We start from the raw sequence: 57,671 nt of genomic DNA on the forward strand, positions 1-57,671 counted from the left end.
ATCCGGGCTTTCTGCCGAGGACGCCAAGGCACAATTGCTCGAGTCTTTAAAAGAGACGGCCAAAAGTGATGCCATGGCTTACCTTCAAAATACTTTGGAGGAAGCAAAACTTACCGCACAACAAGAGGCCCGAAAAATTGTGGTCAACACCATACAGCGTATCGGAACCGAGGAAGCTGTGGAAAATTGTGTTTCCGTATTTAATCTGGAATCCGACGATGTAAAGGGACGAATCATTGGGCGTGAGGGTAGAAACATACGAGCCCTTGAATCCGCCACCGGTGTAGAGATCATTGTGGATGATACACCGGAAGCTATTATTCTGTCCTGTTTTGATTCCGTTAGGAGAGAAGTGGCCCGATTGTCTTTGCACCGATTGGTTACCGATGGTCGAATTCACCCTGCACGTATTGAAGAGGTGGTGAAAAAGACCGAAAAACAAATCAATGAAGAAATTGCAGAGATAGGAAAGCGTACCGTGATCGATTTGGGCATACATGGATTGCACCCTGAGCTGATCAAAGCGGTTGGTAGAATGAAATATAGATCCTCTTACGGGCAAAATCTATTGCAGCACTCTAGAGAGGTTGCAAAACTTTGTGGTGTAATGGCTGCCGAATTGGGTCTTAATCCAAAAATTGCCAAACGTGCTGGATTGTTACACGATATTGGAAAAGTTCCTATGGCCGAAGTGGAAGTGGAAACACCCCACGCCATTTTAGGTATGCAATGGGCCCAGAAGTATGGTGAAAAGGAAGAAGTGTGCAATGCTATCGGTGCTCACCACGATGAAATTGAAATGACCACCTTGATCTCTCCCATAGTACAGGTGTGTGATGCGATCAGTGGAGCTAGACCAGGAGCAAGAAGACAAGTGCTGGATTCGTACATTCAACGTTTGAAGGATTTGGAGGATATCGCATTTGGTTTTAATGGAGTGCAAAAAGCATACGCTATTCAAGCAGGTAGGGAACTGCGTGTAATTGTGGAGAGTGAGAAGGTGAACGACGATAAAGCGGCCGAACTTTCTTTTGAAATCTCACAAAAAATACAGACCGATATGACCTACCCTGGTCAGGTGAAAGTTACCGTAATCAGGGAAACCAGGTCTGTAAACGTAGCCAAATAGCAGCGTTCTAATTTCTGGTATTGTTCAAAATCCAATTGATGGGAATGTCTTGATATTGAGAACCAGATCGGTTTGTGGTATTGGTTGCATTTTTTGACATAACAACAAGCCACATACCATCTCCATAGGTTATTGTGGTAATTGAATACCCCTTATCGGCACGTTCTTTAATCCATTCGAACGGATAGGTAGTTTCGGTTTTCCACGATTGAGAGCCAAGTTTGGAACCTTTGCTCATGGTTAAGGCCCAAAGCCCATTGCCGTGGGTTGCAGAGGTAATTGAATAGCTTTCGTTCCAATTATCAATGATCCAGTCCCTGGGTATGTCGTAACTTGTCTTCCATCTTTGGGTTTGAATCCCCGTGTTTTTGCTCATTGTCAAATACCAATTGCCGTTACCGTTCATCATTGCAGTTATGCTATAGCCATCGTCCCATTTTTCATTGACCCAATCTTTTGGGAATGTACTGGACCTTCTCCAGGATTGCGGTCCCAAGCCATACCCTTTGCTCATTAACACCGCAAATTTGTTCTTACTTTCATCGTAATCAAAAGTGGTAATGTAAAAGCCTTCTCCCCATTGTGCTTTTATCCATTCGCTAGGGAAGGATGTAGATTCAATTATTTTTTGTTCCGAATAAGATGTTTTACTATTGCTGTCCATAACCGCGGCCCATACCGATTCCCCATCCATCCCATTGGCTAGTACTGTGACCGCATTGGTTTCTACTGGAAAAGATATTTCACCCTTGTTCAAATAGACCAATAATTGGAAAAGCTCTTCGTCCTCTTCAAAATAGTCGTCCATATACCCTTTTGTTAGCGCTTCTGGATTTAATTTGACCCAGTAGAGCATGGGTTTCATGCTTTGTGTGAAATCACCTCCGCCAAAAGCATTGTCGTCCGCTGTATATGCTTGGTATGAAGCCCCGTTTTCTTTAATATAAAAATTGTCTGCACTGTAGCTACTATTGGAAGGCCCCCTAACTATTTGTGCACCGAATCCATCCAAATACCTATCGGTGGTGCCATCTGATTTAGTGAAGTTTTTATACTCACATGTATAACTGGCCAATTTGTCTGCCCCATTGGCATAATATTTTACGCGCACTAACGCTTCATTTTCACCATAAAAAATAACAAGGGCAGTATATTTTACTTCACCGCTGACCCAACTGGTCTCGTAATAGTCTTGTGAAAATCCGGAAATCGAGGATAGGAAAATCAGTAGGAGAACAATAATGTTTTTCATGATTGGTGGTAGGATTGGTTTGTTGAATAAATATTTAAAAGTGCTACTAAATTGAAAAAAACACCAAAAAAATAGGTGTATTGCCAAATAAAGCACGTAAATGCCAGTTTTTCGTGAAGCATTGAACGTTTTGTTGCCTTTTAATCTAATGGCCAACTGACAATTATCATACTTTTCCAAAAAGGATCACGGTAACTTCATTCAGCGAATTGTTAAAGTACCTGAGCGATGAAAAATGGTGTGCCCGTTTCAAAAATAATGACCAAAAACTTGGTCACTTTAGGCCTGTCTGATGAATTGGTGACTGCAGAGAGACTATTTAAAAAACATCATATTAGACATATACCCGTTGTCGAGGGAAATAAAATCAAGGGGATGTTGAGTTATACCGACTTACTTCGGATTAGTTTTGCCGACGCCATAGATGAGAATGAGGAATATGTGGACACAATTGTCTACAATATGTTTACGATTCCCCAAGTAATGGTACACGATGTTGTTAGTGTAACTTCCGATACGACCATTAAAGAGGTCGCCGAAATTTTATCGAAACGGGAATTTCATGCTTTGCCCATTGTTGACGATGGTAAACTCAAAGGTATTGTAACCACTACGGACTTGATAAGGTACTTTTTGAAAAGTATTTTCTAAAAAAAAATATCGGAAAAGATGGCATAGGGAACATTAGGTTTAAACCTTATTCTTCCTCATTGCCATTTTCTTCGTCATCTTCTGTTTCCTTGTTGAGCTTGTGCTCCAGAATATTGAGCTTCTTCATCTTTTCTTTCCAGGTTTGAAGCGCTTCTTTTTGTTTGTCCAATTTGTTGATGACCTCTTTTACCAAAGGATTGTCTTCGGAGTCGTCCGAGAAAAACTGAAGATTGTTCTCCAATTGACGGATTTCCGACTTTACATCATCAATTTTACGCTTAACAAACACACGTTCGTTTCCAATGGCGTAGTTGTCTTCTGTTTTCGCAAGTTCCTGAACTTTGTTTCCATACTTGAGCAACTCGGACTGTTGCTTGCCAACCCCCAACTTTTTGAATAAGGCATCCACAATTTTGTTGAACTTACTGTTGATGTGCTTTTTATTATAGGGAATACGGCCATATTTTTTCCATTCCGCCAAAAAGGCCTTAATGTCTTCAATATCCTTTTTCTTGTCGCCACTAAGTTGAAATTCCTTTAAACGATCCAAGCATTCGCTCTTCTTTTTAAAGTTTTCAAATTCTTCTTTATGGGCTTCGTTCTTTTCAGCATGTAATCTATCAAAATAATGGTTACAGGCATCTTTGAACTCTTTCCAGATTTTATCGGAATATTTTCTTGGGACATGGCCAATTTTTTTCCAATCGCTCTGAATCCGTTTCATTTGAGGGGTTACCTCGGACCAATCATCGCTATCCTTTAAAGAAACCGCCAATTCCAAAAGCTCTTTTTTCTTTTCAAGGTTTTGCTGCTGCTCTTTCTTTTGGTTTTTATAGAAGGCATTCTTGGTCCTATTGAACTTGCGAACGGTTTCCTTAAAATGGCTCCAAGTTTCCTCATTTACTTTTTGGGGAACCCTGCCCGCCTTGAAGAAAGCTTCCCTAAGGGCCTCTACTTCTTTTATTTGTTGTTGGATGCCTCTGTGGTTGTCCGCAACATTCTCGGCTATTTTACCAATGTTTCCTATAATCTCCTGCTTTTTCTCCAGATTCTTCTCGTAGGACTTTTCCAGTTCTTGGAAGTGTTCCTGCCTACGTTGGTGCATGGCCTTGGTGGCATTGCTGAATTTTTCCCAGATCTCTTCACGGTGTTCCTTGGCCACAGGGCCTATGTCCTCTTTCCAGATCTTGTGAAGGGTTTGCAGTTCCCTAAAGGCCTTGTTCAAATCTGGTTCGTCTACCAAGGCTTCGGCACGTTCCACCAATTTTTGCTTTTCTTCCAGATTGTGTTTAAAATCCAGATCGCGCAATTCGCGGTTTAGGTGCAGAAAATCGTAAAAGATTTCCATGTGGTGATGGTAGGTACGCCAAACATCGTTATAACTGGCACGTGGAATGGGTCCTGCATTTTTCCAACGGCTCTGGAGGTCCTTAAAGTTATTGTAGGTGGTGTTAATGTCCTCCTCGATATCAATAAGTCCTTTTAACTCTTCAATAATATCCAATCTCTTTTGAAGGTTGGTCTTTAAAGATTGATCTAATTGCTTATAATATTGGTCTCTCTTTTCACGAAAATCGGAATACACTTCGTTGAATTGCCTTTTGGCGACCGAATTATATCGAAAATCTATTTCGTTACCACCTTTGGATACGAATTCCTCTTTTTTCTCATCGAGGAACTCCTGAAATTTTTGGTCAAACTCATGTTTAATGGCACTAACATGCTTGTTAATGGCCTGTACTTTCTCATTTTTCACCAAACGTTGCAATTCGCCAACAAGGTTTTCCATGGACATGGAATGATAGTCCAGCATAGGGATGGTATGACGCTTTTCGTTTTCACTATCCTCAGCGTCTTCGGCATTGGATTCATCTATTTCATCCAAATGCTCATTGGAATCGTCCTTTTCTGCAGTTTTTTGCTCGCTCTTGGTTTCGGAAACGGTTTCCTCTTCGGGTTCTTTTGAACCATCGGTTTCTGATACAGTTTCTTCGGCTACTTTTGGTTCGGCCTTTGTGGTCTCCTCCAAATTAGCTTTTTTGTTCTCTGTTGTTTCCTCTGTGCCACCTTCAGCTTGCTGAAGTTTACGATCGTTTTCCTGCATTATTTGCTTATTTACCTACTTGATTGATGAAAGTTATAGCCAATTTAACAACTAAATTGTCTAATAGCAAAAGTATTGATTCTTCTTTTGCACCATGTAAAGCTTGTACGGAATGGCTGAATCCTTATGTAGATAGCTGGTTTTAGCCTTTGTTCCAAATTTCCCAAGCTTTTTCAGCTTGTTGTTCCAACATTTTTAACCCGTTGCATATGGTAGCCCCATTGGCTTCCCCCATGGCTAGAAAACGGGTTTTTTCAGGATTGTAGATCAAATCGTATAACAAATGCTCAGGTCCAATATGCTGGTAAGGTAATGTAGGTTTTTCTTCAATATTAGGGAAAGTTCCCAAGGGGGTACAGTTAATGATCAGGGTGTTTTCCTTAATAATGTTTTCGTCCAGTTCTCCGTAAGTGTACTGTCCTTCTTTTTTGTTGCGCGAAACATAGGTGCTTGTAATTCCTAGTTCGTCAAGAACAAAACGGACTGCTTTGGAGGCACCTCCCGTTCCCAAAACCAAAGCCTTGGTGTGATGTGGTTTTAAAAAAGGTTCCAGCGATTTTTGAAAACCATAGGCGTCTGTATTATAACCTTTCAATCCATTTTTTGAAAATTCAATGGTATTTACAGCTCCAATTTTGGCAGCTTTTGAATCTAATTCATCCAAATAGGGAATAATATCCTGTTTGTAGGGAATAGTTACGTTCAGGCCTTTTAAGCTATTGTCGGACAGTATGCTTTTGACTTCATCGATCTGTTGGATATCAAAATTTTCATAGCTGTAATCCTCCAGGCCCAGTTTGTTGAATTTCTGAGTGAAATACCCCTGCGAAAAAGAATAAGAAATGTTTCTACCTAGAAGTCCGAACCTTTTCATTTTTTTGTCTGTTGTTGCCATACCAATCCAAAATCAATAATACCAAAATCCCCATTAAAATAAAAAGTATGGCCCACCAGGTTTCTGCTTCTGCCAAATGTGGTAAGCGGCGTTCGTAGTTGAGGATGATTTTATCCCCATTGGAATCCAACAAAGTGTTGCCGGCCCCATCCAACTTAAAAATGGTTCTTTTCCATGGCCACAGCACGCCCAATGATCCTGTTATGAATCCTAACAATACTGCCGTTGTTATAGCTTTAAAATGTTTTAAAACATAACTCAGTAAATGTGAGAAAGTGACCAGACCTGTTACCGAACCTAAAGTGAAAACTCCCAGAATTTCAAGGATTTGTATGCGCTCTTTATTCTTCCAGAAACTAAAATCCCCAGAGAAAATCTCTGAAATTGTATCATAAAGGGCATTAACGGAATCTACCAAAAGCAGCACGTAATTGCCCAATAAGATTAATATGAACGAACCTGAAAGCCCGGGAAGCGTCATCCCGGAAACACTTATGATGCCACAGAAAAAGATGAATAACAAGTTGTCGTTTTCTTTGGCGGGATTTAAAAAACTAATGGATATTCCTATAACCAACCCTATGATTCCCGCTGGAATGGTTCGTTGATCCCAAGGGGAAAAATCCTTTCCTATGTGATAGATGGAGCCTATGACCATTCCAAAAAATGTGGCCCAAACAAAAAGTTCGTTGTGGTCTAAAAAATAGTCCAGAATGCGGGAAACGCTAAAGTAGCTCACCAACATCCCGAAAATCAAAAGACCTAGGAATTTGGCATTGATGTATTGAAAAAAACTTTTGAACCTGCCGTTGAACAGGAGTTTCAAGGCTTTGGAATTCAGTTTTTGAAGGGAATAGATGAATTCTTCATAAAAACCGGCCACAAAAGCAACAATACCCCCCGAAACTCCAGGAACTTTGTTGGCAGCTCCCATGCATAAGCCTTTTATGACCAAGAAGAAATTATCCAGAAATGTTCTAGGTTGTTGTGGCATGAGACCTTATGGTTTTCCTTATTTTTTGGAAGCTACTCTTTCCAGGATAAAAATAAGTGAAAAACCTAGGATGGCTAATACTATGGCAAGCATTAATTTACCATCTCCCTCAAAAGCACCGGGCAGCACGTTCATATCGTCTACAACTACGGTTTTTTCGCCAAAGGTTTTGGTTTCCAAAACTTTTTTCCAAGGCCAAATTTTGTTCAAAGAGCCAAGAATGAACCCGGTCAATAGTGCCAAAGTGATGTTTTTGTAGTGGTTGAACATCCATTTGAGCAGGCGAGCAAAGCTCAGGAGTCCGAAAATAGCACCAACACCTACCGTTAGAATGATTTTAATATCCCTTTCGTGAACAGCATCCAAAATTGTCTTATAGGAACCCAACAATACAAGGATAAAAGCTCCCGATATTCCTGGAAGAATCATTGCGCAAATCGCAAGGGCACCCGAGAGAAACAGATAAGGCAAGCTGTCTACATTATCATTGGCGGGCAGTTCGGTGATAAAAAATGCCAAAGCGGCACCGAATACCAAGACCGCTGCTGTTCCCAAAGTCCATTTGGTGATCTCTTTTCCTACAAAAAAGATACTGGCGAGAACCAATCCAAAGAAAAAGGACCATAGCAAAACAGGTTCGTTTTCCAATAACCAACTCAGAAATTTTGCCAGAGAAAGCACGCTAACAATGATTCCAAGGAAAAGGGCCAACAAAAAGTTGCCGTTCACTTTGTTCCAAACGGATTTGATGCCATCTTTCCTTAAAATTTTAACCAAGGAAAAATCTATACTGTTGATGGAGGTGATAAGTTCTTCATAAATGCCCGAAATAAAGGCAATGGTTCCTCCGGAAACTCCTGGTACTACATCGGCGGCTCCCATGGCCATACCTTTAAGGGTAACGAATACGTAGTCCAGTAAACGACGTGCTTGCATGAATATGGAATAATCTGTTGGCTACTTGGCTGTTTTTCTGATTTTTGAAACCAGCGCTTTCACCCAATCTACTTCAATGAATTCTGGGAATTCTTTTTCAAACTGCCGCAATTTACCAATATCCACTTTCATGGCCTTGGATAAGATGGTTTTTGCTTCGTCCAAATCGTTATTTTTTAAATGAATGCCAGCTAATTTATAGGTCAGTTCCGAATTATCGGGGTAAAATTCCAATCCTTGGATCAAAACCTGAATGGCAGAGTTGTAATCGCCAATCTTATTCAGCACTTCGGCCCAATTTTTCCAGGTGCCCAATTCGTAATTACCCAGGTCCACGGTTTGTTTGTAAGCAAAATCAGCTTCATCATAATTGTTCAAGGCGAAATAAATCTTGGCGGCTTTTTTCCAGTATTTAGGGTTTTCCCCATCAATATTTATGGCCTTGTTGATGTAATGTAGGGCTTTTTCATAATTTTTCTGCCCAAAATGGAAATCGGTTATGGCCAACCAACCCTTGTCCAACAAAGGGTCTTCGTGAACTGTGTGGTAGTAATAATATTTTGCCAAATCAAAGTTTCCCAGTTTTTCATGACATTTGCCAAGTCTAAGAAAAGCATGCGAGGTAGGGTCTTCAATGGATATGGTGGATTCATAATTTTCGATGGCTTCATTGTACCTTCCCAATTTCTCCAGAACTTTGCCTTTTTCAAAATAGGCCCCGATAAAGGAATCATCGGAGATTACGGCAAAATCAAAAGCGGTCAACGCTTCCAAGTAAAGGTTCTTGGCCAAATACATTTTTCCCAATTGGTGCCACGCTACTTCGCAATAGGGGTTTCGGTCCAAATAATCGTTCAGGTAATAAATGCTTCCGTCAAAATCCTCTAAAAATTCAAAGCAGTATACCACGTTGTAGAGCGATGAATAGTCCCTATCATCAATTTCTACACAACGCATAAAACTGAGCTTGGCCTGCTCGTAGTCATCCATAAAAAGGTACTCCATTCCCAATAGGGAGTGGATGTCGAAGGAGTGGTCGGCAATGTCCAATGCTTCCAACAATAGGTTTACAGCCTCCTGGTGTTTGTCCTGTTTGGATCTTATGTTCGCCCGTTGGATAAATACTTCTTCATTGGCCGCGTTTATGGTCTGAATTTCGTCCAGAAGCGTTTCCGCAGCCTCAAATTTGTCTTCAAACGCCAATACTTCTACCTGTAACAATTTAAGTTCCATTGAATTGGGGTGTTGCTCCAGACCAATTTGAATGGCTTTTTTGCCCAGGGAGATTTTACCGTTATTCAGGTAATGGTGAATGATTTCCTCAAAGTCCTCCGCATCAAAGAAATAGACGTCATCCGTCTTGAGCATGGACTCAAATTTGTTTATGGATTTGTCAGGATATTCGTTAGATTCTAACGCCATAGGAACGTTTTTGGTTGAACTATGGACTTAAAATTAACCTTTTGAGGTGCTCTTAAAGTCCAATTTAGGGGTATGTTATCAACAAATTAGTTAACAGTATCGGATTTGTAGCTGTCCAAAATGCTGAGTATTTGGTCGCATCCTTCCTCTATTTCTTTCATGGAAATTGTTAATGGAGGCGATATTCTCACTGCTTTTGGCTCAAATAACAGCCAGAAAAGAATAAGTCCTTTTTTTGCGGCTTCCAGGACCAAATAATCGGCCACTTCTTTGCTCTCCATAATCGGTGCGAGCATTAATCCTTTGCCCCGTATTTCTTTTATCAATGAATGTTGCAATAATTTTCGGAACAGTTTTTCCTTTTCCAAGGTTTGTGGAATAAGGTCTGTTTCTGTGATTTCTTTCAGAGTCGCTAAACTTGCCGCTGCAATCACGGGATTCCCTCCAAAGGTGGTAATGTGGCCAAATTTTGGTTTCTCCTTTAAATCGGCCATAAGCTCGTGCGATGCCACAAAGGCTCCCACAGGCAAACCTGATGCCATACCTTTTCCAATGACCAGAATGTCCGGGACACAATTAAAGTGTTCAAAAGCGAACAATCTACCCGTGCGTCCAAAGCCAGGTTGTATTTCATCCAATATCAGCAGGGCACCCACTTCGTCGCAACGCTTTCGTACTTTTTCCAAATAACCGTTTTCGGGTACGATAAATCCAGCACCCCCTTGAATGGTTTCCAGCACTACGGCAGCTGTTTTCTTGGTAATGTTTTTGATTTCTTCTTCCGCATTGAACTGAATGGAACGAATATCCGGGATTAATGGTCGGAATGCACTTTTGCGCTCTTCCAGTCCCATAAGGCTCAAACTGCCCATGGTGTTCCCGTGATAAGCATTTTTGGCGGCGATCACTTGTGAGCGACCTGTATGTCTGCGGGCCAATTTTATGGCACCTTCCATGGCTTCTGTTCCCGAATTGACCAAATAGGTGGTGTTCAAATTATCGGGAAGATGCGAGGCCAAAAGTTTGGAGAATTCCACGGCAGGCTTTTGTACATACTCACCATAGACCATTACATGCATGTATTGATCTACCTGGTTTTTGATGGCCTTCACTACTTTGGGATGACAATGCCCCAAACTACAAGCCGATACGCCTGCCACAAAATCCAAATGGGCATTCCCATCTTGGTCGTAGACGTAGCTCCCATTTGCATGGGAAACTTCCAAGGCCAATGGGTGCTGGGAAGTTTGGGCTTGGTATGTAAAAAAATCTTTTTTGGACATTATAGGCTTTGCGCTTTCTTTTTAAGAACGGGCTTTTTGGGTTTAACCGCCTTGGTATTTGGGGCGTTTATGGGGTCATTCTGATTGTTCTGCCGTTCGTTTTCCTCGGCATCAATATCAATAGGATTGTCTATGCCCCGAATTTTGACCAATTCAATAGTATTGTCGTCTTCGTCAAAAATTTCTTCTTTGGACCTGATTCGTTCATCGCCGCGCCATACAAAGCCTTTTAATTTTCGGCTCTGTACGGGTAAATCTGTCTCGGGGAAAATATCTCCATCAGGATTCACAAAAAATGTAATATCCTCTATGTCACTATCTGCCATAAGTAATCTGATCTTACTACAAATGGTTTTATCGATACCTACAAGTTCCTCATCATCATTATAGACATAGTAAATAACCTCGGTATTCTGGACGAGGTCAATAATTTTCAATTCATTTTCTATAAACTTGCCAAAGAGGTTTTTTCCTTTGGCTTGATTATATCCAGTACCGCTTATCGTATCCAAGGAAATGATAAAGGCATTCTCTATCACTTTTAGGGAATCCAGTTTATCGGTTTCCAAATCTGATATCAAATGAATGCTATCCCCTGTAATCTGATTATCCACATTCCATAAAATGGGATCGGTAATCAACTGGGTAATACCAGTTTTTTCCTCAAAATGAATGGAATCGCATTTGCCGCTCAAATCGGTTTTGTAGAATTTGGCATTTCTAAATGCTCTTAAGATTCGTTCTTCTTCTTTTCCTGTTACCATCAAGGTGTCGCCGTGCATGTAGAGTGAATCCTTTTGCACCAAACTTATGGAGACTGCCCTTTTGGTGGCAAAAACAGAATCTTTGGCCTTGTGCACTTCGGCATAATGTGCTCTGATCACCCCATTGTTGATGGTATCGGTAATCTGAATATTGTTCGTGGCCGAGGCAAACTCCCTTGCTTTGTCAAAATAGAGACTGTCCCCTTCGATAATCTTGTTGTCGTAATCGATTCGGGTATTTTTAATGCCGTAGCCTTGTTCGATAGTGGTATCGTAAAAACCGCGCTCACAATATATTTTGTATTCCTCTCCCGTAATGGTAGAAGGACCGTACATATAAGCATTTTTGGAGGTGGTGTAATAATCCAATTGCTCCGAATCAATAATGTAATCGGGATTGTCTATGTGCACATTACGCTGGAACTGGTACTTTTTTGGGGTCATAAAATAGGTGCCCACTTTACTGGTAAGCACATTGGCTGAGTCCACCACTTTCCCGCCTGAATTGTAGTAGGCCTGCTGTTTTTCCCTGTCAAAATAAAGGGTGTCAGTGGTCAATCGCATTTGACCGTTTGTCAGATCCACTTTTTCCCATGCTTTGGCCAGTTTGGTGTTTCCGTCATAATCCATTTTGCCACTGTTCATTTCAATCGAATCTCCTTGTTGAAGGCGGATGTTGCCGATGGCCTTTAAGCGGTTTTCCTCAGCATAAAAAATAGCAATGTCGCACCAGAGGTCGGCACCTTGATGCTCAAACTGCACCTGTCGCTCGTCGTCTTTGCTAAAAATGGAGGCACCAGGGAACTGGGCCTCATCTTTGGTAAAGTTGGCCCCGTAAACAATGTTGATTTGTCGACCACCCTCAGGTTGCTGTTCTTGAGCGAACGTGCTAAAAGCAAAAAGGGATAGAATGAAAAATGAAATGCTTTTCAAATTCATGAAATTTTGCCCAAAAGTAGGATTTTTAACGGAAGTGGCATATATCGTTTAGAAAGCTTTGGGATTTCTCTTTCAAGTGATTGTAACTAGTTTTTACTTTCCTCTTTTTAATGTAAGGGTGATTTGCCCACAGTGATATGTATTGTGATATAGTATATGGCCCAATAACTTAGTTCTGGATATGGAACCAAAAAATGGGGTTTCAATAGTTTCTTCCCATTCTTTTTCGGATAGACCTTCAACGAGATCACTCAATTTTTTATATCCGTCTTCCACTAGCTGTTGGCTTTCTTCCTTGTTGTAAACTTCACCAGTGTCCTTTTCGCCCATGGTGGTGTTTTTAACTTCGGTAGGAATGCCGAAAAATTGTGTGAGCAGGTGCATGATTTCCCCAATATGACGATATATAAATCCGACCGAAGCGGTATCATCGTTTAATTTTAGGGTGCTGTTTTCCTGAGTGATCTCGTTGAAAGTGAAATCACATGTTTTTCTGTTCTGTGCGATTAAATCCTTAAGAATATTTTTGGTCATATAAATTATCGGTTCAAATAAGCCGAATACATCCAAATGAGTTTTTCCTGTTCGCGGATGTAATCACTCATAAGTGCATTGGTACCTTCATCGCTTGATTCCCCGGACATTTCCAAAAGTTCTCTTTCCAAAGGGAGTAATACTTCATATCCGTCTAAAATGGCTTGGACGGCAACAGGGCCACTGGATATATTTTTGGCGGCTTTGATTTTGGATAACTCAGTGTAATCCCCATACGTATGAAGCGGGGTAAAGCCCAAGGTTAAAATCCTTTCAGCGATTTCGTCGATTTTAATCAATGAATCGTTATAAAGTTCTTCAAATTTTGCGTGTAGTTCAAAAAACTTTTCTCCTTTGATGTTCCAGTGGAATCCACGGGCATTCATGTAGAATATCTGGTAGTTGGCCAGCAACTCATTTAACTTATCGGCCAAGTCGCTGGACGCTTGTTTATCCAGTCCTATTTGATTCAGTTTATTTGTCATGTCAGCTTATTTTGATTTTATCCAAAGATAACTTCAGGCCGCCTTTTATACAGTGATATTGGTCACATAAAGCACTGCAAAATCAATCGTTTATCTTCATCAAACTAATGGCGAACCCACCACCTTCTGCCAATGGAACGGTCAGTGATGAACCTTTGCTGATATCGATTTCCTCAATGCTGATGGCAGTAGGATTATTTTCATAATGGGCGTCTGCCGCATCTTTATAAATGACTGTATCATAGGAAACACCCTCGTCCAGAAAATCAAAATCGATCATGACTTCCCGTGCGTTTTCATCGGTAATGCTGCCAATAAACCAATTGCCTGTTTCCCTTTCTTTTCGGGCTATGGTAACGTAGTCGCCCACCTCTCCGTTCAATACTTTGGTTTCTTCCCAGTCCACACCAACATCCCTGATAAATTGCAATGCAGCTTGCCCTTCATAATTTTCGGGCAGATCGCAAGCCATTTGAACTGGACTGTAAATAACGACGTATAGTGCGAGTTGCTGTGTCAGCGTAGTGTTAACGCGGTTATTTTCCTTGGTCGGGATTTCAATGTCAAAAACTCCCGGGGTAAAATCAATAGGGCCTGCCAACATTCTGGTAAAGGCCACAATGGGCAAGTGCTCGGGAGGATTTCCGCCATCGGCCGACCAGGCATTGAATTCCTGTCCACGAAGCCCTTCTCGGGCTATGGCATTGGGGTAGGTCCTTCGGATACCTGTTGCTTTAATGGGTTCGTGGGCGTTTATGGCCACATTGTACTTGGCTCCAGTTTCCAATACTTTCCTGTAATGGTTTACCATCCATTGTCCGTGGTGGTATTCACCTTTTGGGATAATCTTACCCACATAACCCGTTTTAACCGAGTGGATGCCCAATTGATTCATTAATTGGTAAGCCGTATCCAGTTGTTGCTCGTAGGTTCTTGGTGCAGCTGAGGTTTCGTGGTGCATAATGATTTCAACACCCTTTTCCTTGGCGTATCGGTTCAATTCTTCCAGGTCATAATCAGGGTAGGGTGTCACAAAGTCGAATACCCCTTCGCGGTCCTCAAAACCTATCCAATGTTCCCATCCCGTATTCCAGCCTTCTACCAAAACCCCGGAAATCTTGTTTTTGGAAGCAAAGTCAATATATCGTTTGGTGTTTTCTGTGGTGGCACCATGTTTGCCCGTAGGTTTTAAATCGTTTGTAAAGGTGTTCATGTCCTGGGAACCAGCATAGTCCCAAGTAGATTTGCCGACATGCATTTCCCACCAGATGCCTACATATTTTTTTGGTTCGAACCAGTTAATATCTCCCAATTTGTTGGGCTCATTAAGGTTTACTATCAATTTTGATTCGATAAGGTCGCTGGCCTTGTCAGTAATTTGGATGCTGCGCCAAGGTGTTTTAAAGGGCAGTTCCCGTTTTACTTTGTACCCAGTTCTATCGGAACCTACCAATTCACTGGTCAAAAGCAAAGATTCGTTGTCGACCTTCAGAGTCATTCCAGCATAATCGGTAAGATTGGCCTCGTGAAAGCTGAGGTGCAGCCCATCTTCGCCCCGCATGGTCACTGGGGTATTCACTGCATTTTCAGGAATGTAGGTCGCGGCAAGATCTTCGTTGTCTCTTTTGGAAATTGCATCAATTTCAGAAACCTTGGTTGTGTTGTACAGATGTTCATAGATATCCCAGTCGCCAGGAATCCAAAATGCAGTATGATCCTCGGTCAATTGGAACTCCGTATTTTCATCCATTATAATTATGCTATCTATCCCTTGTTGCGGTAAAAACTCGTAACGGAAACCGATTCCATCATCATAAGCCCTAAAATAGATATTGAACTTGCGTTTGGGAGCCGTGGTCTCTTCCAGCTCCACTTTAAGCTCATTGTAATGGTTCACGACTTCCCTTTGCTCGCCCCAGGGCATTTCCCAAGTTTCATTGATCGTATTTGTTGTTGAATTGAGGATGCTCAGATTTCCGTTCAAGGATTCTTGATTTTTGAAATCAAAGCTCATGGAAGAGGAATCAATCACAATTCTGTTCTTGTGATACACCAAATAATACGGTGTGCCATCCTCCGAAAGATGAAAATCAATAGCGTTGGTTCCATTGGGGGAGGCAACAGATAACTTTGCGGGTTCTTTAGTGCAGGAAATAAGGGTGGCCATTAAAAATAGCAGGGTCAGTGTTTTGTTCATTGTATTGATTTTTAATCAATTAAACATGTAGGCAATTAATTGTCCGTGATTGGACAATTGGACCTATAAGTTACTGAAAAATGAACAAAAACCGAGGCTTATCTATGAATAGTTTGTAGCCTATCGGGACCTACGGATACTATTTTAATGGGTACGTTCAACTGCTTTTCCAAGAATGCAATATAGTCGTTCAGGGTCCTAGGTAAATCTTCCGCTTTAGTCAGTTTTGTAAGATCCTCGGACCACCCTTTCATCTCGGTGTATACGGGGGTTACATATTCTTCCTCAATGTTGTAAGGTAAGTGCTTGATTTGTTCCCCCTTGTATGTATAAGCTGTACAAACTTTAATGGTATCAAAACCGCTCAAAACATCGGCCTTCATCATCATGAGCTCCGTAACCCCGTTAATTTGGACCGCATATTTTAGGGCTACAAGGTCTAACCAGCCACAACGGCGTGGTCTACCTGTTGTAGCACCGAATTCGTTGCCTATTTTAGCCATTTTAGCACCATCCTCATCAAAAAGTTCTGTAGGGAAGGGTCCGCTGCCCACACGCGTGGTATACGCCTTGAAAATCCCTAACACGCGCTTGATGTTATTAGGTGCAACACCCAATCCTGTACAGGCACCAGCGGCTGTAGTATTGGAAGATGTCACAAACGGATAGGTTCCGAAATCAATATCCAAAAGTGATCCTTGTGCACCCTCAGCCAAAATTTTCTTTCCTTCTGCCTGTGCCTTAAAAATATACTCTTCGCTATCAATAAAGGTCAATTTTTTCAAGGTTTCCACACCTTTGCAGAAGTCGGCCTCCAATTCATCCAAATTGTATTGGATGTCCACATCGTAAAAATCGATCATGGCCTCGTGCTTATCGGCAAGGGCACGGTATTTTGTTTTCCAATCATCAAACTCCAAATCTCCAACACGCATACCGTTACGGCCGGTTTTGTCCATATAAGTTGGTCCGATACCTTTTAGGGTAGAACCAATTTTGGCCTTTCCTTTTGAAGCTTCTGAAGCGGCATCCAATAAACGATGTGTTGGTAGAATAAGGTGCGCCTTTCTAGAAATGAAAAGTTTGGATTCGATATCTATATTGAACTTCTCCAAGTTGTCCAATTCCTTCTTGAAGATTACAGGATCTATCACAACTCCATTGCCCACAACATTGATGGCATTTTCGTGAAATATTCCTGATGGAATGGTATGCAGAACGTGCTTTATACCATCAAATTCCAGGGTGTGCCCTGCGTTTGGACCTCCTTGAAATCTAGCGATAATATCATATTCCTTGGTCAGTACATCAACAATTTTTCCTTTTCCTTCGTCTCCCCATTGGAGTCCAAGCAATAAATCTACCATGTAATGTTCGGGTTATTCGGTTAGGTTTTCTTCTTTGTTTCGAGTTCCGTAGAAATATAATGAGTGATTGTTGATCTTGATGTCAAAAACCTCTTCAATTGTTTTTTTGATGGATTGGATTCGAGGGTCACAAAATTCCACTACTTCACCAGTATCCGTTAATATGACGTGGTCGTGCTGACGGTTAAAATATGATTTCTCATATTTCGCCTGGTTCTCGCCAAATTGATGCTTTCGTACTAATTTACTCTCCAGTAAAAGTTCGATTGTATTATAGAGTGTCGCTCGGCTTACCCTGTAATTCTTGGTTTTCATTTTAATGTAAAGGGACTCCACATCAAAATGGTCCTCACTATCGTAAATTTCCTGTAAAATGGCGTAGCGTTCAGGGGTTTTGCGGTGTCCTTTCTCCTCAAGGAACGAGGTGAACACGTTTTTCACAATTTCCTGATTTTTATTGTTTCCCATAGCTCGTTATACTCTATGCTAATGTGCAAAGGTACAGTTAAAAATTAAATTCTGGTTACTTTATCAATACCTTCCACTTGCTTTAAACTGTTCATTAAACGTTTAAGGATATTGTTGTTTTTTACCACTAGTGTAATTTTTCCTTTAAAGGTACCGCCATCAGCGCTAAAGTTAAGGTTGCGCATGTTTACGTGCATATTGTCCGAGATGATCTTGGTAATATCTTTTACCAACCCCATGTTGTCGATTCCTGTGATTTTGATGTCCACGGAGAATTCTTCCTGAGAGGAATCTATCCATTTGGCACTGATGATGCGGTAGGCATAATTGGATTGTAGCGAAATAGCGTTCGGGCAGTTTTTTTTGTGCACTTTAATGCCATCGTTCACACTTACAAAACCAAACACTTCGTCTCCCGGAATTGGATTGCAGCATTGCGACAGTTTATAGTTGAGCCTTTCTTCCTCCTTGCCAAAAACGAGCAGATCGTATTTGGTGGTAATCTCGTTTTTATCAATATCCTTAGGGGCGGGCGTCTTTCGCATCCTGTTCTTAAAGAAGTTGATGAACGCATTGTGATAGGAGGATGCGAAATCCTTCAGTTTGTCGTTGTCAATAACACCGATACCGACCCTGTAAAAAAGGTCCAAACTTGTCTTCAGCTTGAAAAAAGTTACCAGTTTGTTGACCGTGTCCTCGTTCAAGTTGATTTTTTGTGCCTTCAGTTTACGGCGCAAAATCTCCTTGCCTTCTGCAGCAACCTCTTTTTTCTCCTCGCTTAGCGATGATTTTATTTTAGATCTTGCACGGGCCGTTTGTGCATAATCCAGCCAGGTTTGGGTGGGCTTTGCACTTTCCGAGGTTATGATCTCCACTTGGTCGCCACTGCGGAGCTTGGTTCCCAAGGGCACCAATTTTCCATTGACTTTTGCACCCCGGGTCTTCATCCCGATTTCTGTGTGGATGTTGAAAGCGAAGTCCAGGGCCGTTGCACCTTTGGGCATCGATTTTAAATCCCCTTTTGGAGTGAAGACAAAAATTTCTTTGGAATACAGGTTCAGTTTAAATTCCTCCACAAAATCAACCGCGTTGCCATTGGCATTTTCCAATGCTTCCTGCAGTTTGTTCAGCCATTCCTCAATGCCTTGTTCTTTCTGTGCCCCGTGTTTGTACTTAAAGTGGGCCGCATACCCTTTTTCTGCAATCTCGTGCATGCGCTCACTTCTGATCTGTACTTCTACCCATTTTCCCTTTGGACCCATAACCGTGATGTGGAGCGCCTCGTAACCGGTGGATTTGGGAGAGGTAATCCAGTCGCGAAGACGTATGGGGTTGGGGGTAAAGTGATCTGTAACAATGGAATATATTTTCCAGGCTAGGAATTTCTCATTCTTACGATCCGATTTGTATATAATTCGAATTGCAAACTTATCGTAGACCTCATCGAAAGTGACATTCTGGGTCTTCATCTTTTTACGGATGGAGAAGATGGACTTCATGCGACCTTTGATGTAGTAATTAAGGCCTTCCTTGTCCAAAGAGGTGCGGATAACATTTGCAAAATCCTCAATGTAGGCAGCACTTTCTTCTTCGGTATCTTCTATTTTGGCCGAAATATCATGATATACCTCGGGCTCCGTATATTTTAGGGAAAGGTCTTCTAAATGTGTTTTGATGTTGTACAGTCCAATTCTGTGGGCGAGTGGAGCATAGATGTACAAAGTTTCCGATGCAATTTTCACTTGTTTGTGCTCTGGCATGGAATCCATGGTGAGCATATTGTGGTAACGGTCGGCGATTTTAATAATGATTACCCGAACATCATCATGCAGCGTCAGGAGCATTTTTCTAAAGTTCTCAGCCTGCTGACTGATATCCTTGTCCTTCTTTAAATGGGCAATCTTGGTAAGCCCGTCCACAATTCGCGCCACGGTCTCCCCGAACATTCGTTCAATATCGTCCAAAGTGTAGGCCGTGTCCTCGACCACATCGTGGAGCAGGGCAGAGGCAATGGAAACAGCATCCAGTCCAATTTCCGAAGCTACGATCTTGGCAACGGCAATCGGGTGGAAAATGTAAGCTTCCCCAGATTTTCTTCGCTGGTCCTTGTGGGCATCCACGGCCACATCAAAAGCGGAACGGATCAACTTTTTGTCCTCATCCGTCAGCGTCTGGTAGCTTATGCGAAGTAATTCCTTGTACTGCTTCGCAATCTCCTTGTTCTCTTTTTCAATAGCAGCCTCTGTCATAGTATTTTAAATTTACTACAATCTTATTATCTAACCAACAAAATCTATGCCTTTAGGTTTCGGATACGTTCCACCAAAGGTGGGTGGGAGTAGTGAACAAAAACGTAGGCAGGGTGTGGAGTTAAGTTGCTCAAGCTTTTCTTGGATAATTTTTTCAAGGACGAAACCAAAGGTGTTGCGGCAAATGTATTCTTGGCAAAGTCATCGGCCTGGAACTCAAATTTTCGGGATAAGTAGTTCATGATCAAACCTGTCAACTCGGAAATTGGACTGTACAAGAGCGCGAACCCGACCAAAGCAGCATGAAAGCTTGGCGTGGATACCCCTATTGCCAACGATATTTCGGGATGGTTGATGAACAATGATAGGATAAAAAGTGTCAGCCCTGTGGTCAATAATGAGACCACAAGATTCACAATGATATGTTTTCGTTTATAATGCCCTACTTCGTGGGCCAGGACCGCCACGATTTCATCTTCGCTCAAATCATTGATCAAAGTATCGAATAAGGTGATGCGTTTTTCCTTTCCAAAACCCGAAAAATAGGCATTTGCCTTGGTGGATCTTTTGGAACCATCGATCACGAAAATATTTTGAAGTTCGAACCCTACTTTTTGGGCGTAGTTTTCAATGGAGGTTTTGAGGCTACCGTTTTCAAGAGGCGTTTGCTTGTTGAACAACGGTACAATTAGTCGACTGTAGAACAAATTGATAAACAGGATAAAAATACCGACTGCAATCCAAGCATAAACCCAAAAATTAGGGCCCGTGGATTGGTAGAACAGCATAAACAACGTTAAAATGCCCCCTCCAAGAATGACTGTCAGGATGCCACCTTTTATTTTGTCGGAGAAAAAAGTGGATTTGGTTGTTTTGTTGAACCCGTATTCTTCCTCGATCACAAAGGTTCGGTAATAGGAGAAGGGGAGTCCTAAAACAGCACTTCCCAACATAATGATTCCAAAGAAGATCAATGCCATTGGGATGCTGTCCTCCGAAATGGAACGTGTGAATTGGTCTACCCATCCAAAACCTCCAAAAGCAAGGAAACAGATGGTCAGGACCAATGAAAATCCATCCGAAATAATCCCGAATTTGTAATTGGTCCGTTTGTATTGTTGCGATTTTTTATACTCGTCTTCATCAAAAACATCGGCAAGTTCGGGCGGCAAAGTAGATTTGAAGCGCTGGGCGTTCAGGTACTCCAAATACTGTTGAACCAAGTATTGGACCACAAGAATGGCCAGGATGACATAAAAGAGTGTATTTTTTTCCATAGCTTAAAATCCGCGCTGGCGCTTCGCTTCAAATATAAGTATTGCGGCGGATACCGAAACATTCATGGAGTCTATTTCTCCTTGCATCGGTATAATTATGTTTTGGTCGGAATTTTGAAGCCATTTTTCTGTCAATCCAGTAGCTTCTGTACCCATTACAAGGGCCGAAGCGGCTTTAAAATCACAATCCACATAATTCTTGGAAGCGGTTAAGGCAGCACAGTAGATTTTGATTTGGTTGGTTTGTAAAAAATCAATGATTTCGTCCGTTGTACCCACGCCTATTTGGTTGGTGAAAAGGCAACCAACGCTGGAACGGATAATATTTGGACTATATAGGTCGGATTTGGGATTTGCTATTAAAACGGCATCGACTGCAGCGGCATCTGCTGTGCGCAACAATGCACCTATGTTCCCCGGCTTTTCGGGTGCTTCGGCAACCAACACCAAAGGTGTTTTATTTGTAAAGGAAATATGTTCCAATGCATGATCCTTGGAATGCATGATCCCAAGAACACCTTCTGTGGTGCCGCGATGGGCAATTTTGCCGTAAACGCTTTCGGAAACTTGGATGATTTCTGGGTTCGAGGCTTTGGTAAAAGCATCAATGGAACCGGAGCCCATGATCTCGGGACAAAAAATAAGGGTTTGTAAAGTGTATCCTCCCTTTTGGGCCAATTCAATTTCCCGCTGTCCTTCCACAACAAAAAGCCCGCTTTTTCTCCTTTCACGGGATTTCTCTTTCAGGAGCAGGATTTTTTTTACCAAAGGATTTTGGGCACTGCTGATCAGTTTAGCTTCCATACACTTGGTAAAAATAGCCATTCCTGTAATTATAGAAAGAGGTTTTCGACCAACAGATAAAATTTAAAACATGAACAAAATAACCATCCCATTACTTTTTTTGGGCTTGACCGCTTGTAAACAAACCCCAAAGCCTGTAAAGGTTGAAGAACCTGTTCAACAAGAGATTTCAGAAACCCGGAACCAATATCCAGATGCTTTGGTCGAGGTTTTTGATACCCATGGAGGATTGAGTCAATGGAAAAAGCAACGAACATTGTCCTTTGTGCTTCCCAAGCCGAATTTGCCCGAAACGCATACTGTTGATCTCTGGACCAGAAAGGATAGAATTGACACCGAACAATTTTCAATGGGTTTTGATGGCGAACAAGCCTGGCTTTTGAATGGAAACGGCAGTTATGAAGGAGATGTCGGCTTTTACCATAATTTAATGTTTTATTTCTATGCCATGCCCTTTGTTTTTGCCGACGACGGCATTATGTATTCCGAAACGGAAGATTTGGAATTTAAAGGCAAAAGTTACCCAGGAATTAAAATAGCTTATCAATCCGGAGTTGGTGCTTCTTCCGAGGACGAATATTATATCCATTTCGACCCAGAAAGTCATAAAATGGCGTGGTTGGGCTATACGGTAACTTATCGTTCAGGGGAGAGTTCTGACAATGTAAGGTGGATCAATTACGCAGATTGGCAAGAAGTGAATCGATTGGTGTTGCCAAAATCCATTGCGTGGTATAGTTATGAGGGAAGAAAAATTTTAGAGCCGGCAAGTACGGTCACATTTGAAGATGTTTCCATAAGCAACAACCCTCGACCCAAGAGCTTTTATGCTAAACCAGAAAACGGTGAATATGTGCCTGTCAAAACCAACTGATTGAAAAAACAAAAAGGCGCTCATTTGAGCGCCTTTTTTTCTTAAAAAATCAGATTTCTATTTTCCTTCTCTTTCGTATTTGCCCATGTACCTTTTCCAAAGTTCGGTCTGGTGGGTTTCCAATGAAACGTCCCTACCATCGATATAGGCTTTGGAAAGTTTGTTGGTCCTCATGTCCAATGCATCCCCTTCAGAAATAAATAGGGTGGCACTTTTACCTTCTTCCAAAGTTCCGTACATATCGTCAATACCCAAGATTTTGGCGGTATTGCCAGTGATCAATTGCAAAGCCGTTTCCTTGTCCAGTCCTTGAGCCACTGTTTGCCCTGCATAAAAAGCAAGGTTCCTTACTTGGAAATTAGCGGCATCTTCATTCTGCAATCCTACCAAAAGACCTGCGTCGACCAACAATTTTGGCAATTTGTAGGTAATGTCGTAATCATCGTCGTCAAAACTCGGCAAGGAGTGGGTACGGCCTACCAAAACAGGTATATTGTGTTGTTTTAGTAAGTCGGTAATTTTGTTGGCACGATATCCTCCAACGATCACCACGTTTTTAACGCCCATTTCTTTGGCCAAGGTCACTGCATCGGTCATTTCCTTTTCGCCATCAGCATGGATGTACAAACGCTGCGAGCCATCAAAAAGGCCTTGCATAGCGGCAAATGGCAAGTTCTTCTCATCTCCGTTGGCTTTTCCGTATGCCATGGAATTTTGGAAAAACATTTTAATGTCAGCCATTTCCTTTCCGTAATCTTTGTTGGGGATGTATCCTCTTTCTTCACCTTGCCACCAGCGACCTCTTCTAAAGAAATTGGGCCAATTCAAGTGAATGCCGTCGTCTGTTTTTAGAGCGGCATCTTCCCAGTTCCAGGCATCGAACTGCACAATACTGGAAGTTCCCGAAATGGTGCCTCCCTGTGGTGTCACTTGTCCGATAAGAACACCATTGGGGCGCATACTTTCCACTACTTTGGATTCTGCGTTGTATGCGATCAAACTACGAACATGTGGAATCATTTCACCAATTTCATCTTGATCGTCACTTGCCCTAACGGCATCAACTTCTACCAGACCAAGGGATTTGGAAGGTGCTATAAAGCCTGGATATACATGTTTGCCCTCGGCATTGATCATGGTGCCAATGGTCGGCGCCATCAAATCGGCTCCAATGGCCGTAATTTTTCCATCCTTAAAAATGATGGTACAGTTTTCTATTACCTCTCCATTGCCAATATGGGCCGTAGCACCAAGAATGGCAATTTGTTCGGATTGAGGTGGGGCAGGGGTTTGCTGTGCGTTCAATGAAACCCCAAAAACAATTGCTATAATTAAAAATATTCTTTTCATGATCTATTTTTTAAAGGGTGTCACAATTAAACTCTTGTTTCTTGCTCTGAACGGGAGTTCTGGATTTTTCACCTTTTTTGTTCTCGTTCAACATCATTCCGATCAATTGGTTGCGCTCCTTTTTGACGGTTTCCCTTAGCTCTTTGTCTTTTTCGATATCGAAATAAACTTTTCCTTCGATCAAGGTTTTTTCAGCTTTGGCGTAAACGGATAGCGGATGGTCGGTCCAAAGAACAACATCTGCATCTTTTCCTTCTTCAATACTACCTACTCGGTCGTCCAAATGAAGCAGCTTCGCTGGGTTCAATGTTACCATTTTCCATGCTTCGATTTCTGACATGCCTCCGTATTTTACCGTTTTGGCGGCTTCTTGGTTCAATCTTCTGGACATTTCGGCATCATCACTATTGATGGCAACGGTTACCCCTTGGCTGGACATGATGGCAGCGTTGTAAGGAATCGCATCGTTCACTTCATATTTGTAGGCCCACCAGTCACTGAATGTACCTCCGCCAACACCGTGTTCGGCCATTTTATCTGCCACTTTGTAGCCTTCCAAAATGTGGGTGAAGGTATTCACGCGGAAATCAAATTTCTCAGCGACCTTCATCATCATATTGATTTCGCTCTGTACATAAGAGTGACAAGAAATGAAACGCTCTCCGTTCAAGATCTCGGCTAATGTTTCCATTTCCTCATCGTGACGGTAAGGCTCACCGCTCTTTTTCTTTTCATCATACTCTTTGGCGCGCTGGAAGTAATCGATATATACTTGCTCAACGCCCATTCTTGTTTGTGGAAAACGGGAGTAACTGCCCCAATTGGACTGTTTTACGTTTTCTCCTAACGCAAATTTGATGAACTTGGGTGAATTGTCGAATACCATATCCTCTGCACTTTCTCCCCATTTCAATCTAAAAATGGCGGATTGCCCACCAATGGGATTGGCCGAACCGTGCAACAATTGGGCGGTGGTAACACCTCCGGCCAAATCGCGATAAATGGCAACATCCTTTGGGTCGATAACATCTTCCATTCGCACTTCGGCAGAGGAGTTTTGCCCGCCCTCGTTAATGGATAGCGCAGCAATATGTGTGTGCTCGTCAATGATTCCAGCAGTCAGGTGTTTGCCCGTAGCATCAACCACTGTGGCGCCACCTGCACGCAAGTCTTTTCCGACTTTGGAAATTTTTCCGTTTTTGATGAGCACGTCAGTATTTTCCAAAATGCTTTCGCCTGTCCAAACCGTAGCATTTTTGAACAGTATATTTTCTTGTTTTGGTTTTTCCTTGAATCCATATCCTACATTGGGGTAGGTAAGAGCCATGAGTTTTGGTTTCTCGGCAGCTTCTTTCTCTTTTGATTTTTCTTCAAAAGATGAGGTTTTGGTCATTATGGCCGAAGTTTCGTCACCATTTGGAAGAACCACGCTTCCCTTTATGGTTTCAGCGCCTGGTAAAATATGTGCTACCATTCTGTACGAACCAACATTGTCCCCACTGAAAGAGATGTTCAACCAATCTGAGGAATAATCTATTTTGGAGTCTACGGATTCATTCCCTTTTTTGATTTCGGCCTTTGGCTTATCGGCATCTCCTGTCAGAGAGACCTTATACGTGGTACCATTTACAGCAAGGTCGTAATCACCTCGGATATCGATAACATCCATGCGCTCTATGACGTTCTTGCTTCCTTGGACCCAGTTTTCGTAAAGGGTGGTCCCTTTGTCAAAAATATCGCCCGAAGTGATCAAAAAGTTAGCCTGGCTTCCAGCCTGCAGTGAACCGATCTCGTTGGATTTTCCTAAAATCGCTGCAGGAACGGTGGTCAATGCTTCCAACGCCTTGGTTTTGGAAAGCCCGTAGCTGATGGCCTTCATAATTTTCCCTTTCAATTCTTTCGGGGATTTGAGACCATGCAAGGTAATGGAGAAATCCACTCCGTTATCGGCCAATACTTTTGGGTTGGATGGCGCCAAGTTCCAATGTCTCATATCTTTCAAGGCGATGTATTTGGCCTGATATGGATTGGATACGTCGAATGCATCTGGGAAATTAAGCGGTAGGATCAATTTGGCATTGGTAGCTTTTATTTGATCAATGTGCTCATATTCGTCTCCGCCTGCCAAAATGGTATACTGGATACCGAAAAGATCTCCTATTTTATCAGCACGTAACACATTGCCGTTGTCACCAGCGGCATAAATTTGGGTCAACCCTTTATTGGCGATAAGCGCTTCCAAGGAACGGTCCTTTGTGTCCACATTACCCTTGCTGTACCAGTCCATATCGTAATACACTTGGCGCATCAGGGCCATTGCACCCATTAATGAGCCTGGATAGGATTGTCTGGAAGCACGGCTCTTTTCAAAGGAAAAGTATTGTCCAGACTTATCTGAGAGGATCCGTTGCGCTTCCGAGGCATCATCGTTCAAAGCCACCAATAGGCCGGTTCCTCTTGCGATACCATCTTCAATGTGGGCATTTATGGTTCCAAAACCCGCATTTCTCAGTTCCTTGGCTTCTTTTTCATCATAAATAAAGCTACTGATGGCATTATTTTCTGGCATAATGTGATCGTTCCAGTAAAACCCTTCTCGTGACGGACCATATTGTGCCGATCTTCCACTGCCACTAGCTCTTTTTGGAAGCTCCACACCAAATCCAGAAAACACATCAATGAATGATGGATAGATGGATTTTCCGCTCAAGTCCTCTACGATTGCATTTTTGGGAATATTTACGGATTTGCCCACTTGTACCACTTTGCCGTTTTGAATCAGCAACGTACCATTGTTGATCACTTGGGTGGGGGTCACATGGATTTTGGCATTGGTTAATGCCGTGTAATTGTTGTTTTTCTTTGCCTTTACACCGTCATTTATTGGAAAATAATCCTGTGCGAACAAAGAAACACTGCCCATGAAGAGAAACAGGGCTAAAAGTTTAAGTCTCATAAGGTTTGAATTGAATTAGTCGGTTTAAAGATAACCTTTGTGAAAGGACTCTACAAGTTTCGATCCTTCTGTAAACCCTGTTTTTGGTAGTTGATGATAAGTCCAACGACCGCATTGTAGCTTTTTATACCATCTTTTTGGTTGTTCACCTTTAAAAAAGTGTTGAATACGGATTTAAATACCGGTTCCATGGGGTTTTGATATTTTTCCCAAAAATCACGTAATTCATTAAAGTTTTCCTTTACTCCAAAGTTGATGGTCGCAACTATCTCATTGTATGTTTGTTCATCTTTATAATAAAGGTCGGAAAGGCAATATCCAAGGGCATGGTTGTAGGCCGAATATTTAAAATAAGGGTCCTTGCTCTGAGAGGTGACCAAGTAGCCAATGAAATTGGTGGCGCCCTCAGCGGAGTAGCCCAATTGATGCCCTACCTCGTGCCCGCTCACTGTAGGCAGCCTAAACTTTGGTGTAACCCCGTTCACTTGAGCCTCGTTGGTAAAAGGATTGAGGTAGCCACCGTATCCCATGAAGGTCAATGGAACGCTATAAATAGATGATTTTAAACTACGATGCTGATATCCAAAATCGGGATATTGCTCTGCAAAGCCGGCATAGGCTTCTTTCGTTTTGGCAAAGATTTCTTTTTTGGAGTAGGGGATATGAACGGGTGAGACTGTATCACCCGTGAGCTCTAGTTGATACTGATTTGTTTTTTTTATAATGAACTGCGTTAGTTCGACCAACTCATCGACCGTATATTCACGTTCGATTCCTAGTTTCCAGGTGATGGGTTGGCGATGATAGTTCATGCCCCAGAACAGGTGAAAGGCAAAAAACACGATGGACAGGACGACAATGATGTCTTTAAGAAAGAGGAGGGGTTTTCTTGTAATGCTTTTCCAGTGTTTGTAAATGTATCGAATTACTAAAATGACAGAGGCTGTGTAAACCAGATCTCCGAAGGAAAAGGGAATCCAACCGAAGAGGATTCTCAAAAACCCTGAAATGTAGCGGTAGATGCCATTGCTGTAATATTCTTCCACAAAACTGGGATAATGGCCCATCCACCTTACCAGTATAATTTGTAAAGGTAGGCCAATGGCGATTATAGTCTTGGTTTTTTGTGTCATCAAAAATGAAAGCAATAGGTTTTAAGATTCCATATAGTGGAGAGAACAAATAAAAAAAGCCGTACGGAAAAGTACGGCTTTTTTTAGTTATGCTTTTGGAATTTTATTGCTCAATTCCAACAATTTCTATATCAAAAACCAAAGTGGAACCGCCAGGGATGGGACCATAATCGTTGTCGCCATACCCAAGGTGTGGAGGGATGAACAAGCGAACTTTGTCTCCGACCTTCATGGTCAACAGACCTTCGCGGAAACCTGCTGCCAGTTGGGCATCCGGGCTATAGCTCATAGGAAAAGGCATGTAACCTCCTTGATCTCTCCTGCCAGGGTTCAATTGGTTGAATTGTTCCGCAATTTCTTGAATATTGCTATCGAACAAATCCCCGTTGAACAACCAACCTGCGTAGTTTACCAATACATTTTGACCTACTTTTGGTTGTTCTCCTTCACCTTCTTTAAGTTTTAGAATACGAAGACCGCTGTTGGTTTCCTCCGCTTCGTTGATCTGCTCAGTAAACTGGGCCGCCAAATCTTCCTTCATTTTTTTGAACGCCTCTTCTGCCGCTTTTGCTTCCTCGAAATAGTCGCTCATGATCTGAACGGCATCAAACTGCCTGGCTTCTTTGCCCTTGCGTACAATTTCCACATGGTCCATTACAACATCGGTAATGGGTCTGTCACCAGGTCCCGTTTCAACATTGGCAATGGAATCGACCACGTCCATTCCTGCCACAACTTCACCAAAAACAGTGTGTTTGTCATTCAACCAAGGGGTTGCCTTGTGGGTGATAAAAAATTGACTGCTATTGGTCTTTGGGCCTCTATTGGCCATGGATAGGATTCCTTTTTTTGAGTGTCTCAAGGAATCATTGAACTCATCTTTAAAGGTATAACCAATATTGCCGCTTCCACTACCGGTCGGATCGCCACCTTGAATCATAAAGTCCTTGATTACTCTATGGAATACGATGCCATCATAGAATTTCTTGTCCTTATATTCATCGTTTACAAATGGGTTCTTTCCTTCGGCCAAGGATACAAAGTTGGCGACTGTAACAGGAGTTTTTTGGTATTCCAATTGGATGATGATATCCCCTTTGTTGGTTTGGATATCAGCAAAAATACCATCGCCCAAATCGGCATACTTGCTCGATTTACATCCTATGATTACTAGTAGGAATAAGGGGATGATGTAAAATAACTTCTTCATTGCTTATAAATTTAGTTTAAACTGTCGTTTTCTATAATGATCGTATGTAATTCTACGGATGATTTAAGCGGCGTTTTGGGCCCAATGGCCTTATTGTCGCCTTGATAGCCATAGGCTAAAGGAGAAGGGAACAAAAATGTCACCTTCTCGTTTATTTTTAAAAGCTTCACTGCATTTTGGAGACCAGGGAACAATTGCTGTTTATCAATTACATGCGAGGTCGGTCCAATTTCTTCTGCCGTGTAAATAGTGTCATTTTTTAGGCTCATCAAATTATAGGAGAACAATATTTGATCACCAGTGTTTGGTTGATAGCTGGCTGTGTCGTTCTTGGTTTCGTAGTAGTACCAAAATCCATCCGGACTCGAAATATATTCATGAATCGTGTCCTTGGAAATAATCTCCTGTATCGCTGCTTCTTCCGCGGCCAATAATTTCTTGGTGCGTTCTATGGACTCTTTGTAAAAACTTCCCGATTTCACTTCTACGGGTCTTCTGGGTTCTGGACCCCCGCAGCTCGCAACGATCGCAACCAATAGAACAGCTAGAAAAAATCTCATGGGTTCAATTTGTCTTTATAAGTTTTTAAAATATCGTTGAATTTGGAAATTGTTTCTTCCATGCTGGTTTCACTTCTTCCACCCGCTGCATTGGTATGTCCACCTCCGTTAAAGTGTTCCCGTGCAAATTCGTTAACGGAAAAATCCCCTACTGAACGTAACGAAATTTTTATGATGCCCTCTTCTCGGTTTTCGATAAAAATGAGGGCAAAAATAATACCTTCCAAAGTTAGTCCATAATTTACGAACCCCTCGGTATCTCCCTTTTTAAAATTGTATTGGTCCAATTCGTCTTGGGAAAGAGTGATGTAAGCGGTCCTAAATTCAGGAAGGATGACCATGTTGCTCAAGGCAACGCCCAACAAATGCAATCGGGACGGTGAATTGGTGTCAAAAACCTTCTGGTGAATCTCCATATTGTCCGCACCCTTGTCAATAAGTTCGGCCACCACACGGTGCGTTTTGCTCGAAGTGGAACGGTATTTAAATGATCCTGTATCGGTCATAATGCCCGTGTACAGATTCGTAGCAATATCGGCATCGATTTGATCGGTTTCCCCTAATAATGCAATAAAGTTATATACCATCTCACAGGTAGAGCTCATGGTCACATCGGAATAGGTTACCTTGGCGTAGTCGCTCGGCTGCTGGTGGTGGTCGATCATAATAAAATCGGCCTCGGCTTCTTTCAAAACCGATTCCATTTGCCCAACACGGGAAAGGTCGTTAAAATCCAAGGTGAAAATAACCGAAGCCCCATTAATGACTTCTTTGGCCTTTGGATTTTCCCTTTCAAAATTGATAACGGTATCGTTTCCGGGCATCCATTTCAGGAATTTTGGATAGTCATTCGGTGCAACTACCTGTGCGGTATGCCCCATTGCCCTTAAAAATCCGTATAGTGCTAGGCAGGATCCCATGGCGTCCCCATCGGGGTTTCGGTGGGGAATGATCGCTATCTTTTGAGGTTGGGAAAGAATCGACTTTACCGTCGTGATATCCGCTGAATTCATGCGGCCAAATATACAATAATATAATAGAGAGGTAACTCGGTTTATCCGTATTTTTGATTTAGTAAAAACACATCATGAAGCTATTCCATATTTTTCTTGTTGCCTTGGTTTTGTTTTCTGCCTGTAAAAAGAAGGTGGAGAAAACAGCTGATATCGAAGCGCAGTCGACCCCTGATTTTGTGGTGGCCTTCGGCTCCTGCAATATGTCACAAGAACAAAATCCTTTTTGGGACGATATTTTGGCGGAAAACCCTGACGTTTGGATTTGGGGCGGGGACATTGTTTACGCAGACACGGATGATGTGGAAAGATTAAAGTCGATTTATGCCATGCAGGACACCGTTGCGGGATATGCCAAATTAAGAAATGAAGTACCTGTTATCGGGACTTGGGACGATCACGATTTTGGTTTAAACGATGGCGGTGCTGATTTCGCCATAAAATCCGAAAGCCAACAAGTGTTCTTGGACTTTATGGGTGTGCCAAAGGATAGTGAGAGGAGAACCCAAGAGGGTGTTTATACTTCGCATGAATATGAAGTGCCCGCAGGTAAGATAAAGGTAATCGTGTTGGATACCCGCTATTTTAGAAGTGAGCTCATTAAAGATGAGGATTCCAAAAAACGGTACAAGCCAACAAAGGATTCCACAGCAACCGTACTGGGAGAAGCCCAATGGCAATGGCTGGAAAACGAACTTAATGGCTCCGATGCTGATTTCAATCTGATCATGTCCAGTATTCAAGTGCTTTCGGGCGAACATGGGTTCGAAACTTGGGGCAATTTTCCTCTAGAGGTTAAGAAGCTGGAAAATATCATAGTGCGATCAGGGGCAAAAGGTGTGATTATTTTATCAGGTGACCGGCATATTTCAGAATTCTCCAGGGCCGATGTTGTGGGGCTGTCGTATCCATTGGTGGATTTTACAAGCAGCGGACTCACCCATTCTTACGCAAGCTTTAGTGGTGAACCCAATCAATATCGCGTAGGTGAGGTGATCTCCGAGAAAAGTTATGGTGTAATCACCTTTGATTTTGAGAAAAAGGAAGCCGATATGAAGATGAAAGGAGATAATGGGGTTTTGCTCCAAGAGTTAAAACAAAGCTATTGAGCCTTGTACCTTGGTTGAAAAAGCTTAAGTTTGCGCAAAATTTAAAAAAATGACTGGAAATAGGACTTTTACCATGATTAAGCCTGATGCCGTTGAAAATGGGTATATCGGGGCAATTTTGGATAAAATTACGGCTGCTGGATTTAAGATTGTGGCCATGAAGTACACACAATTGAGCAAGAGGGATGCCGAAATATTCTATGCCATCCACAAAGAGCGTCCATTTTTTGGTGAATTGGTGGAGTTTATGACAAGAGGGCCAATCGTTGCTGCCATCTTGGAAAAAGATAATGCTGTGGATGATTTCCGTGCGTTGATCGGTGCAACCAACCCAGAGGAGGCTGCCGAGGGAACCATAAGAAAATTGTACGCGGCAAGTATTGGTGAAAATGCGGTACACGGTTCCGATAGCGATGAAAATGCTGCCATCGAAGGTGCTTTCCACTTTTCAGGAAGGGAAATCTACTAAGCAAGATACAAGATATTTTTACTCAAGGCCACCTTTATTGGTGGCTTTTTTAGTTGTTGTGTCTGATACGGAATTTCCTCGGTAATTGATCGTGCGTTATGGATTTGGTTGGATTTCTCGCCGCTTCGCTTTGTCGAGATGAACTTTATGGAAGGTATCTGTCATTTTGAGCCAAGCGAAAAAATCCCTTGATTCAATAATTGATGGTTGTTCTCGACTGCGCTCGAACTGACATGGCAAATTACCTCAAAACCAGTTTTTTGACCAATTCCTTGCCCAGTTCCTCATTGATCATTTTAATGATCTTGGTTTTTCCCAAACTCAATTCCTCCCGGAGGACGGAAGAGGAGAGCGATACATAAAGTGTCTCGTTTTTGAGTTCAACGGCCGACGTGTAATTGTTCACCCCATTTCCCATTAGTTTTATCCAAGCTTCTTTGGCATCGACCTTATCCATACCTTTTTGGAGCTTGTTCTCTTGGATGAATTCGCTCAGTGCTTCGCTCAATGGAATGTGGGAACTGTGTCTTTTGGCCATTACTGTGGGATTTTTATAGGTTCAAAACGTTTGTACTTGTAGGTAACACCTTCTTGATTGGTAACAGAAAATGAAACCGAATCCAACTGCACCAGTTTTTCTTCCCACTCACTCATTTCGGTTGAATACCTTAGGATGTAAGTTTCGTTAGTTCTTGAGATCTCAAAATTTTCCACATCTTTGGATGTATCGTAAGTACCATCAAATTGAGGTTTCATTTTTTTTCGGTACCCTTTACCCTCTTTCAACTGGATGAAATCGATACTTGGGTTTATTCCATACTCTTTGATGGAACCATCAGGGAATTTCACTTCCGATATTTCCCAGTAACCCTTCAAGTAATGTAAATCTTTTTCATTTACAGATGAATCACTACAGCTCCAGAATAGTAAAACCAATAAAAAGGGAAGGATGCGTTTCATGATGCTACAAGGTAAATATTTTATAACTCTGATGAATGTTTTTGACTACATTTTCGGTTCGGTCCGCGTGTGTATCACTAATAAAGATCTGACCAAAATTATCGTCCTTGACCAGTCCAACAATATGGGATACCCTGTTTTCGTCAAGTTTGTCAAAAATGTCATCCAACAACAGAATGGGAGTGGTATCCGCCAATTGCTTGATGAAATGGAATTGCGCCAATTTCAAGGCGATCAAAAATGACTTTTGCTGACCCTGGCTGCCGAATTTTTTAATTGGATGGTCCGCAATAGTAAAGCTTAGGTCATCCTTGTGAACACCTACCGAGGTATACTGCAGGGCACGGTCTTTTTCAATATTGTTTTTCAGAAGATGCAACAAACTGTCATCGCTCAGTTGACTTTCGTAGGAAAGGTCGATTTGTTCATCTTTTTCGGAGATGTTTTGATACTGTTCCTTGAAAATGGGCAGAAAAGAATCAATAAACTCAACTCTTTTTCGGTGGATGGCCGTTCCCAGCATATCCATTTGTTCGTTATAAATGCTCAAGGTATCGGGGTCAAAAGTACGATTGGCCACAAAATACTTTAAAAGTGAGTTCCGCTGCGATACAACTTTGTTGTATTTAAGTAAGTTTTGCAGATAAACCTTGTCCGATTGCGAAATCACACCATCCATAAACTTTCTGCGGGTATCGCTCCCTTCCAAGATCAGATCGCGATCCGATGGCGAAATGATCACCAAGGGCAAAAAACCGATGTGCTCCGAAAACTTCTCGTAGGGTTTTCCGTTGCGCTTGATTACTTTTTTGGTACCTTTTTTAAAGGAACACAGGATTTTTTCGGTTCTCTCGTTTTTCTCAAATTCTCCCTCTATCACAAAAAAATCGGCACCGTGTTTTATATTTTGCGTGGAGACTGGGTTAAAGTAGCTTTTGCCAAAACACAAGTGATAAATGGAGTCCAAAACATTGGTCTTTCCTACCCCGTTATCGCCCACCAAACAGTTGATTACAGGGTCGAATTCCAACGTCTTGGAATCAAAGTTTTTATAATTGACTAAAGATAAATGTCTTAAAAACATAAAAAATTAGAGAAACGGTTTGGATTTAAAGGTGGCCCCTTAAAAAAGGGAATCCAAAAATAACGAATAAATTACCTTTTGGTTTTGGATAAAAACTTTATTTTTGCGCGACCAATTAAATGACGGATGGCAACATACAAGAAGAGAGGCTTTAAGCCAAAAAATAAGGAGGAGGAAGCTAGGATAGAGGAACACGACAGCACAACAGCTGAAGTTTTCAATACTTTGGACGAAAGTGCTTCCAAGACCGAAGAGTGGGTTCAGAAGAACCAGAACTATATTTTGGGCGTTATTGGAGTAATAGCCGTGGGTGTTTTGGCCTACTTGGGTTACCACCAATTCATCCAGAACCCTAAAGAAGCTTCTGCAGCAAACGAACTTTTTTACCCGCAGCAATATTTTGATCAAGCTTTGGCAAGTGAAACCGCGAAGGATTCATTGTTTACCTTGGCCTTGAACGGAGCGCAGGGTAAATATGGTTTCTTGGACATTATCGAGGAATACAGCGGTACCAAAGCGGCCAATTTGGCCAAATATTCAGCTGGTATGACATATTTGAACCTGAAGCAATATGATCAGGCCATTTCGTATTTGGAGGACTTTTCTTCTGATGATGATATAATGGGAGCTATGGCCAAAGGTGGAATAGGAGATGCTTTTTCCCAATTGAACCAGCCTGACGATGCTCTGGATTATTACGAAAAAGCTGTGGCACACAGTGATAATGAGTTTACGGCACCACGATTTTTGTACAAAGCCGGTGTTGTTGCATTGGATTTGGGTGAAAAAAACAAAGCTTTGGGGTACTTTGAGCGAATCAAGGAAGAATTTCCAGATTCACAAGAAGCCAATGGTGTTGACGCCCTTATTGGATTGGCGCAAAACTAAAACATGGCCACAGAGAACAAAAACTTATCTGTTTACGATAAAAACAAAATCCCAAACGCGAAGGAGCTTCGGTTTGGGATTGTTGTTTCTGAATGGAACGATGAAATTACAGAGGCCCTGTATCAGGGAGCAGAAGAAGCCCTTTTGGACTGTGGGGCTCTGGCTGAAAATATAATCCGCTGGAATGTTCCAGGAAGTTTTGAGCTGACTTTTGGTTGCAAAAAAATGATTCAAACGGAAAAAGTCGATGCCATTGTGGCCATTGGCAGTGTTATACGTGGGGAGACCAGTCATTTTGATTTTGTCTGCAGCGCAACTGCACAAGGCATCAAGGACTTGAATGTTGCCCACGATGTTCCTGTTATTTTCTGTGTGCTGACGGATGATAATATTGAGCAATCCAGGGCCAGGAGTGGGGGCAAGCACGGCAACAAAGGCACCGAAGCAGCTATAGCTGCCATTCAAATGGCGGTGTTGGGAAAGTAAAGGATAAGTTCAAGCCTAAAACATCAAAGGTTTCTAAAAATCCAAAAACCTAAAAATCCACAGGGGGTTGTTAACATTTTTTGGGACGATCGTCCGACCCTTTTTTTCTATTTTGAGTACCTTTGAGGTTACAGCGATAAGGATACCATGCGAAACCCTTTAAAACTTAGGAAAAATAAGAGCTTCGATTACTCACCCAGATATTATAAGGGAGAGGGGAATCCGTATAAAATTGAACACAAACTTGATAAGTTTAGGACTACGGCGCACTCCAATAGGGGGCTTAAAAATAAGTTCACCTCCGCAATGGATGATCTTCAGACAGAAGGCGATAAAAATTTGAAGCTTCGTTTTTGGATCATTGTGGCCGTTTTGGTTTTGCTGTTCCTGTTTATCATTGATTTTGATCTATCAATATTCCTAAATCCATAATGGCGGACATCATTAAACTTTTACCGGACCATGTCGCTAACCAAATAGCAGCAGGGGAGGTGGTCCAACGACCCGCTTCCGTAGTAAAGGAACTCATGGAAAATGCCATTGATGCCGGTGCCACATCCATAAAACTGATTATAAAAGATGGCGGTAAAACCCTTATCCAAGTGGTAGATGATGGTGTGGGTATGAGCGAGACTGATGCTCGGCTTTCTTTTGAGCGTCACGCTACTTCCAAAATATCATCGGCGCAGGACCTGTTTAATTTGGAAACCAAAGGTTTTCGAGGAGAGGCCTTGGCATCCATTGCGGCCATAGCCCATGTGGATATGCAAACACGTACAGTTGACAACGAAGTAGGAATCCATTTAAAAATTGAGGGAAGCAAAATTGTGTCCCAAAAAGTGGTGGCCACACTAAAGGGAACCTCCATATCCGTAAAAAATCTATTTTTCAATATCCCTGCCAGACGTAATTTTTTAAAGTCCAACCAAGTGGAGCTCCGCCATATCACAGATGAGTTTCATCGTGTGGCAATGGTGCATCCGAATGTTGAATTTCATTTTTACAATAACGGGTCTGAAATATTTAATCTGCCCAGTACAAAACATCGTCAGCGTATTGTGCATATCTTCGGAAGTAAAATGGAGCATCGTTTAGTGCCCGTAAATGAAGAGACCGAAGTGGTTAAGGTGTCGGGTTTTATCTGTAAGCCCGAGTTTGCCAAAAAGAGCAGGGGTGAGCAATTCTTTTTTGCAAATGACCGATATATCAAAAGCCCGTATTTGCATCATGCCGTGGTGGCTGCTTTTGAAGGATTGATCAAATCCGATACATACCCAGGCTACTTTCTGTTTTTGGATGTAGATCCAGCTTCCATTGATATCAATATTCACCCAACCAAAACAGAGGTGAAGTTTGATGATGAGAACACTCTATATGCTATTTTAAGATCTACCATAAAGCATAGCTTAGGCCAGTTTAACGTGGCTCCTGTTTTGGATTTTGACCATGACCCTAATTTGGATACGCCTTATTCCTACAAAGAAAAAGGAGCTGTAATCCCAAAAGTGACAGTGGATGCTACATTTAACCCGTTTGAAGAAACAAGGGCCAAGAAGGGTGGTTCTAGCGGGAATTATAGTAAACAAAGTACAAAAGGTTGGGAAGATTTGTACGAAGGTCTTGGCAATCAGAATAATCATCAGGAGTTCAGTAGTGTGGTGATAGAGTCCGATAGTGATGAGCAAGGCACTTTGTATTCGGGAGAAGAGGTCGAGGAGCATTTGGCCAGCACCTTTCAGTTACGACGTAAATATGTGGTGAGTACCGTTAAGTCGGGAATGTTGGTCATTCATCAAAATAGGGCACATGAGCGAATTCTTTTTGAGAAGTTTTTAGGGGAGATTACAGTAAAAGAAGGGGTTAGCCAACAGTTGCTCTTTCCTTTGGAACTCACCTTCAATAAACAAGAATTGACCGTGCTCAAGGAAATTCAGGAAAGCCTGACAAATATTGGGTTTATATTCGATAGCTTGGAGCACGAAACTGTAAAAGTGACAGGTGTGCCCATGCTGGTTCCCGAAAGTGGGATCGGCATGGTATTAGATCGCTTGATTGCAGACTATATGGAGGGTTATAATGATGGTTCCATTTCGCAGGCCGAAATGTTGGCCAAGGTGCTGAGTAGGAACCTGGCAGTACGAACAGGGGACGTGTTGGACACAGAGTCGCAATTAATGTTGGTAAACAACCTTTTTGCGTGCAAGGAACCCAATTTGAGCCCTTTTCAAAAAATAACATATACCATTATCTCCGAAGGGGATATTGATAAAAAATTCAACTAAATGGGTAGAATGACCGAGGCAGTAAAGCATATATTGATCATTAACGTGATCATGTTTTTTGCCACACAATTATATGGCGATCAGATGTTCCAATGGATGTCGCTCTGGTTTCCACAAAATCCAAATTTTGAATGGTGGCAAGTGGTTTCCCATATGTTCATGCACGGTAACCTAATGCATATTTTGTTCAATATGTATGCATTATGGGCCTTTGGTACACCATTGGAGCGGATTTGGGGAAAGAACAAGTTTCTGTTTTTCTACTTTTCAGCTGGTTTGGGCTCAGCTGCCTTGCATACTGGGGTCAATTATTTTCTTTTCAACGAAGGAATGAGTGCTTTGGAAGGAGCAGGCATTGCCCGTACACAGGTTTTGGATATTTTGGCCAATGGACAATATAGTCCAGGTTGGTACGATATCGCTGGAAAAGGAACGATCGACAGTATGTTGACCGCATTTAACACCCCTGCGGTAGGGGCGTCTGGAGCTATCTATGGTATTTTGGTGGCCTTTGCTTTTATGTATTCGGAGGCCAAGTTGATGCTCATATTTTTGCCTGTACCTATCAAAGCAAAGTATTTTGTGCCTATTCTTATAGCGGTCGACCTTATTTTCGGAATCGGAAATGTAAACACTGGAGTAGCACATTTTGCCCACATAGGAGGGGCTTTAATTGGATTTATAATGATGTGGTACTGGAAAAAGAACCAGTTTAACAATAATCGGTGGGATTAACCTATGATGAACGGTGGATTACGATATCAATTTGCGAGGCTTAGTATAGCCGAAAAGCTGATTGCCATCAATGTACTTATTTTCTTGATTGATGGACTCTCTGGGGCATTATTTGATTATTCTTTTTCGCAGTGGTTCCTTTTGCCCAAGGATTTCTTTGAGTTTTTGGCCCAGCCATGGTCGCTGGTAACTTACTCGTTCTTTCATGCAGGATTTGGTCATATTTTTTGGAATATGCTGGTGCTTTACTTCGCCGGTCGTATTTTCTTGAATCTTTTTGATTCCCAACGGTTCATCAATGTCTATTTTTTAGGTTTGATGTTGGGTGGATTGGTATTTTTGCTCAGTTATAACGTGTTTCCGACCCTTGTTAATTCAAATACTGCATTAATTGGTGCATCTGCAGGAGTTAACGCCGTGCTTATTTTTGTTTGTACCTATATTCCCAACCGAGAGGTCCGTGTCATTTTCTTTAATGTAAAACTATGGTACATTGGTGTTGCCTTAGTGGTCAAGGATTTGGTGCTAATCGGTATGGGTGACAATATTGGTGGAGGTATGGCGCACTTGGGCGGTGCATTTTTAGGGTATATTTACGCTCGTCAGTTGTTCAAGGGGAATGATATCGGTTCTGGATTTACCAAACTGAGGTATGCTATTGCTGACCTTTTTAAACCAAAGGAAAAGAAGGCCCCCATGAAAACGGTCTACAGGAAAAAAGCATCATCCAGTAGTAAAGCGGATTACGATAAAAAGGCCAAGCAAAAAAAGATAGACTCCATTTTGGATAAAATCAGTAAGTCTGGTTATGAAAGTTTGTCCAAGGAAGAAAAGGACTTTTTGTTTAAGGCGGGTAAAGAAGACTGATAGGTGAAAAAATCGACCTCTATATGGGATAGGGTAGTTTTTGCAATTAATTTACTGGTTGCAGTATTACTGATTACTGCAGGTATTATATCATTTATACCATTTCAATTTGTTTCATCGTTTGCTATACTCAGCTTATTTGTTCCCTTTTTCTTTGCTTTCAATATTTTGTTTCTGATATATTGGATTCTCAAATTTAAAAGACAATTCATATTGTCACTAGTTGCCATCTTTATCGGTTATCTGATTTTTGGATCGTTTTATGGGATTGGTGGAAATGATTTTACCAATCGGACAGAGTCTCCCAGTTTATCAATAATGACCTATAATGCATGGGGGTTCAATAAAAATGGTTGGATGAAAGAGCCTGGTGTGGGAGATAGTATTGTCCAATTTATTAAGAAGCAAGACCCTGATATTCTTTGTATACAGGAGCACACTAGAATACGTCATCGACAGTTAAAACAGTACCCATATAGAAGCGAGACCCCTTATGTTCCCCAGAGAACTATTCAAGCAATATTTTCTAAATATCCAATTGTAGGCAACGGTTCATTAAACTTGCCCAATACTAGAAACAATATTATTTATGCAGATATCGCACACGAAAATGATACTATCAGGGTTTATAACATACATTTACAGTCTTTTCGTATAGTTCCAAGTAAGGATGATTTTTCGGATGGAGAAAAATCGGAAAAGATTTATAGAAGGATGGTCAATACATTTTCAAAACAATTGGAACAAGCCGAAATCTTTAGGGTTCACTTAGAAAACAGCCCCTACAAAAATATTGTGTGCGGTGATTTTAATAACACTCAATTTTCCAATGTTTACAAAATTGTAAAGGGAGATTTTCAGGATACTTTTTTGGAAGAAGGCACTGGTTTTGGAAGAACATATAATCTTTGGAAAATTCCACTTCGAATCGACTACATAATGGCCGATCAAAACTTTGAAGTATTGTCCCATCAAAATTTTGATATACGCTTGTCCGATCATTATCCAGTGATGGCCAGATTGCGCTTAAAATCACATGAGTAGGCAGTCCATCCAATCTGCTATTATGTGAATGATCAAGGCCAACCCAACTATCCGTGTTGTTTTAAAAAAAGGTAATATACTATAGACTAAAATAGCCCAATAGCTGTGGAGTGTATGGAACCCAATGCTGCATCGATTCGGGTCGTATAGTGGTGTTGCCCAAAGGTGGTCCATGTCAATTATGATTCCTGCGAGAAGAATCAAAGCAACTTTTAAGCTGGCCCCTTTAAAGAACCAAACGGCTATCAAAACAGGAACCAAAAAATGTATGCCGTAATGAATAAGGTGCCTAAGCATTTTTTAAATCTAAGGGTAGACTTTCTAGGTAATTGAGTGTATTGGTTCCTTCATTGAACAAGAGGTCCAGTACACTTAAATTTGGAATAAATCCATGTCGTTCTTCAAAAACTTGGGTGTAAGGGGCCATATCCCAATTTTTTCCCTTTTTTGCATCTACCAAAAAACGAGCGTCAAAATAGGTTGATGGTTCAACTTCGTAAGTCTTGGTTTTCTCCATTGGAATATCCATACCGATGCAACGAGCAATAGCTTCAATGGTTTTTAAATTGAAGTTATAAAGGGAATTATCATTTCCTTCATAAAGAGGTCTTAGTTCATCCTCATAAAATTCAAAAAAAGGAGAGGTTCGGTATGCGGTTTCCAAAGTGCGCCAATGTTCTTTCTTCCAGTTGTAACTATTTTCGGTAGATACATCGACGTATTTTTGACGTCCCTCTTTGCCCCCAACATGTTTTATGGGGATGTTGAGCATGTGTTTGCCCTTGTCCGTTGAAATATAGCAACGATTCCGATACGTCTGCTTTTGAAAATTGTCTTGCGCCTCCCAGATTACCTCATGCTGAACAACGGCCGCAAAAGTGGCAATACTTGGGAAATAGGAAGGATGAACAAGAATTTTCAAAGAACAGACTTATTAAGGTTACCTATGATTTTTCTTCTTTCTCTTGCGGAAGAAATCAAAAATGAACCAAGCAGCTAAAAGTGCTATAAAATACCAGAAGTAGGATACTGGCTCGCCACTTCCACCAACAGTGGTGAATACACGGTCCCAGCGTATCCTCCAATTGGCGATTCCTTGCCTAAAGTTGTCAAAACTCATCCATAGAAACACTGGTTTACCTACGATATGATCGGCCGGAACATACCCCCAGGTTCTACTATCTTCGGAGTGGTCTCGGTTATCTCCCATCATCCAATAATAGTCCTGTTTAAAGGTGTAAGAATCGGCTTCTTCCCCGTTTATGAGCACCTTATTGCCCGTAACCCTTACATCGTTGTATTCATAATCCCGTATAATTTTTTTGTATAGAGGAATCGTTCTGGAATTGATCTCAACTGTGCTTCCTTTCTTTGGAATATAGATGGGACCAAAGTTATCGTTGTTCCAAGGATACAGATTGGGTTTTTGCGGAAACGTGTTTCCACCATATACTCCTTTCGGTTCAATGGTTTTAACTACGGAGTCAATGGCAGGATTGTTCCTGAGTGTGGCAACCATTTCATCCGTAAGATTGGCCATTCGGGAACGTGGCTTTTCTTCGGTAAGGGAAAGTCGTAATTGGCGAATAACATCGGTCGGTATGCCGTTTTCGTTTGTATAAAGTTCAATTTTGCCACCTTCCGTTTGTCGTCCACCTGAAATAAAGGGCGCCAAAGCGTTATATTGTGCCTCGCTGATATTGGTTGCTATATATTTTCGAACATAGTCGGCAGCATCCACATCATTTAAATAGCTGCTGGAAACGCCATTTTTCGCATAGATGTCATACACATACATCGGCTTTGCCCTATCCGACAATTGAAGTTGTTCACCATTGATGTATACAAACCCATCAATTACCGCTAGGGAATCCCCAGGAGTGCCTACACATCGTTTTACATAGTTGGATTTTTTATCAATTGGTTTTATAACGGCTTTTTCTGCTTTGAAGAACTGATACAAAGTGTCAGCTGGCAAACTAAATACAACAATATCGTTTTTCTCGACTTTTTCAAATCCTGGCAAACGCATGTAAGGCAACTGGAGTTTGTTGATCCAAGAGGTCTTATAGGTTTCCGGGTTTACATCTGCCAAATACGATCTAGTTTTTAATACAGGAAGTGTATCGTGAACCATGGGTGCGGCCAAGGTGGTCATAGGTACCCGTGCACCGTAGTGGAACTTGCTAACAAACAAGAAATCCCCCACTCTTAAGGTGCGCTCCAGAGATCCTGTCGGAATCACATAAGGTTGAATGAAATAGGTGTGAACAAAGGTTGCTGCCACAATGGCAAATACAATGGAGCTGACCCATTCGCCCAATCCTGTTTTTGGTTTTAGACTACGGTCTTCAATATACTGTACATCTTCAGCGTAGTTGATGTAGTAGATATAAAAACCGAGCGTAAGGATGACCAACCAAGTGTCCACAAGGGAGTTTTTTCCAAAACTTCGGATGGTTTCTACCCAAACCACGGGGAACATCAATAAATTAATAATGGGAATAAACAATAAAAGTACCCACCACCAAGGTCTGTTTATGATTTTCATCAAAACAATACCATTGTAAACGGGTATGGCGGCTTCCCATGCTTTTCTGCCTGCCTTAACGTAGAGTTTCCATGTTCCCAAGAAATGGATGACCTGAATGATCAGGATAAAAATAATCCATTGTATACCGTCCATATAAAAAAGTTTCTTTGTTAGACTCTGGGTCTATATTCCTGTTACGTTTTTTAGCTAAGGTTTAACACATCTTTCATGGAAAAAACACCTGTTTTTCCCTGTATCCATTCCGATGCGATTACCGCTCCGAGTGCAAAACCTTCCCTGTTATGTGCTTCGTGTTTTATTTCGATGGTGTCAACCGGGCTTTTATAGGAAATGCTGTGAGTTCCCGGCACCATACCTTCCCTAATGGATTTTATGGAAATTGTCTTATCGCCTGATTCGTTCAGTTTCCAGTCTTTATAAGAGGTGTTTTCAATTATGCCTTCGGCCAAAGTAATGGCAGTTCCGCTGGGAGCATCCAGTTTTTGGGTATGATGTATCTCCTCCATGGAAACTTTATACTGTTCCAGCTCCGCCATCATTTTGGCAAGTTGTTCATTGAGTTCGAAAAAGATATTTACACCCAAACTAAAGTTGGAGGCATAGATGAATGCACTTTTATGCTCATCACAAATCTTGATGGCTTTCTCAAACTTATCCAACCAACCAGTGGTTCCGCTGATTACGGGTACATTGTTCTTAAAGCAATTGGTGATATTGTCAAAAGCAGCTTCGGGCGTACTAAAATCAATGGCAACATCCATTGAGGAGTAATCTACATCTTGGGAGGGATCATCAATCTTGGCTACAATCGAATGACCTCTATCCCGAGCAATCTGCTCGATCATCTTTCCCATTTTGCCATATCCGAAAAGACCAATCTTCATACGTTAGAATTTTATGACCATAGCCATACCATAGTTTGGCTTGTTGGTAAAAGGATTTATATCTAGATAAGGGTTGAAATCAACAGCTAGATCATCGCTCACATTATATTGTTTTAAATGTGAGTCCACGTTGGCATCTATAATATTCAAGGCATAAAGAGCAATTGTGATCACCAGGGCCAAATCCCTATCTCTTTGGGTGTTCTCTTGGGCCTCCTGCAATGCTTCCGATGTTAAATCGGGACCGAAGCCATCTCCGTTCAAATCCCAAAATTCATCGTCTTCAAAGCCTGCAAGTCTCCGTTTGTACGCATTTCTTGCTCTGCGATACTCCGTGTTGTTAAAAGAATACACGTAGATCCCCGTTCCTATGGCGCCCCATACTATAGGGGCTTTCCAGTAGCGTTTGTTGTAAATCTGTCCAAGCCCGGGTAGAACGGCCGAATAAAATGCAGCTTTGCTCGGTGCAAGGGGATTAATGTCTTTTTGCTTGGTAACTTCTTCAAAGGTAACACCTTCCCCTTCCATATTTTGTGTAATGGAGTCTACCTCTTTTGATGGTTGTGGCTGTTTTTTGGTTTCCTTTTTCTCTTCTTCCTGAGAAAATACTGAGTAAAAAAACAAAAAGGCAAAGAGCAATAAAAGAAGGTTTTTATTCACCTGTCAACAATTTTTTGATACGCTTAAAGTCTTCTTCCGAATGGAAGGGTATCACTATTTTTCCTTTTCCATTTTTAGATGTGGTAATATCCACTTTGGTAGCGAGTCTTTCTTTGATGGAATCCAAACTGTTGGAAACAAAATCAGGGACATCAGGAGTGCCTCTTTTCTTATCCGTACCAGAACTTTTGGGGTCCTTATGTGCTTTTACCAGTTGCTCAGTTGCCCTAACGGATAGGCCGTCGGAAACCACTTTTTCGTAAATGGCAATCTGGTCTTTTTTCTTGTCGATGTTAATAAGCGCCCTTCCATGCCCCATACTGATGAATCCATCCCGCATTCCTGTCTGAATGATGGGGTCCAATTTTAGCAAGCGCAAATAATTGGTGATGGTGGAACGCTTTTTGCCTACGCGATCACTCAACCTTTCTTGGGTAATCTCAATTTCATCGATAAGTCGTTGGTAAGAGAGTGCGATTTCAATGGGATCCAAGTCTTGCCTTTGGATATTTTCCACCAAGGCCATTTCCAAGGATTCTTGATCGTTGGCAATACGGATATAAGCTGGAATGGTTTCCAGCCCAACCAATTTGGATGCGCGGAACCTTCGCTCTCCGGAAACCAATTGGAATTTGTTGAAATCCAGTTTCCTTACCGTAATGGGCTGTATAATGCCAAGTTCGCGAATGGAACTCGCTAATTCTTCAAGGGTTTCGTCGTTAAAATTGGAACGTGGCTGAAACGGATTGACTTCAATGGAATTGATGTCCAGTTCTACCACATTTCCTATGACCTTGTCCGCATTTTTATCCGAAACCGATTTGATGTCGTTCTCCGGATCATTCAAAAGAGCGGACAGGCCTCTTCCCAACGCCTGTTTTTTTGTTGCTTTCGCCATCTAAACTTTCTCCTTGTTTTTCTTCAAAATTTCGTTGGCTAAGTTAAGATAATTGGAAGCACCTTTACTGCTCGCATCATATTTTATGATGCTCTCGCCATAACTAGGAGCTTCGCTTAGCCTAACGTTTCGTTGGATTATGGTGTCAAAAACCATATCCGCGAAGTGTTTCTTCACTTCTTCAACAACTTGGTTGGAAAGTCGTAACCTGGAATCGTACATGGTCAACAACATTCCTTCGATGTCCAAATCGTTGTTGTGTATTTTTTGAACACTTTTTACTGTGTTCAATAATTTGCCAAGACCTTCCAAAGCAAAATATTCACATTGTATAGGTATCATTACCGAATCTGCTGCGGTAAGTGCGTTTAAGGTCAATAACCCCAGGGAAGGAGCACAATCAATCAGCACAAAATCATACTTATCGCCCAAATTCTTTAAGGCTTCTTTCATCATGTATTCCCTATTGTCCTTGTCCACCAATTCAATTTCTATGGCAACAAGGTCAATGTGCGCAGGCACTAAATCCACATTGGGGGAATCTGTAGGGATGGTTACCTCTTCAACACTCATGGTATGCTCCAAAAGCTGATATGTACCGTTTTCCACGGAATCAACATCAACACCTAAACCTGAAGTTGCATTGGCTTGGGGATCGGCATCAATAAGTAACACCTTTTTTTCCAATACACCTAAGGATGCTGCAAGGTTCACCGTTGTGGTAGTTTTGCCTACACCGCCCTTTTGGTTTGCTATTGCAATAATCTTGCCCATTTCATAGTAAGTTAGGTGCTAAAAATACGATTATTTAGGATGCGATAAAATGTAATTTGTTAACAGGGGGTGAATAAACCTACCATCCTGCGTTAAATAACGTTAAACTTTTATTGGTTAGGCCGTTATATATTTTAATCCAAAAGTATATTTAGGATTTCAGCAGCGGCATCCGCGATCTTGGTGCCTGGTCCAAACACGGCAACAGCGCCATTATCCAGCAAATGCTTGTAATCTTGCTTTGGGATTACGCCTCCAACGATGACCATAATGTCTTCACGACCATATTTCTTCAGTTCTTGAACTACTTCGGGAACCAAGGTTTTGTGTCCTCCTGCGAGTGAGGAAATCCCAAGTACGTGCACATCGTTTTCAACAGCTTGCTTGGCTACTTCGGCAGGGGTTTGGAACAAGGGGCCTATATCCACATCAAAACCTAGATCGGCATAACCGGTGGCCACTACTTTGGCACCACGGTCGTGTCCATCCTGTCCCATTTTGGCGACCATAATCCGGGGTCTGCGCCCCTCTTGCTCTGCAAAGGTGTCTGCCAGCTTTCGGGCCTTTTCAAAACTTTCGTCGTTTTTGATTTCTTTGGAATACACTCCGGTAAAGGATTGGATTTTTGCTCTATATCGTCCAAAGGCACTTTCCATGGCATCGCTAATTTCGCCCAGGGTAGCACGTTCTTTGGCCGCTTCTATGGCTAAAGCTAATAAATTTCCACGGTCTGAATCGTTTTTGGTGGCCTTTTTGGAGGCAACCCGGATGGCCTCGAGTACTTTTTCAACAGCTTTTGTATCCCTACTGTTTCTTATTTGGTCCAGGCGTGCCATTTGCTGTTTCCTCACCTTGGCATTGTCCACTTCCAAAATTTGAAGATCGTCCTCGTTCTCCAATCGGTATTTGTTCACTCCCACAATAACATCTTGTCCGCTATCAATACGGGCTTGTTTCTTGGCTGCAGCCTCTTCAATGCGCATTTTTGGGATACCTTTTTCGATGGCCTTGGTCATTCCACCCAATTTTTCCACTTCTTGAATCAATTCCCAGGCATTTTCTGCAATTTCCTGCGTCAATTGTTCAACTCTGTGGCTACCGGCCCAAGGGTCCACGGTTTTGGTGATATGGGTTTCTTGCTGTAGATAAATTTGGGTGTTCCGAGCGATTCTGGCCGAGAAATCTGTTGGCAATGCAATCGCTTCGTCCAATGCGTTGGTGTGAAGACTTTGTGTTCCTCCAAATGCTGCTGCCATTGCTTCGACAGTTGTTCTGGCCACATTGTTGAAAGGATCCTGTTCCGTAAGGCTCCAACCACTGGTTTGACTATGGGTGCGGAGCATTGAGGATTTTGGATTTGAAGGGTTGAATTGCGCTACCAATTTGGCCCAGAGCATACGACCTGCACGCATTTTGGCGATTTCGGCAAAATGGTTCATTCCAATACCCCAGAAAAAGGATAGTCGTGGAGCGAATTCATCAATTTTCAAGCCTGCCTTTATTCCAGTACGGATGTACTCAATACCATCGGCCAAGGTATAGGCCAACTCCATGGATGCAGGAGCACCCGCCTCGTGCATATGGTATCCGGAGATACTGATGCTATTGAACCTAGGCATGTTTTTGCTTGTAAACTCAAAGATATCAGCGACCAATTGCATGGAAGGGGTAGGTGGGTAGATATAGGTGTTCCGCACCATAAACTCCTTCAATATATCGTTTTGAATAGTTCCTGAAAGTTGTTCCATGGACACACCTTGTTCCAACCCTGCCACGATATAAAAAGCCATAATGGGAATTACGGCTCCATTCATGGTCATGGAAACGGACATTTTGTCCAAAGGGATGCCATTGAACAAGATTTTCATATCCTCCACAGAGTCGATGGCAACCCCAGCCTTGCCCACATCGCCGACCACGCGTTCGTTGTCCGAGTCATAGCCACGATGTGTGGGTAGATCAAAGGCTACGGAAAGACCTTTTTGTCCCGCCTCCAAGTTTCTTCGATAGAACGCATTGCTTTCCTCGGCCGTAGAAAATCCCGCATATTGGCGGATGGTCCACGGTCTGCGAACATACATGGTAGAGTAGGGTCCGCGAAGGAAAGGGGAAATCCCAGCAGCAAAATTTTCGTGCTCGTATTTTTGGGTCTCGCTGGTATTCGAATTGGCAGTCAATTCCAGATGTTGAAGGTCTTTTCTACTCATCGTTCAATCTTTTTTGTTCAAACGCTTCGGCCAATCTTGTTTCGATTATGGGTTCAATGATGGTTTTTCGTGCTTTTTGCTTCATAAAAGGGTAGAGTTCCAGATTATCCTTCATCCTATCTTGTGGATTCTGGTATTTGTTGGTGCCAACTGAAACTATCTTTCCTTGATCAAAAAAATGTTGTTCCTTTTCGGCGCTTTCCTTTATTTTTTGTTGGATGGTGCCTTTTTTAAGCCCTTCCAAGAATCCACCGGCTTTTTCCACTTGTTTAAATAGCTGTAAGCCTTTTTCGGCCAATTGATTTGTCAACGATTCAATGTAGTACGTGCCTTCAGAAATTTGCGAAGCCTCGGAGAAATGACCTTCCTCTTTTAAAAGTAGCAGTTGATTACGAGCAATACGCTCCCCGAATTCGTTGTCCTTATGGTAAATGGCATCGTAGGCCAAATTGCAAACGGTGTCGGCTCCACCCAAAACCGCAGACATACATTCGGATGTTGTGCGTAGCATATTTACGTTATAGTCGTACAGGGTTTTGTTACGTTTGGAGGGAACAACTAGGATATTGCAATCGTTTTGTATGCCATATGTTGATGCGATACTTTTCCAAAGCCATCGCAAAGCCCTGATCTTTGCTATTTCAAAGAAATAGTTGCTGCCCACGGCCACTTTAAAAGTAATTGGGAGTGACTTCTCGATTCCACTCGAAGTGATATAGTTCAAGTATTCATTGGTGTGGGCCATGGCATAAACCAATTGTTGCACCATGTTGGCGCCAGCATTTTGATAAAGTGACGTATCGACTCCGATAATTGAAATTTCCGAAGTGCCGAGTAAAACCAAATCAGTGAATATTTTGTGGTCTTTTTCCAGATTGTGGTGCCAATTGCCATCTTTGGTCAGGTGCCCAATAATGTCAATGTTCAAATGGGCCCTAGCTTTTTTGTCTTTAAGGAGGGAGACTAATTTTTTGATGGGTTCCAAGGCCAAAAACTCAAAATTGAAGTAGAGTTTGGTCTCTTTCAGGTCAATGCCGGAGATCAAGGCTTCAAAGTCCGTAGTTTCGTTGGGTATGGTCAAAATCAAGTTCTCCACACCTTTTTCCAGTATTTCGAGGGCTTTTGCATTGGACTTTTTTTCCTCGCCCACATAAATAGCTTGCCCTATGGACCAATCGTGGTCTTTCGGCAACGAAAAATTGGGAATGTTTTTTAAATCCTCTTGATTGTAAAAAGGTTTTACGTTGATGCCTTCCAGAGATTCCCAAACCAAGGTTTCGTTATAATCGGCACCTTTTAGGTCAACCTGAATCTTTTGTTTCCATTGTTTGGCGGAAATTTCAGGGAATTCTTGAAATAGGCTGGTATTATTCATCTTGCTTGTTCTTAAGGCTATCTTCATATTCGATCAAGAATATTTCTTCATTATCCTTTTTCATGTAATATTTTTCACGGGCCAATTTTTCGAGCTCTTTTTCATCGGACATCTTCTTTAATATTTCCTTATCCTTATCAATCTCGCTTTTTAGGAACTGCTTCTCCTTTTCCAACTTATCGATTTCGTTCTCCAGCTCCAAATGGATCAACAGGGAATTGGTGTCGAAAAAGGCCATCCAAATCACAAAAATGGTCAATACCAGGATATAGGTATTGGTCATGATCTTGAACCATTTCTTTTTTCTCAACTCCTTTAGGCCCATGTTACGATAGTTTGTTATTAATGATGGTTCTGACAATATCCACAGCAACAGTATTGTAGTGGTTGTTTGGGATGATAATGTCCGCAAATTCCTTTGAGGGTTCAATAAATTGAAGGTGCATCGGCTTTACAGCGGTTTGGTATCTCGTAAGCACTTTCTTCAGATCGTGCCCTCGTTCCTGGGTGTCGCGTTGCAATCTTCTTATCAAGCGCTCGTCCGAATCGGCATGGACATATATTTTTATATCGAACATATCCCTCAATTTGGGATTGCTCAATACCAAGATGCCCTCCACGATCATAACCTTTCGGGGAGCTGTGGGAACAGTCTCCTTCATTCTGGTTTCCTCTACAAAGGAATACATGGGCGTATCAACGGTATTTCCCTGTCTCAGTTGGTCAATATGCTCTATCAATAGGTCAAAATCTATCGAGTTTGGGTGGTCAAAGTTCACCAATGCCCTTTCCTCTTTACTCATATGGGAAAGGTCGTTGTAGTAGGAATCTTGGCTTATTACACCTACTTCGTCCGTGGGCAATTGTTCCACAATCTGGTTAACTACCGTTGTTTTCCCGCACCCTGTGCCGCCAGCAATCCCTAAGATCAGCATAGTTTGAATTTTGGCATCAAAAATAAACAAATGATTATATCTTCCGCCTATCTACAATACATCATAATTAGTGTTTAATATTAAAGAAATTAATGATCATTGTCATAATCGACCCTGCTTATTAGGTATAGTTTTGTATGGTTTTTAATGCATTAACCTCTATCTTTATCAAGCTAACCAAAGGAAAAATCTTTTATGGATAATTCTTATGCTGTCAAGGTTGGGGACGACTTTGACTTTAAACTTTCCAAGGACACCATTTCTTCATTGGATTTGATTAAAACCGGGGATCATGCCTATCATTTGCTCAAAGATGGGGCATCCTACCATATAAAAATATTGGATTCCGATTTTAATAAAGGAACTTATACCATTAGCATTGATGGCAGCGAATTCCGATCTTCCATTCAAACCCCTTTGGATGAGCTTATCGAGAAAATGGGCTTTGCCATCAATGGAGGTAAAAACATAGATTCTATTGCGGCACCTATGCCGGGATTGATTTTGGACATCCTGGTGGAAGAAGGTCAGGAAGTCCAAGAAGAAGATCAATTGGTTATTCTGGAAGCCATGAAAATGGAGAATATCATTACCTCCCCAAGAAACGGTGTCATCAAAAAAATAGGTGTGTCCAAAGGGGATGCCGTTGACAAGAAACAATTGTTGATTGAATTTCAATAGAACATCATGAAAAAAATATTGATCGCCAATCGCGGCGAAATTGCGGTCAGGGTAATGAAGACCGTAAAAAAAATGGGTATTGACACCGTTGCCGTTTTTTCTGAAGCGGACAGGAATGCTCCCCATGTTCAATTTGCCGATGAAGCGGTATGTATCGGTGAGGCACCCTCGAACAAATCATATTTGCGAGGCGAAAAAATCATTGAAGTGGCCAAAAAGCTCAACGTTGATGGGATTCATCCTGGTTATGGGTTTTTAAGTGAAAATGCGGACTTTGCCGAAGCTGTTGAGAAAAGCGGTATTACCTTTATCGGTCCAAAATCCAAAGCCATTCGAATTATGGGAAGCAAGTTGGCGGCCAAGGAAACCGTTAAGGCATACGATATTCCCATGGTGCCGGGTATAGATGAGGCCATTACCGATGTGGCCAAGGCGCACGAAATTGCCAATGAGGTAGGGTATCCGGTATTGATCAAAGCCTCCGCAGGAGGTGGGGGCAAGGGAATGCGGATCGTGGAAAAGAAAGAAGACCTGGAATCCGGGATGAAACGAGCCATTAGCGAGGCAACATCTGCTTTTGGAGATGGTTCCGTTTTTGTGGAAAAATATGTGAAATCCCCAAGACACATCGAGGTTCAGGTAATGGCCGATACACACGGCAATGTGTTGCATTTCTTTGAAAGGGAATGTAGTGTGCAGCGGCGTCACCAAAAGGTAGTGGAAGAAGCGCCTTCTGCAATTTTAACGCCCGAATTGCGCGAGAAAATGGGTGTGGCAGCCTGTAAAGTGGCCAAATCTTGTGACTATATCGGCGCTGGTACGGTTGAATTTTTAATGGATGCTGACCATAATTTCTACTTTTTGGAAATGAATACCCGCCTTCAAGTGGAGCATCCTGTTACCGAATTGATCACGGGAGTGGATTTGGTGGAATTACAGATAAAAGTAGCTAGAGGTGAGGCACTTCCCATGAAACAAGAGGACCTTGCCATAAACGGTCATGCGGTGGAGCTTCGGGTTTATGCAGAAGACCCTTTGAACGATTTTTTGCCCAGTGTGGGTAATTTGGAAACGTATCAATTACCAGTTGGCGATGGTATTCGGGTAGATAATGGTTTTAAGGAAGGAATGGATATTCCCATTTATTACGACCCCATGCTTTCCAAGCTGATTACCTATGGTAAAACCCGTGAAGAGGCCATCGAGTTGATGCTTGATGCTATTCAGGAGTATAAAGTGAAAGGAGTGCACACCACTCTGCCTTTTGGAACTTTTGTGTTTGCCCATGAAGCCTTCCGGTCAGGGAATTTTGACACCCACTTTGTGAAGAATTATTATTCTCCAGAGAAAATTAAAGAACAAACGGCCAAGGAAGCAGAAATCGCTGCCATGATTGCCCTGTACCAATTTCTGGAAGACAAAAAAATAACAAGATTACCTTCAAATTGAATCCTATGGATCCCAAAATAAAAGCATTACAGGAAAAAATAGCGGAAGCCCATTTGGGTGGAGGCAAAAAACGTATTGAAAAACAGCATCAAAAGAAAAAATTAACGGCTCGTGAAAGAGTACTTTACTTTTTGGATGAAGGTTCTTTTGAGGAAATGGGGATTTTGGTAACCCACCGTACCACGGATTTCGGTATGGACAAAGAGATGTATTACGGCGATGGAGTGGTTACCGGTTATGGAACAGTGCATGGGAGGTTGGTGTACGTATATGCCCAGGATTTTACGGTTTTCGGGGGAGCACTATCCGAAACCCATGCTGAGAAAATCTGTAAGGTAATGGATTTGGCCATGAAAGTGGGGGCGCCCGTAATCGGACTCAACGATTCTGGTGGAGCTCGTATCCAGGAAGGGGTGAAATCCTTGGGCGGATATGCTGATATTTTTTACCGTAACGTGCAAGCTTCGGGAGTAATACCTCAAATTTCAGCCATTATGGGACCTTGTGCTGGCGGTGCGGTGTATTCGCCAGCCATGACGGACTTCATTATTATGGTAGAGGAAACCAGTTATATGTTCGTTACCGGACCCAATGTGGTCAAGACGGTAACCAATGAGTCCGTGACTTCGGAAGAGTTGGGCGGGGCGAGTACCCATGCCGTTAAATCGGGGGTGGCACATAGAACATCGACCAACGATGCCGCATGTTTGAACGATATTCGGAATTTGTTGGATTATTTGCCCCAAAACAATAAGGAAACCACGCCATTATTGCCCTATGAACTAGGCGACGAAACCAGGGAGGAACTATCTGGAATAGTTCCTGACAACCCCAACAAACCTTATGATATGCACGATGTGATTAATGGCATTATTGATGGGGACTCGTTCTATGAAATCCATAAGGATTATGCGGAAAACATTATTACAGGTTTTGCACGATTGGGCGGAAGAAGCATTGGAGTTATTGCCAATCAGCCTATGTTCTTGGCAGGGGTATTGGATGTGAATAGTTCCGCCAAAGCAGCCCGTTTTACCCGTTTTTGTGATTCTTTCAACATTCCCTTATTGGTATTGGTGGATGTTCCAGGCTTCTTGCCCGGTACGGACCAGGAATGGAGCGGAATTATTATGCACGGGGCCAAATTACTCTATGCCTTGAGTGAAGCAACGGTACCAAGGGTCACCGTAATTACCCGAAAAGCATATGGCGGAGCTTATGATGTAATGAACTCCAAGCACATTGGAGCCGACTTTAACTTTGCATGGCCAAGTGCCGAAATCGCTGTAATGGGGGCAAAAGGTGCCAGTGAGATTATTTTTAGACGTGAAATTGCCGCTGCTGATGACCCAGAAGCCAAATTAAAGGAGAAGGAAGCCGAGTATGCGGATAAGTTTGCCAACCCATACCGAGCAGCCAAACGTGGTTTTATTGATGAGGTGATTCTGCCGAAAGACACACGGAGCAAATTATTGAAGACTTTTGCCATGCTGGAGAAAAAAGAGGTGCAGACCCCATGGAAAAAGCACGGGAATATTCCGTTGTAGGCCAAGAGGGAATGATTAAAGTTAAAAGGTAAAGGGTGAAAGCGTAAAGGTTTCACACAGATACATTGGTCTTTATGAAGACCTGGCACCAAACACAGTGAGGTATTTTAAAATGGGTCTCGACTCCGCTCGACCTGACACTTTACTACAACATCACTGTCTTGCCCGTTTTTACGGATTCATCCGCGGCCAGTACTATTTTAAGACTATTTACGGCATCATTTAAATGATGGGTAAGGTCTCGGTCGTTCACTATGGCATCCAACAGATATTCCTGTTCCAATAAACAAAGCCCGTCGTGGTCTGGTTCGTCGGCCGTACTTATAATTTCATCTTTTTTGGTAAAATGCCCATCCGGATCAAGTTCGCTGTGGTGCAACTTTAGACTTCCTGTCTTGGAATGCCCCTCAATGTCATCTGATGCTCCCTTGTCCTCGTCGCTTATGGAAACACATCCTTTTGGTCCAATAACATCTTTAATGAAAAATGCGGTCTCACTCATCATAGGTCCCCAACCTGCTTCGTACCAGCCTACGGAACCATCTTCAAACTTGACCTGTAATTGTCCGTAATTGTACATATCGGAATCTATCTCGTCCGATAAATGAGCGCCAATGGCAGAAACACTGATGGGTTTGGAACGTGTCATGGAACACATCACATCCACATAATGTACCCCGCAATCTACAATAGGGGACATGGATTGCATCAATTGTTTGTGGGTGTACCAGTGGTCCCCGGAACTTTGTTGGTTCAAGTTCATCCGCATTACCAAAGGTTTGCCCAAGGTTTGGGCCATCTCGGTAAATTTGGCCCAAGTGGGGTGTACCCTCAAAATATAACCCACAACCATTTTTTTGTCTTGTTTCTGTGATAGGTCCACTAAATCTTGAGCTTCCTGTACGGTAAGTGCCAAAGGCTTTTCCACAAAAACATGGCAATTGGCTTTCAAAGCCATTTTTACGTAATTGAAATGGGTGTCTGGATAGGTATTTATGGAAACTACATCGGGTTGTGTGGTTTCCAGTGCTTGGGCATAATCCCCGAAGGTGGGTGCTCCATCCAATTCTTTGGAGAGCCGCTCACGACTTTTTTCTCCTCGACTCACCAATCCTACGATTTCAAATCCGTCCAATTGGTGATAGGCCCTTGCATGCGAAGTACCCATATTTCCACAACCAACTACCAATACTTTTAAGCTTCCCATTGTTTATTCTGTTTGACATTAAAGATAGGATTATCTTGAATTTTAACCTGATCGGAACGGTGATTTGTTTACGAAATCAGGATGTATATCCCGCATAATCATAAACTACAACGTTGGATGTGTTGTCTTAACATTAAACCTTTCTTAAAAGCTTTACCGATCCAATGGGTATACCTAATTTTGCTGGATGCAAAAACAAAATCAAAAACCCAACTTTGAATTTGTGGCCATGATGGCCGCGTTGATGTCCATTGTGGCATTGGCCATTGATGCCATTCTACCAGCAATTTCCAATATCGGAATGGCGATCAACAGCACTGACCCTACGGACAATCAGTTATTGGTTACCATGATTTTCTTGGGACTAGGCGTAGGGCAGTTGTTCTTTGGCCCTATATCGGACAGTTTTGGGAGAAAACCTGTGGTTTATTTCGGTTTCATCATCTTTTTGATGGCGAGTGTTATCTGTTTGTATGCCCCATCCTTGGAAATTATGGTTGTTGGACGAATTTTACAGGGAATAGGACTTTCTGCACCTCGAACCATTTCCATATCCATAATTCGAGATACCTATGAAGGGGATTATATGGCTAAAATAATGTCGTTTGTAGTGGCGTTCTTTATTCTAGTGCCGGTTGTGGCTCCTGCGATAGGAAAATTAATTTTGGATGCTGCCGGGTGGAGGGCCATCTTTTATGTTCAAATGGTTTTTGTTCTTGCCGTTGCAATTTGGTTTTGGAAGCGACAAAAGGAAACCCTGCATCCAGAATATAAGATTCCGTTTACCAGACATGTATTTATCGATGGGTTAAAGGAATTTGTAAAATATAGGGAGACGGTTGCCTTTACCTTGACCTCTGGTTTGGTCACCGGAGCGTTTTTAGTGTATTTGAGTTCGGCCCAGCATATTTTTGAAGACCAATATGCACTTAAAGAAATGTTCCCCTATATATTTGCCGGGCTCGCCATTTCCATTGGGCTTTCCACTTTTTTGAACGGAACCTTGGTCATGCGTTTTGGAATGCGACGCCTTTCTTTAATGGCTACGATTGTATTTTGTGTTGTTGCCATTACATACTCCATCTTGTTTCTGAATTCTCCTAACCCTAGTATTTACGTGTTGGTCGGATTCTTATCCATTCAGTTTTTCTGTCTTGGTTTTATGTGGGGGAATTTCCGTTCGATCGCAATGGAACCTATAGGGCATATTGCGGGAATCGGAGCGGCAATCAATGGTTTTGTGTCTACTTTGCTATCCATACCCATAGCTACTTTTATAGGAGAGTTTGTTAAGGATACGGTTTGGCCACTTTTTGCAGGTTTGGCCATTTGTGGTCTTTGCGCGCTTGCTATTTTCCTATTGGCAAACAAACCAAAAAGAAAACGAATTGTTACGACTTAAACCTCTTGTGGAAAAAACACTTCACCACTACAGGAATCCTTTATAGCGCCAGTAACCGATTTTAGGACATTGGTTTTTCCCTCTAGGCGAAGAACCCCCATTAAAGCAAAAACCAGCGCTTCTTTATAGGCAATCAATGTTTTATCAGGGACAATAACCTCGAAAGCTGAACCTAATTTATCTTGAAGCGTATCCATAAAAAACTTGTTCAGGGCACCACCACCAGTGGCAAGCAGGTTACTTTTGGAGTTGCCTTTGTTTTTATGTTTTTGTGCTGCTATTGCAATTTGCTCGCAATTATGGTGAATAAAAGTGTGCAACAAATCCT

General features: G+C 42.0%; 54 protein-coding genes (2 of these 54 running past the window's edge). 16 read left to right on the forward strand and 38 right to left on the reverse strand.

Translation table 11 applies throughout. The annotated features are described in order from the left end of the window. On the forward strand, positions 1-1,129 hold the 3' portion of the coding sequence (gene rny / locus J0X13_RS02260; RefSeq protein WP_207069854.1) for a ribonuclease Y. Its footprint begins 443 nt before the window's first position; only the last 1,129 of its 1,572 coding nucleotides appear in the window; its start codon lies beyond the left edge, outside the window; the stop codon is at positions 1,127-1,129. A gap of 7 nt (positions 1,130-1,136) precedes the next feature. Here rny and J0X13_RS02265 read toward each other — a convergent pair whose 3' ends face one another. Then, positions 1,137-2,381: a DUF7477 domain-containing protein gene (locus tag J0X13_RS02265; protein WP_207069855.1), complete on the reverse strand. Its 1,245-nt coding sequence runs from the start codon at positions 2,379-2,381 to the stop codon at positions 1,137-1,139. A gap of 228 nt (positions 2,382-2,609) precedes the next feature. Between J0X13_RS02265 and J0X13_RS02270 the strand changes: the two genes are divergently transcribed. Continuing rightward, positions 2,610-3,032 (forward strand): CBS domain-containing protein, encoded by a 423-nt coding sequence (locus J0X13_RS02270; protein WP_207069856.1) that lies wholly within the window; start codon positions 2,610-2,612, stop codon positions 3,030-3,032. Between the two features lie 46 nt (positions 3,033-3,078). On the opposite strand, the gene J0X13_RS02275 is transcribed toward J0X13_RS02270, so the two are convergent. The 15 genes from J0X13_RS02275 to J0X13_RS02345 form a co-directional block, all read right to left on the reverse strand. Further along, positions 3,079-5,136 carry a DUF349 domain-containing protein gene (locus J0X13_RS02275; protein ID WP_207069857.1) on the reverse strand — a complete coding sequence of 686 codons (2,058 nt, stop codon included), beginning with the start codon at positions 5,134-5,136 and terminating at the stop codon, positions 3,079-3,081. A 142-nt stretch (positions 5,137-5,278) separates the two neighbouring features. Then, positions 5,279-6,010: a shikimate dehydrogenase family protein gene (locus J0X13_RS02280; RefSeq protein WP_207069858.1), complete on the reverse strand. Its 732-nt coding sequence runs from the start codon at positions 6,008-6,010 to the stop codon at positions 5,279-5,281. Continuing rightward, positions 5,985-7,025, reverse strand: coding sequence for a DUF368 domain-containing protein (locus J0X13_RS02285; RefSeq protein ID WP_207069859.1), 1,041 nt, complete (start codon positions 7,023-7,025; stop codon positions 5,985-5,987). The genes J0X13_RS02280 and J0X13_RS02285 overlap by 26 nt, the downstream gene beginning before the upstream one ends. 18 nt (positions 7,026-7,043) lie before the next feature. After that, positions 7,044-7,961: a polyprenyl-phosphate transporter gene (locus J0X13_RS02290; protein ID WP_207069860.1), complete on the reverse strand. Its 918-nt coding sequence runs from the start codon at positions 7,959-7,961 to the stop codon at positions 7,044-7,046. Between the two features lie 21 nt (positions 7,962-7,982). Further along, complete coding sequence (locus J0X13_RS02295; protein ID WP_207069861.1) at positions 7,983-9,383, reverse strand: tetratricopeptide repeat protein; 1,401 nt, start codon at positions 9,381-9,383, stop codon at positions 7,983-7,985. A gap of 86 nt (positions 9,384-9,469) precedes the next feature. Then, complete coding sequence (locus J0X13_RS02300) at positions 9,470-10,666, reverse strand: aspartate aminotransferase family protein (RefSeq protein ID WP_207069862.1); 1,197 nt, start codon at positions 10,664-10,666, stop codon at positions 9,470-9,472. Beyond that, on the reverse strand, positions 10,666-12,369 hold the full coding sequence (locus J0X13_RS02305; protein ID WP_207069863.1) for an OstA-like protein: 1,704 nt from the start codon (positions 12,367-12,369) through the stop codon (positions 10,666-10,668). Before J0X13_RS02305 ends, J0X13_RS02300 begins: the two co-directional genes overlap by 1 nt. A 93-nt stretch (positions 12,370-12,462) precedes the next feature. Beyond that, positions 12,463-12,903, reverse strand: coding sequence for a DinB family protein (locus tag J0X13_RS02310; RefSeq protein ID WP_207069864.1), 441 nt, complete (start codon positions 12,901-12,903; stop codon positions 12,463-12,465). Between the two features lie 5 nt (positions 12,904-12,908). Further along, positions 12,909-13,388: a Dps family protein gene (locus J0X13_RS02315; protein ID WP_207069865.1), complete on the reverse strand. Its 480-nt coding sequence runs from the start codon at positions 13,386-13,388 to the stop codon at positions 12,909-12,911. A gap of 82 nt (positions 13,389-13,470) precedes the next feature. Further along, a complete protein-coding gene (locus J0X13_RS02320) occupies positions 13,471-15,585 on the reverse strand; it encodes a glycoside hydrolase family 97 protein (protein WP_207069866.1) in 2,115 nt (704 codons plus the stop codon). 98 nt (positions 15,586-15,683) lie between these two features. Beyond that, positions 15,684-16,952 (reverse strand): adenylosuccinate synthase, encoded by a 1,269-nt coding sequence (locus J0X13_RS02325; protein ID WP_207069867.1) that lies wholly within the window; start codon positions 16,950-16,952, stop codon positions 15,684-15,686. Positions 16,953-16,964: 12 nt separating this feature from the next. After that, a complete protein-coding gene (locus J0X13_RS02330; RefSeq protein ID WP_207069868.1) occupies positions 16,965-17,420 on the reverse strand; it encodes a Fur family transcriptional regulator in 456 nt (151 codons plus the stop codon). 44 nt (positions 17,421-17,464) lie between these two features. Next, the gene (locus J0X13_RS02335) at positions 17,465-19,669 is read right to left on the reverse strand and encodes a RelA/SpoT family protein (protein ID WP_207069869.1); all 2,205 of its coding nucleotides are present in this window, start codon (positions 19,667-19,669) and stop codon (positions 17,465-17,467) included. Positions 19,670-19,713: 44 nt separating this feature from the next. Beyond that, entirely contained in the window at positions 19,714-20,946 is a 1,233-nt protein-coding gene (locus J0X13_RS02340) for a M48 family metallopeptidase (RefSeq protein ID WP_207069870.1), read from the reverse strand. Positions 20,947-20,949: 3 nt separating this feature from the next. Further along, a complete protein-coding gene (locus J0X13_RS02345; RefSeq protein ID WP_207069871.1) occupies positions 20,950-21,771 on the reverse strand; it encodes a TrmH family RNA methyltransferase in 822 nt (273 codons plus the stop codon). Positions 21,772-21,820: 49 nt separating this feature from the next. On the opposite strand from J0X13_RS02345, the gene J0X13_RS02350 reads away from it, so the two are divergent. Next, positions 21,821-22,624 (forward strand): DUF6503 family protein, encoded by an 804-nt coding sequence (locus J0X13_RS02350; protein ID WP_207069872.1) that lies wholly within the window; start codon positions 21,821-21,823, stop codon positions 22,622-22,624. A 57-nt stretch (positions 22,625-22,681) separates the two neighbouring features. Here J0X13_RS02350 and J0X13_RS02355 read toward each other — a convergent pair whose 3' ends face one another. The 6 genes from J0X13_RS02355 to J0X13_RS02380 form a co-directional block, all read right to left on the reverse strand. Continuing rightward, the gene (locus J0X13_RS02355; protein WP_207069873.1) at positions 22,682-23,974 is read right to left on the reverse strand and encodes an amidohydrolase family protein; all 1,293 of its coding nucleotides are present in this window, start codon (positions 23,972-23,974) and stop codon (positions 22,682-22,684) included. 10 nt (positions 23,975-23,984) lie between these two features. Further along, a complete protein-coding gene (locus J0X13_RS02360; RefSeq protein ID WP_207069874.1) occupies positions 23,985-26,930 on the reverse strand; it encodes an amidohydrolase family protein in 2,946 nt (981 codons plus the stop codon). 50 nt (positions 26,931-26,980) lie between these two features. Then, entirely contained in the window at positions 26,981-27,997 is a 1,017-nt protein-coding gene (locus J0X13_RS02365; RefSeq protein ID WP_242535596.1) for a DUF3810 domain-containing protein, read from the reverse strand. Between the two features lie 169 nt (positions 27,998-28,166). Next, a complete protein-coding gene (locus tag J0X13_RS02370) occupies positions 28,167-29,273 on the reverse strand; it encodes a peptidylprolyl isomerase (RefSeq protein WP_207069875.1) in 1,107 nt (368 codons plus the stop codon). Between the two features lie 11 nt (positions 29,274-29,284). After that, entirely contained in the window at positions 29,285-29,833 is a 549-nt protein-coding gene (gene gldI / locus J0X13_RS02375) for a gliding motility-associated peptidyl-prolyl isomerase GldI (RefSeq protein WP_207069876.1), read from the reverse strand. Further along, positions 29,830-30,846 (reverse strand): DHH family phosphoesterase, encoded by a 1,017-nt coding sequence (locus tag J0X13_RS02380; RefSeq protein ID WP_207069877.1) that lies wholly within the window; start codon positions 30,844-30,846, stop codon positions 29,830-29,832. The genes gldI and J0X13_RS02380 overlap by 4 nt, the downstream gene beginning before the upstream one ends. A gap of 74 nt (positions 30,847-30,920) precedes the next feature. On the opposite strand from J0X13_RS02380, the gene J0X13_RS02385 reads away from it, so the two are divergent. Further along, positions 30,921-31,955, forward strand: coding sequence for an alkaline phosphatase D family protein (locus tag J0X13_RS02385; RefSeq protein ID WP_207069878.1), 1,035 nt, complete (start codon positions 30,921-30,923; stop codon positions 31,953-31,955). Positions 31,956-32,004: 49 nt separating this feature from the next. After that, positions 32,005-32,424 (forward strand): nucleoside-diphosphate kinase, encoded by a 420-nt coding sequence (locus J0X13_RS02390; RefSeq protein WP_163625778.1) that lies wholly within the window; start codon positions 32,005-32,007, stop codon positions 32,422-32,424. Between the two features lie 241 nt (positions 32,425-32,665). Here J0X13_RS02390 and J0X13_RS02395 read toward each other — a convergent pair whose 3' ends face one another. Genes J0X13_RS02395 through recF form a run of 3 tightly spaced genes read right to left on the reverse strand, consistent with a single transcriptional unit; the run spans position 32,666 to position 34,468 of the window. Next, on the reverse strand, positions 32,666-32,962 hold the full coding sequence (locus tag J0X13_RS02395) for a DciA family protein (protein WP_207027482.1): 297 nt from the start codon (positions 32,960-32,962) through the stop codon (positions 32,666-32,668). Beyond that, positions 32,962-33,384 (reverse strand): hypothetical protein, encoded by a 423-nt coding sequence (locus tag J0X13_RS02400; RefSeq protein WP_207069879.1) that lies wholly within the window; start codon positions 33,382-33,384, stop codon positions 32,962-32,964. The genes J0X13_RS02395 and J0X13_RS02400 overlap by 1 nt, the downstream gene beginning before the upstream one ends. Positions 33,385-33,388: 4 nt before the next feature. Continuing rightward, positions 33,389-34,468: a DNA replication/repair protein RecF gene (gene recF, locus J0X13_RS02405; RefSeq protein WP_207069880.1), complete on the reverse strand. Its 1,080-nt coding sequence runs from the start codon at positions 34,466-34,468 to the stop codon at positions 33,389-33,391. A gap of 126 nt (positions 34,469-34,594) precedes the next feature. Here recF and J0X13_RS02410 point away from each other — a divergent pair, with 126 nt between their 5' ends. The 7 genes from J0X13_RS02410 to J0X13_RS02440 all read left to right on the forward strand — a co-directional run bounded on the left by J0X13_RS02410 (position 34,595) and on the right by J0X13_RS02440 (position 40,770). Next, the gene (locus J0X13_RS02410; protein WP_207069881.1) at positions 34,595-35,356 is read left to right on the forward strand and encodes a tetratricopeptide repeat protein; all 762 of its coding nucleotides are present in this window, start codon (positions 34,595-34,597) and stop codon (positions 35,354-35,356) included. Between the two features lie 3 nt (positions 35,357-35,359). Beyond that, a complete protein-coding gene (gene ribH, locus J0X13_RS02415; RefSeq protein WP_207069882.1) occupies positions 35,360-35,842 on the forward strand; it encodes a 6,7-dimethyl-8-ribityllumazine synthase in 483 nt (160 codons plus the stop codon). A gap of 147 nt (positions 35,843-35,989) precedes the next feature. After that, positions 35,990-36,274, forward strand: coding sequence for a riboflavin synthase subunit beta (locus J0X13_RS02420; protein WP_207027466.1), 285 nt, complete (start codon positions 35,990-35,992; stop codon positions 36,272-36,274). Then, positions 36,274-38,124, forward strand: a complete 1,851-nt coding sequence (gene mutL, locus J0X13_RS02425) for a DNA mismatch repair endonuclease MutL (protein ID WP_207069883.1) — start codon at positions 36,274-36,276, stop codon at positions 38,122-38,124. Before J0X13_RS02420 ends, mutL begins: the two co-directional genes overlap by 1 nt. After that, positions 38,125-38,859, forward strand: coding sequence for a rhomboid family intramembrane serine protease (locus tag J0X13_RS02430; protein ID WP_207027462.1), 735 nt, complete (start codon positions 38,125-38,127; stop codon positions 38,857-38,859). A 3-nt stretch (positions 38,860-38,862) separates the two neighbouring features. Then, positions 38,863-39,726 (forward strand): rhomboid family intramembrane serine protease, encoded by an 864-nt coding sequence (locus tag J0X13_RS02435; RefSeq protein ID WP_207069884.1) that lies wholly within the window; start codon positions 38,863-38,865, stop codon positions 39,724-39,726. 3 nt (positions 39,727-39,729) lie between these two features. After that, the gene (locus tag J0X13_RS02440) at positions 39,730-40,770 is read left to right on the forward strand and encodes an endonuclease/exonuclease/phosphatase family protein (protein ID WP_207069885.1); all 1,041 of its coding nucleotides are present in this window, start codon (positions 39,730-39,732) and stop codon (positions 40,768-40,770) included. On the opposite strand, the gene J0X13_RS15595 is transcribed toward J0X13_RS02440, so the two are convergent. From J0X13_RS15595 to udk, 11 genes are all read right to left on the reverse strand, one after another. Further along, positions 40,759-41,067, reverse strand: coding sequence for a DUF6122 family protein (locus tag J0X13_RS15595; RefSeq protein WP_242535597.1), 309 nt, complete (start codon positions 41,065-41,067; stop codon positions 40,759-40,761). The two genes, J0X13_RS02440 and J0X13_RS15595, sit on opposite strands and share 12 nt — an antisense overlap. After that, the gene (locus J0X13_RS02445) at positions 41,060-41,692 is read right to left on the reverse strand and encodes a WbqC family protein (protein ID WP_207069886.1); all 633 of its coding nucleotides are present in this window, start codon (positions 41,690-41,692) and stop codon (positions 41,060-41,062) included. Before J0X13_RS02445 ends, J0X13_RS15595 begins: the two co-directional genes overlap by 8 nt. 18 nt (positions 41,693-41,710) lie before the next feature. Next, complete coding sequence (gene lepB, locus J0X13_RS02450; RefSeq protein ID WP_207069887.1) at positions 41,711-43,456, reverse strand: signal peptidase I; 1,746 nt, start codon at positions 43,454-43,456, stop codon at positions 41,711-41,713. 50 nt (positions 43,457-43,506) lie between these two features. Then, positions 43,507-44,208, reverse strand: a complete 702-nt coding sequence (dapB, locus tag J0X13_RS02455) for a 4-hydroxy-tetrahydrodipicolinate reductase (protein ID WP_207069888.1) — start codon at positions 44,206-44,208, stop codon at positions 43,507-43,509. Between the two features lie 3 nt (positions 44,209-44,211). Further along, positions 44,212-44,868, reverse strand: coding sequence for a DUF5683 domain-containing protein (locus J0X13_RS02460; protein WP_313786225.1), 657 nt, complete (start codon positions 44,866-44,868; stop codon positions 44,212-44,214). Then, the gene (locus J0X13_RS02465) at positions 44,861-45,766 is read right to left on the reverse strand and encodes a ParB/RepB/Spo0J family partition protein (RefSeq protein WP_207027450.1); all 906 of its coding nucleotides are present in this window, start codon (positions 45,764-45,766) and stop codon (positions 44,861-44,863) included. Before J0X13_RS02465 ends, J0X13_RS02460 begins: the two co-directional genes overlap by 8 nt. After that, the gene (locus J0X13_RS02470; RefSeq protein WP_207027448.1) at positions 45,767-46,540 is read right to left on the reverse strand and encodes a ParA family protein; all 774 of its coding nucleotides are present in this window, start codon (positions 46,538-46,540) and stop codon (positions 45,767-45,769) included. 134 nt (positions 46,541-46,674) lie between these two features. Further along, positions 46,675-48,747 (reverse strand): methylmalonyl-CoA mutase, encoded by a 2,073-nt coding sequence (gene scpA, locus J0X13_RS02475; RefSeq protein WP_207069889.1) that lies wholly within the window; start codon positions 48,745-48,747, stop codon positions 46,675-46,677. Then, on the reverse strand, positions 48,740-50,122 hold the full coding sequence (locus J0X13_RS02480) for a methylmalonyl-CoA mutase subunit beta (protein ID WP_207069890.1): 1,383 nt from the start codon (positions 50,120-50,122) through the stop codon (positions 48,740-48,742). Before J0X13_RS02480 ends, scpA begins: the two co-directional genes overlap by 8 nt. After that, complete coding sequence (locus tag J0X13_RS02485; protein ID WP_207069891.1) at positions 50,115-50,447, reverse strand: FtsB family cell division protein; 333 nt, start codon at positions 50,445-50,447, stop codon at positions 50,115-50,117. The genes J0X13_RS02480 and J0X13_RS02485 overlap by 8 nt, the downstream gene beginning before the upstream one ends. Before the next feature lies 1 nt (position 50,448). Further along, positions 50,449-51,057, reverse strand: coding sequence for a uridine kinase (gene udk, locus J0X13_RS02490; RefSeq protein WP_207069892.1), 609 nt, complete (start codon positions 51,055-51,057; stop codon positions 50,449-50,451). Positions 51,058-51,252: 195 nt separating this feature from the next. Between udk and J0X13_RS02495 the strand changes: the two genes are divergently transcribed. From J0X13_RS02495 to J0X13_RS02505, 3 genes are read left to right on the forward strand one after another with little or no spacing between them, the layout of a single operon-like run. Further along, positions 51,253-51,738, forward strand: coding sequence for a biotin/lipoyl-containing protein (locus tag J0X13_RS02495; RefSeq protein ID WP_207069893.1), 486 nt, complete (start codon positions 51,253-51,255; stop codon positions 51,736-51,738). A gap of 6 nt (positions 51,739-51,744) precedes the next feature. After that, entirely contained in the window at positions 51,745-53,187 is a 1,443-nt protein-coding gene (gene accC / locus J0X13_RS02500) for an acetyl-CoA carboxylase biotin carboxylase subunit (protein ID WP_207069894.1), read from the forward strand. Positions 53,188-53,192: 5 nt separating this feature from the next. Continuing rightward, positions 53,193-54,734 (forward strand): acyl-CoA carboxylase subunit beta, encoded by a 1,542-nt coding sequence (locus J0X13_RS02505; protein ID WP_207069895.1) that lies wholly within the window; start codon positions 53,193-53,195, stop codon positions 54,732-54,734. Between the two features lie 145 nt (positions 54,735-54,879). Here J0X13_RS02505 and J0X13_RS02510 read toward each other — a convergent pair whose 3' ends face one another. Beyond that, positions 54,880-55,941 (reverse strand): Gfo/Idh/MocA family protein, encoded by a 1,062-nt coding sequence (locus tag J0X13_RS02510; RefSeq protein WP_207069896.1) that lies wholly within the window; start codon positions 55,939-55,941, stop codon positions 54,880-54,882. Between the two features lie 187 nt (positions 55,942-56,128). Between J0X13_RS02510 and J0X13_RS02515 the strand changes: the two genes are divergently transcribed. Continuing rightward, positions 56,129-57,343, forward strand: coding sequence for a multidrug effflux MFS transporter (locus J0X13_RS02515; RefSeq protein ID WP_207069897.1), 1,215 nt, complete (start codon positions 56,129-56,131; stop codon positions 57,341-57,343). Here the strand turns inward: J0X13_RS02515 and J0X13_RS02520 are convergent. Then, positions 57,340-57,671 carry the 3' portion of an anhydro-N-acetylmuramic acid kinase gene (locus tag J0X13_RS02520; RefSeq protein ID WP_207069898.1) on the reverse strand. It continues 757 nt past the right edge of the window, so 332 of the gene's 1,089 nt are visible here — the last part of the coding sequence; its start codon lies beyond the right edge, outside the window — the gene reads right to left on this strand; the stop codon is at positions 57,340-57,342. The genes J0X13_RS02515 and J0X13_RS02520 overlap by 4 nt on opposite strands.

The sequence above is a fragment of the [Muricauda] lutisoli (nom. illeg.) genome (assembly GCF_017313105.1).
Lineage (GTDB): Bacteria > Bacteroidota > Bacteroidia > Flavobacteriales > Flavobacteriaceae > Flagellimonas > Flagellimonas lutisoli.

Bases quoted from the DNA above. Each gene is read 5' to 3' on its own strand.
- J0X13_RS02290 (WP_207069860.1), bottom strand. From the start codon at position 7,961: ATGCAAGCACGTCGTTTACTGGACTACGTATTCGTTACCCTTAAAGGT.
- J0X13_RS02335 (WP_207069869.1), bottom strand. From the start codon at position 19,669: ATGACAGAGGCTGCTATTGAAAAAGAGAACAAGGAGATTGCGAAGCAG.
- J0X13_RS02355 (WP_207069873.1), bottom strand. From the start codon at position 23,974: ATGAAAAGAATATTTTTAATTATAGCAATTGTTTTTGGGGTTTCATTG.
- J0X13_RS02385 (WP_207069878.1), top strand. From the start codon at position 30,921: ATGAAGCTATTCCATATTTTTCTTGTTGCCTTGGTTTTGTTTTCTGCC.
- mutL (WP_207069883.1), top strand. From the start codon at position 36,274: ATGGCGGACATCATTAAACTTTTACCGGACCATGTCGCTAACCAAATA.
- scpA (WP_207069889.1), bottom strand. From the start codon at position 48,747: ATGAGTAGAAAAGACCTTCAACATCTGGAATTGACTGCCAATTCGAAT.
- J0X13_RS02365 (WP_242535596.1), bottom strand. From the start codon at position 27,997: ATGGGCCATTATCCCAGTTTTGTGGAAGAATATTACAGCAATGGCATC.
- J0X13_RS02295 (WP_207069861.1), bottom strand. From the start codon at position 9,383: ATGGCGTTAGAATCTAACGAATATCCTGACAAATCCATAAACAAATTT.
- J0X13_RS02320 (WP_207069866.1), bottom strand. From the start codon at position 15,585: ATGAACAAAACACTGACCCTGCTATTTTTAATGGCCACCCTTATTTCC.
- J0X13_RS02285 (WP_207069859.1), bottom strand. From the start codon at position 7,025: ATGCCACAACAACCTAGAACATTTCTGGATAATTTCTTCTTGGTCATA.
- ribH (WP_207069882.1), top strand. From the start codon at position 35,360: ATGGCCACAGAGAACAAAAACTTATCTGTTTACGATAAAAACAAAATC.
- accC (WP_207069894.1), top strand. From the start codon at position 51,745: ATGAAAAAAATATTGATCGCCAATCGCGGCGAAATTGCGGTCAGGGTA.
- J0X13_RS15595 (WP_242535597.1), bottom strand. From the start codon at position 41,067: ATGCTTAGGCACCTTATTCATTACGGCATACATTTTTTGGTTCCTGTT.
- J0X13_RS02265 (WP_207069855.1), bottom strand. From the start codon at position 2,381: ATGAAAAACATTATTGTTCTCCTACTGATTTTCCTATCCTCGATTTCC.
- J0X13_RS02470 (WP_207027448.1), bottom strand. From the start codon at position 46,540: ATGGGCAAGATTATTGCAATAGCAAACCAAAAGGGCGGTGTAGGCAAA.
- recF (WP_207069880.1), bottom strand. From the start codon at position 34,468: ATGTTTTTAAGACATTTATCTTTAGTCAATTATAAAAACTTTGATTCC.
- J0X13_RS02510 (WP_207069896.1), bottom strand. From the start codon at position 55,941: ATGGGAAGCTTAAAAGTATTGGTAGTTGGTTGTGGAAATATGGGTACT.
- J0X13_RS02380 (WP_207069877.1), bottom strand. From the start codon at position 30,846: ATGAATTCAGCGGATATCACGACGGTAAAGTCGATTCTTTCCCAACCT.
- J0X13_RS02300 (WP_207069862.1), bottom strand. From the start codon at position 10,666: ATGTCCAAAAAAGATTTTTTTACATACCAAGCCCAAACTTCCCAGCAC.
- gldI (WP_207069876.1), bottom strand. From the start codon at position 29,833: ATGAGATTTTTTCTAGCTGTTCTATTGGTTGCGATCGTTGCGAGCTGC.
- J0X13_RS02315 (WP_207069865.1), bottom strand. From the start codon at position 13,388: ATGACAAATAAACTGAATCAAATAGGACTGGATAAACAAGCGTCCAGC.
- J0X13_RS02430 (WP_207027462.1), top strand. From the start codon at position 38,125: ATGGGTAGAATGACCGAGGCAGTAAAGCATATATTGATCATTAACGTG.
- J0X13_RS02325 (WP_207069867.1), bottom strand. From the start codon at position 16,952: ATGGTAGATTTATTGCTTGGACTCCAATGGGGAGACGAAGGAAAAGGA.
- J0X13_RS02280 (WP_207069858.1), bottom strand. From the start codon at position 6,010: ATGAAAAGGTTCGGACTTCTAGGTAGAAACATTTCTTATTCTTTTTCG.
- J0X13_RS02480 (WP_207069890.1), bottom strand. From the start codon at position 50,122: ATGAATAATACCAGCCTATTTCAAGAATTCCCTGAAATTTCCGCCAAA.
- J0X13_RS02390 (WP_163625778.1), top strand. From the start codon at position 32,005: ATGACTGGAAATAGGACTTTTACCATGATTAAGCCTGATGCCGTTGAA.
- J0X13_RS02395 (WP_207027482.1), bottom strand. From the start codon at position 32,962: ATGGCCAAAAGACACAGTTCCCACATTCCATTGAGCGAAGCACTGAGC.
- J0X13_RS02330 (WP_207069868.1), bottom strand. From the start codon at position 17,420: ATGGGAAACAATAAAAATCAGGAAATTGTGAAAAACGTGTTCACCTCG.
- J0X13_RS02310 (WP_207069864.1), bottom strand. From the start codon at position 12,903: ATGACCAAAAATATTCTTAAGGATTTAATCGCACAGAACAGAAAAACA.
- J0X13_RS02515 (WP_207069897.1), top strand. From the start codon at position 56,129: ATGCAAAAACAAAATCAAAAACCCAACTTTGAATTTGTGGCCATGATG.
- J0X13_RS02435 (WP_207069884.1), top strand. From the start codon at position 38,863: ATGATGAACGGTGGATTACGATATCAATTTGCGAGGCTTAGTATAGCC.
- dapB (WP_207069888.1), bottom strand. From the start codon at position 44,208: ATGAAGATTGGTCTTTTCGGATATGGCAAAATGGGAAAGATGATCGAG.
- J0X13_RS02370 (WP_207069875.1), bottom strand. From the start codon at position 29,273: ATGAAGAAGTTATTTTACATCATCCCCTTATTCCTACTAGTAATCATA.
- udk (WP_207069892.1), bottom strand. From the start codon at position 51,057: ATGCTGATCTTAGGGATTGCTGGCGGCACAGGGTGCGGGAAAACAACG.
- J0X13_RS02270 (WP_207069856.1), top strand. From the start codon at position 2,610: ATGAAAAATGGTGTGCCCGTTTCAAAAATAATGACCAAAAACTTGGTC.
- J0X13_RS02305 (WP_207069863.1), bottom strand. From the start codon at position 12,369: ATGAATTTGAAAAGCATTTCATTTTTCATTCTATCCCTTTTTGCTTTT.
- J0X13_RS02275 (WP_207069857.1), bottom strand. From the start codon at position 5,136: ATGCAGGAAAACGATCGTAAACTTCAGCAAGCTGAAGGTGGCACAGAG.
- J0X13_RS02350 (WP_207069872.1), top strand. From the start codon at position 21,821: ATGAACAAAATAACCATCCCATTACTTTTTTTGGGCTTGACCGCTTGT.
- J0X13_RS02485 (WP_207069891.1), bottom strand. From the start codon at position 50,447: ATGGGCCTAAAGGAGTTGAGAAAAAAGAAATGGTTCAAGATCATGACC.
- lepB (WP_207069887.1), bottom strand. From the start codon at position 43,456: ATGGACGGTATACAATGGATTATTTTTATCCTGATCATTCAGGTCATC.
- J0X13_RS02400 (WP_207069879.1), bottom strand. From the start codon at position 33,384: ATGAAACGCATCCTTCCCTTTTTATTGGTTTTACTATTCTGGAGCTGT.
- J0X13_RS02410 (WP_207069881.1), top strand. From the start codon at position 34,595: ATGGCAACATACAAGAAGAGAGGCTTTAAGCCAAAAAATAAGGAGGAG.
- J0X13_RS02340 (WP_207069870.1), bottom strand. From the start codon at position 20,946: ATGGAAAAAAATACACTCTTTTATGTCATCCTGGCCATTCTTGTGGTC.
- J0X13_RS02360 (WP_207069874.1), bottom strand. From the start codon at position 26,930: ATGAGACTTAAACTTTTAGCCCTGTTTCTCTTCATGGGCAGTGTTTCT.
- J0X13_RS02345 (WP_207069871.1), bottom strand. From the start codon at position 21,771: ATGGCTATTTTTACCAAGTGTATGGAAGCTAAACTGATCAGCAGTGCC.
- J0X13_RS02505 (WP_207069895.1), top strand. From the start codon at position 53,193: ATGGATCCCAAAATAAAAGCATTACAGGAAAAAATAGCGGAAGCCCAT.
- J0X13_RS02420 (WP_207027466.1), top strand. From the start codon at position 35,990: ATGCGAAACCCTTTAAAACTTAGGAAAAATAAGAGCTTCGATTACTCA.
- J0X13_RS02465 (WP_207027450.1), bottom strand. From the start codon at position 45,766: ATGGCGAAAGCAACAAAAAAACAGGCGTTGGGAAGAGGCCTGTCCGCT.
- J0X13_RS02495 (WP_207069893.1), top strand. From the start codon at position 51,253: ATGGATAATTCTTATGCTGTCAAGGTTGGGGACGACTTTGACTTTAAA.